Annotated in this window: 58 protein-coding genes, 1 tRNA gene and 1 pseudogene (1 of these 60 only partly in view); 22 read left to right on the top strand and 38 right to left on the bottom strand. The window is 71.0% G+C overall.

All coding sequences use genetic code 11. The features are described 5' to 3' along the window. Nucleotides 1–15: the 3' end of a hypothetical protein gene (locus AB0M95_RS14960; RefSeq protein WP_363763916.1), read on the top strand. 378 nt of this gene lie to the left of the window's left edge; 15 of the gene's 393 nt are visible here — the last part of the coding sequence; its start codon lies beyond the left edge, outside the window; it ends in the stop codon at nt 13–15. A gap of 192 nt (nt 16–207) precedes the next feature. Here AB0M95_RS14960 and AB0M95_RS14955 read toward each other — a convergent pair whose 3' ends face one another. Next, nucleotides 208–915 (bottom strand): hypothetical protein, encoded by a 708-nt coding sequence (locus AB0M95_RS14955; protein WP_363763913.1) that lies wholly within the window; start codon nt 913–915, stop codon nt 208–210. A gap of 319 nt (nt 916–1,234) precedes the next feature. On the opposite strand from AB0M95_RS14955, the gene AB0M95_RS14950 reads away from it, so the two are divergent. Beyond that, nucleotides 1,235–1,513 (top strand): hypothetical protein, encoded by a 279-nt coding sequence (locus AB0M95_RS14950; protein WP_363763910.1) that lies wholly within the window; start codon nt 1,235–1,237, stop codon nt 1,511–1,513. A 6-nt stretch (nt 1,514–1,519) separates the two neighbouring features. Here the strand turns inward: AB0M95_RS14950 and AB0M95_RS14945 are convergent. The 3 genes from AB0M95_RS14945 to cysS all read right to left on the bottom strand — a co-directional run bounded on the left by AB0M95_RS14945 (nt 1,520) and on the right by cysS (nt 4,143). Beyond that, nucleotides 1,520–1,592: transfer RNA gene (locus AB0M95_RS14945), tRNA-Thr, on the bottom strand. A 174-nt stretch (nt 1,593–1,766) separates the two neighbouring features. Beyond that, nucleotides 1,767–2,726, bottom strand: a complete 960-nt coding sequence (rlmB, locus tag AB0M95_RS14940; protein WP_363763907.1) for a 23S rRNA (guanosine(2251)-2'-O)-methyltransferase RlmB — start codon at nt 2,724–2,726, stop codon at nt 1,767–1,769. 22 nt (nt 2,727–2,748) lie between these two features. Further along, entirely contained in the window at nt 2,749–4,143 is a 1,395-nt protein-coding gene (cysS, locus tag AB0M95_RS14935; RefSeq protein ID WP_363763904.1) for a cysteine--tRNA ligase, read from the bottom strand. A gap of 427 nt (nt 4,144–4,570) precedes the next feature. Here cysS and AB0M95_RS14930 point away from each other — a divergent pair, with 427 nt between their 5' ends. Beyond that, nucleotides 4,571–5,935 carry a DUF2637 domain-containing protein gene (locus AB0M95_RS14930; protein ID WP_363763901.1) on the top strand — a complete coding sequence of 455 codons (1,365 nt, stop codon included), beginning with the start codon at nt 4,571–4,573 and terminating at the stop codon, nt 5,933–5,935. Nucleotides 5,936–6,323: 388 nt separating this feature from the next. Here the strand turns inward: AB0M95_RS14930 and ispF are convergent, their stop codons facing one another. Then, the gene (gene ispF, locus AB0M95_RS14925; RefSeq protein WP_363763899.1) at nt 6,324–6,824 is read right to left on the bottom strand and encodes a 2-C-methyl-D-erythritol 2,4-cyclodiphosphate synthase; all 501 of its coding nucleotides are present in this window, start codon (nt 6,822–6,824) and stop codon (nt 6,324–6,326) included. Nucleotides 6,825–6,841: 17 nt separating this feature from the next. Next, nucleotides 6,842–7,324 carry a CarD family transcriptional regulator gene (locus tag AB0M95_RS14920; RefSeq protein ID WP_114028347.1) on the bottom strand — a complete coding sequence of 161 codons (483 nt, stop codon included), beginning with the start codon at nt 7,322–7,324 and terminating at the stop codon, nt 6,842–6,844. A 263-nt stretch (nt 7,325–7,587) separates the two neighbouring features. Here AB0M95_RS14920 and AB0M95_RS14915 point away from each other — a divergent pair, with 263 nt between their 5' ends. After that, complete coding sequence (locus tag AB0M95_RS14915; RefSeq protein ID WP_363763895.1) at nt 7,588–8,217, top strand: copper chaperone PCu(A)C; 630 nt, start codon at nt 7,588–7,590, stop codon at nt 8,215–8,217. 105 nt (nt 8,218–8,322) lie between these two features. Here the strand turns inward: AB0M95_RS14915 and AB0M95_RS14910 are convergent, their stop codons facing one another. Beyond that, a complete protein-coding gene (locus tag AB0M95_RS14910; RefSeq protein WP_358525710.1) occupies nt 8,323–9,012 on the bottom strand; it encodes a response regulator transcription factor in 690 nt (229 codons plus the stop codon). Beyond that, entirely contained in the window at nt 9,009–10,124 is a 1,116-nt protein-coding gene (locus tag AB0M95_RS14905; protein ID WP_358525834.1) for an ATP-binding protein, read from the bottom strand. The genes AB0M95_RS14910 and AB0M95_RS14905 overlap by 4 nt, the downstream gene beginning before the upstream one ends. A gap of 175 nt (nt 10,125–10,299) precedes the next feature. Here AB0M95_RS14905 and phoU point away from each other — a divergent pair, with 175 nt between their 5' ends. Next, entirely contained in the window at nt 10,300–10,959 is a 660-nt protein-coding gene (gene phoU / locus AB0M95_RS14900) for a phosphate signaling complex protein PhoU (protein WP_363763892.1), read from the top strand. 87 nt (nt 10,960–11,046) lie between these two features. Here the strand turns inward: phoU and AB0M95_RS14895 are convergent, their stop codons facing one another. The 3 genes from AB0M95_RS14895 to mshA all read right to left on the bottom strand — a co-directional run bounded on the left by AB0M95_RS14895 (nt 11,047) and on the right by mshA (nt 13,779). Further along, nucleotides 11,047–11,790, bottom strand: coding sequence for a phosphoglyceromutase (locus AB0M95_RS14895; protein ID WP_358525714.1), 744 nt, complete (start codon nt 11,788–11,790; stop codon nt 11,047–11,049). Nucleotides 11,791–11,862: 72 nt separating this feature from the next. Beyond that, nucleotides 11,863–12,393, bottom strand: coding sequence for a YbjN domain-containing protein (locus AB0M95_RS14890; protein WP_363763889.1), 531 nt, complete (start codon nt 12,391–12,393; stop codon nt 11,863–11,865). Nucleotides 12,394–12,483: 90 nt separating this feature from the next. Then, the gene (mshA, locus tag AB0M95_RS14885) at nt 12,484–13,779 is read right to left on the bottom strand and encodes a D-inositol-3-phosphate glycosyltransferase (RefSeq protein WP_363763886.1); all 1,296 of its coding nucleotides are present in this window, start codon (nt 13,777–13,779) and stop codon (nt 12,484–12,486) included. A 280-nt stretch (nt 13,780–14,059) separates the two neighbouring features. On the opposite strand from mshA, the gene AB0M95_RS14880 reads away from it, so the two are divergent. Both AB0M95_RS14880 and AB0M95_RS14875 read left to right on the top strand, forming a co-directional pair. Beyond that, nucleotides 14,060–14,800, top strand: a complete 741-nt coding sequence (locus AB0M95_RS14880; RefSeq protein ID WP_358525719.1) for an SDR family NAD(P)-dependent oxidoreductase — start codon at nt 14,060–14,062, stop codon at nt 14,798–14,800. Between the two features lie 10 nt (nt 14,801–14,810). Next, a complete protein-coding gene (locus tag AB0M95_RS14875; protein WP_363763883.1) occupies nt 14,811–15,632 on the top strand; it encodes a class I SAM-dependent methyltransferase in 822 nt (273 codons plus the stop codon). Here the strand turns inward: AB0M95_RS14875 and AB0M95_RS14870 are convergent. The 7 genes and pseudogenes from AB0M95_RS14870 to AB0M95_RS14840 all read right to left on the bottom strand — a co-directional run. Beyond that, nucleotides 15,629–15,829, bottom strand: a pseudogene (locus AB0M95_RS14870) (macro domain-containing protein); the annotation flags it as partial. The gene AB0M95_RS14875 and the pseudogene AB0M95_RS14870 overlap by 4 nt on opposite strands. A gap of 32 nt (nt 15,830–15,861) precedes the next feature. Further along, nucleotides 15,862–17,172: an alpha-glucosidase/alpha-galactosidase gene (locus AB0M95_RS14865; protein WP_363763881.1), complete on the bottom strand. Its 1,311-nt coding sequence runs from the start codon at nt 17,170–17,172 to the stop codon at nt 15,862–15,864. After that, nucleotides 17,169–18,176 (bottom strand): carbohydrate kinase family protein, encoded by a 1,008-nt coding sequence (locus AB0M95_RS14860; RefSeq protein WP_363763878.1) that lies wholly within the window; start codon nt 18,174–18,176, stop codon nt 17,169–17,171. The genes AB0M95_RS14865 and AB0M95_RS14860 overlap by 4 nt, the downstream gene beginning before the upstream one ends. A gap of 41 nt (nt 18,177–18,217) precedes the next feature. Continuing rightward, nucleotides 18,218–19,108, bottom strand: a complete 891-nt coding sequence (locus AB0M95_RS14855) for a carbohydrate ABC transporter permease (protein WP_363763875.1) — start codon at nt 19,106–19,108, stop codon at nt 18,218–18,220. Continuing rightward, nucleotides 19,105–20,076, bottom strand: coding sequence for a sugar ABC transporter permease (locus tag AB0M95_RS14850; RefSeq protein ID WP_363763873.1), 972 nt, complete (start codon nt 20,074–20,076; stop codon nt 19,105–19,107). Before AB0M95_RS14850 ends, AB0M95_RS14855 begins: the two co-directional genes overlap by 4 nt. Nucleotides 20,077–20,094: 18 nt before the next feature. Beyond that, on the bottom strand, nt 20,095–21,423 hold the full coding sequence (locus tag AB0M95_RS14845; protein ID WP_363763870.1) for an ABC transporter substrate-binding protein: 1,329 nt from the start codon (nt 21,421–21,423) through the stop codon (nt 20,095–20,097). 142 nt (nt 21,424–21,565) lie between these two features. Continuing rightward, nucleotides 21,566–22,381 (bottom strand): endo alpha-1,4 polygalactosaminidase, encoded by an 816-nt coding sequence (locus tag AB0M95_RS14840; RefSeq protein ID WP_363763867.1) that lies wholly within the window; start codon nt 22,379–22,381, stop codon nt 21,566–21,568. A gap of 413 nt (nt 22,382–22,794) precedes the next feature. Between AB0M95_RS14840 and AB0M95_RS14835 the strand changes: the two genes are divergently transcribed. The 9 genes from AB0M95_RS14835 (at nt 22,795) to AB0M95_RS14795 (ending at nt 30,003) form a co-directional block, all read left to right on the top strand. Beyond that, a complete protein-coding gene (locus AB0M95_RS14835) occupies nt 22,795–23,679 on the top strand; it encodes a sugar isomerase (protein ID WP_363763864.1) in 885 nt (294 codons plus the stop codon). Between the two features lie 15 nt (nt 23,680–23,694). Next, complete coding sequence (locus tag AB0M95_RS14830) at nt 23,695–24,576, top strand: PfkB family carbohydrate kinase (protein ID WP_363763862.1); 882 nt, start codon at nt 23,695–23,697, stop codon at nt 24,574–24,576. Next, the gene (locus AB0M95_RS14825; RefSeq protein ID WP_363763859.1) at nt 24,564–25,412 is read left to right on the top strand and encodes a class II fructose-bisphosphate aldolase; all 849 of its coding nucleotides are present in this window, start codon (nt 24,564–24,566) and stop codon (nt 25,410–25,412) included. Before AB0M95_RS14830 ends, AB0M95_RS14825 begins: the two co-directional genes overlap by 13 nt. A 25-nt stretch (nt 25,413–25,437) precedes the next feature. Beyond that, a complete protein-coding gene (locus AB0M95_RS14820; protein WP_358525740.1) occupies nt 25,438–25,794 on the top strand; it encodes a BlaI/MecI/CopY family transcriptional regulator in 357 nt (118 codons plus the stop codon). Beyond that, complete coding sequence (locus AB0M95_RS14815; protein ID WP_363763856.1) at nt 25,791–26,717, top strand: M56 family metallopeptidase; 927 nt, start codon at nt 25,791–25,793, stop codon at nt 26,715–26,717. The genes AB0M95_RS14820 and AB0M95_RS14815 overlap by 4 nt, the downstream gene beginning before the upstream one ends. 93 nt (nt 26,718–26,810) lie before the next feature. Continuing rightward, nucleotides 26,811–27,293 (top strand): helix-turn-helix transcriptional regulator, encoded by a 483-nt coding sequence (locus AB0M95_RS14810; protein WP_358525743.1) that lies wholly within the window; start codon nt 26,811–26,813, stop codon nt 27,291–27,293. Nucleotides 27,294–27,296: 3 nt separating this feature from the next. Further along, entirely contained in the window at nt 27,297–27,737 is a 441-nt protein-coding gene (locus AB0M95_RS14805; protein ID WP_363763853.1) for a hypothetical protein, read from the top strand. 211 nt (nt 27,738–27,948) lie between these two features. Further along, complete coding sequence (locus tag AB0M95_RS14800) at nt 27,949–28,275, top strand: DUF2516 family protein (RefSeq protein WP_358525746.1); 327 nt, start codon at nt 27,949–27,951, stop codon at nt 28,273–28,275. Between the two features lie 87 nt (nt 28,276–28,362). Further along, on the top strand, nt 28,363–30,003 hold the full coding sequence (locus tag AB0M95_RS14795) for a DUF2207 domain-containing protein (protein ID WP_363763850.1): 1,641 nt from the start codon (nt 28,363–28,365) through the stop codon (nt 30,001–30,003). Nucleotides 30,004–30,035: 32 nt separating this feature from the next. Here AB0M95_RS14795 and AB0M95_RS14790 read toward each other — a convergent pair whose 3' ends face one another. Further along, the gene (locus tag AB0M95_RS14790; RefSeq protein WP_363764013.1) at nt 30,036–30,995 is read right to left on the bottom strand and encodes an asparaginase; all 960 of its coding nucleotides are present in this window, start codon (nt 30,993–30,995) and stop codon (nt 30,036–30,038) included. A gap of 95 nt (nt 30,996–31,090) precedes the next feature. Here AB0M95_RS14790 and dtd point away from each other — a divergent pair, with 95 nt between their 5' ends. Further along, on the top strand, nt 31,091–31,516 hold the full coding sequence (gene dtd, locus AB0M95_RS14785; protein WP_363763847.1) for a D-aminoacyl-tRNA deacylase: 426 nt from the start codon (nt 31,091–31,093) through the stop codon (nt 31,514–31,516). Nucleotides 31,517–31,629: 113 nt separating this feature from the next. Here the strand turns inward: dtd and AB0M95_RS14780 are convergent, their stop codons facing one another. The 4 genes from AB0M95_RS14780 to AB0M95_RS14765 all read right to left on the bottom strand — a co-directional run bounded on the left by AB0M95_RS14780 (nt 31,630) and on the right by AB0M95_RS14765 (nt 34,368). Then, nucleotides 31,630–32,691, bottom strand: a complete 1,062-nt coding sequence (locus AB0M95_RS14780; RefSeq protein ID WP_363763844.1) for a folate-binding protein — start codon at nt 32,689–32,691, stop codon at nt 31,630–31,632. Between the two features lie 77 nt (nt 32,692–32,768). After that, the gene (locus AB0M95_RS14775; protein WP_363763841.1) at nt 32,769–32,915 is read right to left on the bottom strand and encodes a hypothetical protein; all 147 of its coding nucleotides are present in this window, start codon (nt 32,913–32,915) and stop codon (nt 32,769–32,771) included. A 51-nt stretch (nt 32,916–32,966) separates the two neighbouring features. Then, entirely contained in the window at nt 32,967–33,458 is a 492-nt protein-coding gene (locus AB0M95_RS14770) for a Fur family transcriptional regulator (protein ID WP_363763839.1), read from the bottom strand. Nucleotides 33,459–33,867: 409 nt separating this feature from the next. Next, nucleotides 33,868–34,368 carry an FABP family protein gene (locus AB0M95_RS14765; protein WP_358525759.1) on the bottom strand — a complete coding sequence of 167 codons (501 nt, stop codon included), beginning with the start codon at nt 34,366–34,368 and terminating at the stop codon, nt 33,868–33,870. Nucleotides 34,369–34,467: 99 nt separating this feature from the next. Between AB0M95_RS14765 and AB0M95_RS14760 the strand changes: the two genes are divergently transcribed. Then, nucleotides 34,468–34,830: a DsrE family protein gene (locus AB0M95_RS14760; protein WP_363763836.1), complete on the top strand. Its 363-nt coding sequence runs from the start codon at nt 34,468–34,470 to the stop codon at nt 34,828–34,830. Between the two features lie 127 nt (nt 34,831–34,957). Here the strand turns inward: AB0M95_RS14760 and AB0M95_RS14755 are convergent, their stop codons facing one another. The 4 genes from AB0M95_RS14755 to AB0M95_RS14740 form a co-directional block, all read right to left on the bottom strand. Beyond that, on the bottom strand, nt 34,958–35,671 hold the full coding sequence (locus AB0M95_RS14755; protein WP_358525763.1) for a glutamine amidotransferase: 714 nt from the start codon (nt 35,669–35,671) through the stop codon (nt 34,958–34,960). Further along, nucleotides 35,661–36,890 carry a MurT ligase domain-containing protein gene (locus tag AB0M95_RS14750; protein WP_363763833.1) on the bottom strand — a complete coding sequence of 410 codons (1,230 nt, stop codon included), beginning with the start codon at nt 36,888–36,890 and terminating at the stop codon, nt 35,661–35,663. The genes AB0M95_RS14755 and AB0M95_RS14750 overlap by 11 nt, the downstream gene beginning before the upstream one ends. A gap of 144 nt (nt 36,891–37,034) precedes the next feature. Next, nucleotides 37,035–40,121 carry an ATP-binding protein gene (locus AB0M95_RS14745; protein ID WP_363763830.1) on the bottom strand — a complete coding sequence of 1,029 codons (3,087 nt, stop codon included), beginning with the start codon at nt 40,119–40,121 and terminating at the stop codon, nt 37,035–37,037. A 62-nt stretch (nt 40,122–40,183) separates the two neighbouring features. After that, nucleotides 40,184–42,118, bottom strand: a complete 1,935-nt coding sequence (locus AB0M95_RS14740; protein ID WP_363763827.1) for a hypothetical protein — start codon at nt 42,116–42,118, stop codon at nt 40,184–40,186. Nucleotides 42,119–42,465: 347 nt separating this feature from the next. On the opposite strand from AB0M95_RS14740, the gene AB0M95_RS14735 reads away from it, so the two are divergent. The 3 genes from AB0M95_RS14735 to AB0M95_RS14725 are packed head-to-tail and all read left to right on the top strand — an operon-like array spanning nt 42,466 to nt 44,620. Further along, nucleotides 42,466–43,140, top strand: a complete 675-nt coding sequence (locus AB0M95_RS14735) for a hypothetical protein (RefSeq protein WP_363763825.1) — start codon at nt 42,466–42,468, stop codon at nt 43,138–43,140. Continuing rightward, entirely contained in the window at nt 43,140–43,796 is a 657-nt protein-coding gene (locus AB0M95_RS14730; RefSeq protein ID WP_363763822.1) for a hypothetical protein, read from the top strand. Before AB0M95_RS14735 ends, AB0M95_RS14730 begins: the two co-directional genes overlap by 1 nt. After that, nucleotides 43,796–44,620 carry a hypothetical protein gene (locus tag AB0M95_RS14725; protein ID WP_363763820.1) on the top strand — a complete coding sequence of 275 codons (825 nt, stop codon included), beginning with the start codon at nt 43,796–43,798 and terminating at the stop codon, nt 44,618–44,620. The genes AB0M95_RS14730 and AB0M95_RS14725 overlap by 1 nt, the downstream gene beginning before the upstream one ends. Here AB0M95_RS14725 and AB0M95_RS14720 read toward each other — a convergent pair. From AB0M95_RS14720 to AB0M95_RS14675, 10 genes are all read right to left on the bottom strand, one after another. After that, nucleotides 44,505–45,941, bottom strand: a complete 1,437-nt coding sequence (locus AB0M95_RS14720; RefSeq protein WP_363763817.1) for a hypothetical protein — start codon at nt 45,939–45,941, stop codon at nt 44,505–44,507. The two genes, AB0M95_RS14725 and AB0M95_RS14720, sit on opposite strands and share 116 nt — an antisense overlap. Before the next feature lie 204 nt (nt 45,942–46,145). Then, complete coding sequence (locus tag AB0M95_RS14715; RefSeq protein WP_358525775.1) at nt 46,146–46,448, bottom strand: DUF1416 domain-containing protein; 303 nt, start codon at nt 46,446–46,448, stop codon at nt 46,146–46,148. Continuing rightward, nucleotides 46,448–47,287, bottom strand: coding sequence for a sulfurtransferase (locus AB0M95_RS14710; protein WP_363763814.1), 840 nt, complete (start codon nt 47,285–47,287; stop codon nt 46,448–46,450). Before AB0M95_RS14710 ends, AB0M95_RS14715 begins: the two co-directional genes overlap by 1 nt. Before the next feature lie 14 nt (nt 47,288–47,301). Continuing rightward, nucleotides 47,302–47,715, bottom strand: coding sequence for a DUF4395 domain-containing protein (locus AB0M95_RS14705; protein WP_363763812.1), 414 nt, complete (start codon nt 47,713–47,715; stop codon nt 47,302–47,304). Nucleotides 47,716–47,802: 87 nt separating this feature from the next. Next, complete coding sequence (locus AB0M95_RS14700; protein ID WP_358525836.1) at nt 47,803–47,886, bottom strand: putative leader peptide; 84 nt, start codon at nt 47,884–47,886, stop codon at nt 47,803–47,805. A 32-nt stretch (nt 47,887–47,918) separates the two neighbouring features. Further along, complete coding sequence (locus tag AB0M95_RS14695; RefSeq protein ID WP_363763809.1) at nt 47,919–48,368, bottom strand: thioredoxin family protein; 450 nt, start codon at nt 48,366–48,368, stop codon at nt 47,919–47,921. Nucleotides 48,369–48,431: 63 nt separating this feature from the next. Further along, entirely contained in the window at nt 48,432–49,256 is an 825-nt protein-coding gene (locus tag AB0M95_RS14690) for a zf-HC2 domain-containing protein (protein WP_363763806.1), read from the bottom strand. After that, nucleotides 49,253–49,765 (bottom strand): sigma-70 family RNA polymerase sigma factor, encoded by a 513-nt coding sequence (locus tag AB0M95_RS14685; RefSeq protein ID WP_358525838.1) that lies wholly within the window; start codon nt 49,763–49,765, stop codon nt 49,253–49,255. Before AB0M95_RS14685 ends, AB0M95_RS14690 begins: the two co-directional genes overlap by 4 nt. Before the next feature lie 31 nt (nt 49,766–49,796). Continuing rightward, the gene (locus AB0M95_RS14680) at nt 49,797–50,474 is read right to left on the bottom strand and encodes a DUF2993 domain-containing protein (RefSeq protein ID WP_358525782.1); all 678 of its coding nucleotides are present in this window, start codon (nt 50,472–50,474) and stop codon (nt 49,797–49,799) included. 181 nt (nt 50,475–50,655) lie between these two features. Then, a complete protein-coding gene (locus AB0M95_RS14675) occupies nt 50,656–50,898 on the bottom strand; it encodes a MoaD/ThiS family protein (protein WP_363763803.1) in 243 nt (80 codons plus the stop codon). Nucleotides 50,899–51,226: 328 nt separating this feature from the next. On the opposite strand from AB0M95_RS14675, the gene AB0M95_RS14670 reads away from it, so the two are divergent. After that, nucleotides 51,227–51,946 carry a response regulator transcription factor gene (locus AB0M95_RS14670; RefSeq protein ID WP_358525785.1) on the top strand — a complete coding sequence of 240 codons (720 nt, stop codon included), beginning with the start codon at nt 51,227–51,229 and terminating at the stop codon, nt 51,944–51,946. A 143-nt stretch (nt 51,947–52,089) separates the two neighbouring features. Here AB0M95_RS14670 and AB0M95_RS14665 read toward each other — a convergent pair whose 3' ends face one another. Further along, entirely contained in the window at nt 52,090–53,802 is a 1,713-nt protein-coding gene (locus tag AB0M95_RS14665) for a bifunctional metallophosphatase/5'-nucleotidase (RefSeq protein ID WP_363763800.1), read from the bottom strand. Nucleotides 53,803–53,806 lie beyond the last annotated feature (4 nt).

Genomic DNA, 53,806 nt, shown 5'->3' with positions numbered 1-53,806 from the left:
GTCATCGTGCCCTGACGCCTGTCGGCAACTGCCACAGCACACCACCCGAGCCGAGGGCCTGTGCAAGAGCTTTCGGCAATCGGCTCGGGAGTGGGCGGGCCCATCACCAGCAGCAACCCTCCGGCCCCCGGCACCAGGCTCGAGGGCCTCGGCTTTGTGGCCGGTCGCCGGACAGCTACGTGCCCGGCAGGACATCGTATCCGCCCGTTACCCGTTGCCCGGCGTCTCGCCGTCCGAGGACACATCTGGCCTGTCCGGGGTCGCCTGTTCCGCTGGTGACACAGCGGATCGGCTAAGGCCAGCACCGACGATGCCGGTTCCTGTCACGACGACGCCGATGAAGGCGGTGACGAATCCGAACACGAAAAGTCCGTTCGGTCCGTGGGTGTCCCCAGACTGTATGCCGGTAAAGCCGCCGATCACGAAGGTTGCAAAACCGAGTACGAAAATAATGAGGCCGGTGACGTAGGTGCGCTTGGCCCATCCAGGTCCACGCCGCACGATGTTGAGTGACGCCGGGGTCAGAATGAACGACGATGATCGGCCACCTCCGATCCGGATGATCGGCGCGCGTCGAAAGGCCGGGCCGGTGCTTGTGGCGGCGGCTTGGTACGGCATGTAGGCGATTCGAGTCAGCGCCGACGCGCCGAGACCGTCGAGTTGCGCCTGGGTCCGAGCAAGATCGTCGGCGAAGGTGGTGTCAGTGGCCGCGGCGAGGTCGATCGCCTGCGCGACATGGGCCCGGACGTTGGGATCGTTCGGCCACTGGCGCAGGTCGTGGAGAGGAAGCTCGCCGAGCTGCTGCGCCACTCGCGCGGCGAGGCCGTCCAGCAGTGCCCTGATCGTCGAATCGGCCACCGGGCGCGTTTGCGCGGCAGCGACGTATGAGGTGACCACACCGCTGTCGAAGACCATCGCCCGGCTCCTTCGGATCAGACACACATATTAGGCCGGATAATCACCCAGATCAATATCCATAATCGAGCCAATATCAAATAATCGAGAATAAAGATCATTACGTCAGTTCTCCGGGGCCGCCAGGGCTATTGCGTGATGTTGCGATAGCCCGACGCGCGGCAGAGTTCTACGGCAGATCTCCTTGGGTGCGGGAAGGAACGCCGGGCGGAGGAGAAAGGCAACTCACGACCGAATAAGTGCGCCGGAAGGACATTCCGCGCCGAGCACGTCGAGCACGCAGGGGTGAGGAGGCTGCGCTCCCTAGAAGCCGCTCCCCATGCTCGGCTTCACGACCATCGACACATCCACGCGACCACGTTGCTTCTCGCGGGCGTGCCCGTTCACGTCGTTGCCGCGCGAGCAGTTGCTGGGCGCGCTGCAGGAGCGGTGGGAGTCGGCGCTGGCGCAGCGCGCGGCGCTGGGGTTGCGGTCGCCGGTGCCGATCCTGGATGGGCTGCTGGAGCCGTTCCGGGGCGGCCGTCTGAAGGTGATCTCCCAGTGGTCTCCCAAACGATCAGAAGACCCCACCCCGCTGGCGGCAGGACAGGGCCTCTGAACTGGGAGCCGACGAGGGGAATCGAACCCCTGACCTACGGTTTACAAGACCGTTGCTCTGCCGATTGAGCTACGTCGGCCGGGTGGTGCTCTAAGAGTTTAGTGGCATGGGGTGGGGCCTGGCACCGGCGTTGTGGGTGTCAGGCCCGTTGAGGTTCGTTCGGCGGCGTTCGTTCACGGGTGCCCGTGCTCCTTCGTTCACGGGTGCCCGTGATCGTTCGTACGCGGGTGCCTGTGCTCGTCAGGGGCGGGGGTCAGCGGCGGCGGAGGCGGGCCACTTCGTAGAGGGCTATGCCTGTGGCCACGCCGGCGTTCAGGGACTCGGCGGCGGCTCGCATGGGGATGCGGGCCACCACGTCGCACGACTCGCGGACGAGACGGGACAGGCCCTTGCCCTCGGAGCCGATGACGATGACGAGCGGTTCGGTGGCGAGGTCGACGTCGCCGATGTCGACGGGCCCCTCGCCGTCCAGGCCGACGACGAACAGGCCGCGCTCGCGGTACTCGCGCAGGGTGTTCGTCAGGTTGGCGGCCCGGGCCACGGGCATGTGGGCCAGGGTGCCCGCCGAGGTCTTCCAGGCCCCGGCGGTGACACCGGCCGAGCGGCGGGTGGGGACGAGGATGCCGTGGGCGCCGAAGGCCGTGGCGGAGCGGGCGATGGCGCCGAGGTTGCGCGGGTCGGTGACACCGTCGAGGGCGACGATGAGCGGGACCTCCGCGGCGTCCTGGGCCTGCTCGACCAGGTCGTCGGGGTGGGCGTAGTCGTAGGGCGGGAGTTGGAGGCCCAGGCCCTGGTGGACGGTGCCCTCGGTGAGCCGGTCGAGCTTGTCGCGGCTGACCTCGAGCAGGGCGATGCCGCGGTTGGACGCTATCTTGATCGCTTCGCGCACGCGGTCGTCGTGGTCGACGCGCTGCGCGACGTACAGCGTGGTGGCCGGGACCTCGGCGCGCAGGGCCTCGACGACGGGGTTGCGCCCGCCGATGACCTCGGGGGCGTCCTCACGCCGAGCGCTGCGCGCGCGGGCGGGTTGCTCCTTGGGACGGGCCCCCGACGCGGCGGCGGCGCGCTGGCGGTCCTTGAACCAGTGCCGCTCGCTCGCCGGGGGTGTCGCCCCCCGGCCCGCGAGCGTCTTGCGGCCCTGCCCGCCCGTGCCTCGTGTGGCGCCTTGCCGCTTACCGCCGGATCTGCCGGACCCTTTACCCGCACCTGCCATGCCTGCAAGCCTACCGGGGCGATCAGCGCGCCAGTTCCCATCGAGGACCCTGGGGGGTGTCCTCGACGATCACGCCGGCGGCCGCGAGCTGGTCACGGATGGCGTCGGCGGCGGCGTAGTCCTTGCGGGCGCGGGCGGCCTGGCGCTGTTCCAGGGCGACCTTGACCAGCGCATCCACCGTCTCGTGCAGCCCGGCGTCGGCGGCGGAGCCCCGCCACTGCGGCGAGCGCGGGTCGAGGCCGAGGACGTCGAGCATGTTCTGGGTCTCGGCGAGAAGACGGGCGACCTGCTCCTTGTTGCCGTGGGCGAGGGCGACGTTGCCCTCGCGGACGACCTCGTGGACGACGGCGAGCGCCTGGGGCACCCCGAGGTCGTCGTCCAGCGCGTCGGCGAACGCCTGCGGAAGGGGGGCGGCGGCGTCGACGTCGTGGATGACCTCGGCGGCGCGGGTGACGAAGCCCTCGATGCGCTGGTAACCGGCGGCGGCCTCGGCCAAGGCCTCCTCGGAGTAGTCGATCGAGGAGCGGTAGTGGGCGGCGACAAGGTAGTAGCGCAGTTCGACCGCGCGCACCTTGGTGAGCATCGCGGGGACGAGCAGCGAGTTGCCGAGCGACTTGCTCATCTTCTCGGCGCCGACCTTGAGCATGCCGTTGTGCAGCCAGTAGCGGGCGAAGCCGTCGCCGGCGGCCTGGGACTGGGCGACCTCGTTCTCGTGGTGCGGGAAGATCAGGTCGACGCCGCCGCCGTGGATGTCGAAGGTCTCGCCGAGGTACTTGGTGGCCATGGCGGAGCATTCGATGTGCCAGCCGGGACGGCCGGAGCCCCACGGGGTGGGCCAGGTGGGCTCGCCGGGCTTGGCGCCCTTCCACAGGGCGAAGTCGCGGGGGTCGCGCTTGCAGTCGGCGTCGGTGTCGGCGGCGGCGCGCATGTTCTCGGGGCGCTGGTTGGAGAGCCTGCCGTAGCGCTCGGCGTAGGACATGACGTCGAAGTACACGTCGCCGCCCGCGGCATAGGCGTGGCCCTTGTCGATCAGCCGGTGGATCAGCTCGACCATCTCGGGGATGTGGCCCATCGCCCGGGGCTCCACCGTGGGCGGCAGGCACCCGAGGGCTTCGTACGCCCACGTGAAGGCGCGCTGGTTGCGCTCGGAGACGACGTACCAGGGCACTCCCTCCTCCGCGGCGACGCGGAGGATCTTGTCGTCGAGGTCGGTGACGTTGCGGCAGAAGGACACGTCGTAGCCCGAGCGTGTCAGCCAGCGGCGCATCACGTCGAAGTTGACGCCGGACCGGATGTGCCCGATATGTGGCGGAGCCTGCACAGTAGCCCCGCACAGGTATATCGAGACCCGCCCGGGCTGGACGGGGACGAAGTCGCGGACCGCACGGGTGCTGGTGTCGTATAGGCGCAGACTCACGAACGCAAGGCTAATGCCTCGCAGGGCCTGACAGGACTGGTTGCCCGACCTCACTCGCCGCCAATGCGAAAGTGAACGCGGCGGCCTTTCCGGACCTCCGGGGCGAGCAGCCGAGTCATCCCTTATGAGACTCCTTGTCCGCAATGATTTGTACAGGTACGAGGCATGACACCTTCATGGGGACGTAAATCGGAATCCATGCGGCTTGCCCGTATCCGGCATTGAGGGCCGGTAAGGCTCCGGTAAGCCGCCGGAGTCGGACGGCGGTGACTTCACGCGACCGGCGCACCCCTGTTTTCGGTCGTCACATTCGCCGCGAGACGCCCCTCCCGTCCCGCCCCGTGACCGCGGGTGCACGGGGTCGCGTGGCGTGGCGCGGGCGCGCTGACCGGTTATCGGAACGCCGATTCTGTAGGCTCGAACCGCCATGGACGTCACTCCCCCGCTGCCGGCAGGCCGCTCCGCCCGCCGGTTCGAGCTCCCACCACCCCCAGCCGCCCAGCCGACCGGAGCGGCGCTGGTGCTGCGCCGCCTGGGCACCGCCGTAGCGGCCGTCGCGGTCACCGGACTGGCCGCCGCCGCCTGCGTGCTGTCGTTCGACGGCCTGCGCTTCCTCGCCCTGGCGGGAGGCGCCCGCGCCGACTTCGCCTATCTGTACCCCGCCGGGTTCGACGCGCTGCTGGCCATCGCGCTGATCAGCGTGCTGCTCCTGCGCCCCGCGCGGCTCCTCATCCGCCTCCAGGCCGTGATCGTCCTGGCGTTGCTGATCGTGGCGGCCGCCGCGGCGAACGTCGTCGTCGCCACGGGCACCTCAGTCTCGGCGGATCAGGCGACCGTGGGCATCGCCGTGGCGCCCTGGGTGATGCTGGTCATCGGGCTCTGGCTCTTCCTGCTCCCCGCACGGCGCTTCCCCGCATACGCGACGACGACGAACGCGGACAGGCCGGCCGAACGCGACATCGTCCCCTTCGGCGGCGAGGAGCGCGACCCGGAGCTGGCGCCCCCGCTCGAAGCCCTGCCCCACCACGCGCACAGCGTCGCCGTGCGCCACCGCGAGCCGGACGCGCCGGTGGAGGACCCGTCCGAGCCCGAGATCACGCCTGTGGTGCCTCCGACGCCCGCGCCCGAGACTCCCACCGTGGACGAGCTTCCGCCTCTGGAGACGGCCGACAAGCGGCCCGCGGAGCAGGACGTCCCGGAGGAGCCGCCCGCCACGACCCCGGCCGAGCCCGGCGGCCAGGAGGACGAGGAACCGCCCGCCGCGGCCGGGCTGACGGGTGTGGCCCAGGAGCACACCGTTCCCGAGCCGGAGCCCGAGCAGCGTCTCGTGCCCCAGCCGCGTCCCGGCACGGCGTCAGGCTCGCCCCACCGCGACCCCGACCGTCCGCTGCGCTGGGGCGATCTCGTGCGGCCCTCCAGCGGCGACGTGCTGGTCCACCCGCTGCCCAAGCCCGCCGAACGCGAGCTGGGCGACACGCAGCCTTACCCGCACATCACCGACCCCGTATCCGATCGGGACGAGCCCGCCGAGGCGCATGACCGCGCGGACGAGCCCGGTGAGGCGTCGTCGGTGGACAAGGACACCCAGCCGTACCCGCACCTGCGCGCGGACGTCGCCGCGCTGGCGGAGACGAGGGCGACGTCCGCGCAGACCCCCTCGGACGCGCCCCAGGACGCTTCCGGGCGCGAGGACGAGGTTTCCGAGGGTGAGAGTCGGCGGCCCGGTGGCGGAGAGGTCGCGGCCCCGCCGTCGGGGCGCATGCGCAGCACCCCGCTCCCCCCGGAAGAGTGACCGCCCTGGGATGACCACACGGGGATGACCGCCCGAGGACCGGCCTCCGGAGGCGGTCGCCTCGCGACCAGGAGGTCCCTGAACGCTCGGACGTCCCGCGCCCTGGCGCGAAGAGCTCGGTCCCGAAAAAGTCGAGAAAGGGACGAGAAAACGACATACGCGAAGACCCGCCCGGTCCTGGAGGATAGGGCGGGTCTTCGCGTATCCGGGCGCAGTCACCGCTCCCTGCGCGTGACCGCCGTGCCCGCGGGCCGACCTGGGTCATCATAAAAGCGGAAAAGCGCCTGGTCACAGGCACGAAAGGGAGGACGACGCCCCGCGCCGCGCCGGTCAGCGGGACGCCGTCCTCCGGTTTCGCGAGCAGTGGGACCCACTTGGGATCCCGCTACTAAGACGTGCGCGAGGCCCGATCGGTTGGCGCGGACGGCGGGTCGGCCGGGAAGACGAGCGCGGTGGCGATGGCCGCCACGCCCTCGCCCCGCCCGGTGAGGCCGAGCCCGTCGGTCGTGGTGGCGCTGACGCTCACCGGCGCGGCGACGGCCGTACCGAGGACCTTCTCGGCCTCGGTACGGCGCGGCGCGAGCTTGGGACGGTTGCCGATGATCTGCACGGCGATGTTGCCGACCTCGAAACCGGCCGCACGGACGTGCCGCGCGGCCTCTTCGAGGAGAGTGACGCCCGAGGCGCCGGCCCATCGGGGGTCGGACGTGCCGAAAAGCCCTCCGATGTCGCCGAGGCCCGCGGCCGACAGCAGGGCGTCGCAGCACGCGTGCGCGGCGGCGTCGCCGTCGGAGTGGCCCGCGAGCCCGGTCTCGCCCGGCCAGTGGAGACCGGCCAGGTGGAGATCACGGCCCGATGCGAACGGGTGGACGTCGACCCCGACGCCCACCCGTGGATGTGTGGTTTTCAGGAGTTGAGAACCTCGTCGAGTAGAGCCTCGGCCTTGTCCTCGTTGGTCTTCTCGGCCAGAGCGAGCTCGCTGACCAGAATCTGCCTGGCCTTGGCGAGCATGCGCTTCTCACCCGCGGACAAGCCGCGCTCCTTGTCGCGCCGCCAGAGATCGCGCACCACTTCGGCCACCTTGTTGACGTCGCCGGACGCCAGCTTTTCGAGGTTGGCCTTGTAGCGGCGGGACCAGTTGGTGGGCTCTTCCGTGTGCGGCATGCGCAGAACATCGAAGACACGCTCTAGGCCTTCCTGGCCTACAACGTCACGCACACCAACGAGTTCGGCGTTTTCCGCCGGCACCTGAACGGTAAGGTCGCCCTTGTCGACCTTCAGCACCAGATAGGTTCTGTCCTCGCCCTTAATCGTGCGGGTTGTGATGGCTTCGATTCGAGCAGCCCCGTGGTGGGGGTAGACGACAGTGTCGCCGACCTGGAAAGTCATGTGACAAGTACCCCTTCCGCTGTCCTCCAGGATACCACGCGCCAGCCCCCTCCCGGAACAGTGAAATCAACATAACTGCAGGTCAAAGCCTCGATTTGGGACTTGACAAGTGGTGGACTCCATGAATCCCGAACTCTTACATGCGCAATGACCTGCGGCTGAGGGGGCGCTCCGGCGATCACCGGCCCGGCTCCGTAAGGGGTGCACGGCACGGATAAGGTTGCCGTTGGCCCTACTCATGTGTATCAAGGAGAGCTCGAACTGTGACCAGCACCAGCCGCCGCAGGGTGATCATCGCCTCCGCGCTGCTCGCAGCCGGCCCGGCGCTGGCCGCGTGCGGAGCGGGAAGCGACGCCAACACCAGCAACGCGTACGCGCCGACCGAGGCCAACGTGCTGATCGACGGCACCGAATCGGCCAAGACCTACGGCCGCAACGGCATCAAGGTCGCCCAGGCGTTCGCCCTCGGCCCCGACTCCGGGCAGCAGATCGCGCCGGGCGGCTCCGTCCCGCTGTACCTCTCGATGGTGAACTACGGCACCAACTCCGACACCCTGGAGGGCGTGGCCGTCAACGACCGCAGCGCCACCTCGGTCAAGTCGGGCGGCCCGATCACGCTGCCCCCGGGGCAGCTCGTCAACACCGGCAGGCCGGCCTCCCAGGTGGTCCTGGAAGGCACTCAGAAGCCCCTGCGCGGCGGCGAGAGCCTCTCCCTGACCCTCCGGTTCACCAACGCCGGAGACATCGCCATGACGATCCCCGTGATCACCCGCAGCCGCGAGTTCGCGAGCCTCCCCCCCGCGCCCAGCCCGTCGCCGTCGCCCACCGCCTCGGCCGTCCCGTCGACGTCCGAAAGCGCCACCCCGGACGCGAGCCCCGCCGCGAACGGCTAGACGGCACACGAATAGGCCCGGGGCGCCACAGGCGCGCACCGGGCCGCGTCGGCTTCGGAGAGTCGGCTCGGACAGTCGGCTCGAAGGAACGGCTCGAAGGGGCGCTCAGGCCTCGGCGGGGTCGAACTTGTAGCCGAGCCCGCGGACGGTGAGGATGCACCGGGGGTTGGACGGGTCCGCCTCGATCTTGGCGCGCAGCCGCTTGACGTGGACGTCCAGCGTCTTGGTGTCGCCCACGTAGTCGGCGCCCCACACGCGGTCGATGAGCTGCCCCCGCGTGAGCACGCGGCCCGCGTTGCGCAGCAGGACCTCCAGCAGCTCGAACTCCTTCAGCGGAAGCTGCACCTGCCGCCCGCGGACCGCGACGATGTGCCTGTCGACGTCCATGCGCACCGGCCCGGCGGTGAGGACGGCCGGCTCGATCTCCTCGACGTCGCCCTGCCGGCGCAGCACCGCGCGGATACGGGCCACCAGCTCGCGCGACGAGAACGGCTTGGTGACGTAGTCGTCGGCGCCGAGTTCGAGGCCGACCACCTTGTCGATCTCGCTGTCCTTGGCGGTCAGCATGATCACCGGCACCTTGGACCGCTGGCGCAGCGACCGGCAGACCTCCGTGCCGGGCAGCCCGGGAAGCATCAGGTCGAGCAGGACGAGATCGGCTCCGTTGCGGTCGAAGGTGTCGAGCGCCTCGGGGCCGGTGGCCGCGACCGCGACCTCGAAGCCTTCCTTGCGAAGCATGTAGGACAGAGCGTCGGAGAACGACTCCTCGTCCTCGACGACGAGCACGCGGGTCACTTCGCGGCCTCCAGAGGGGTTGATGTGGTGCTGGGTACGGCTATCGCCGTGCCGCCGAAGGCCGGCAGACGAAGGGTGAAGGTGGAGCCGGAGCCTTCCTTGCTCCAGACCGTCACCTCGCCGCCGTGGGCGACGGCGACGTGCTTGACGATCGCGAGGCCCAAGCCGGTGCCGCCGGTGGCCCGCGAGCGGGCGGCGTCGACGCGGAAGAACCTCTCGAAGATGCGCTCCAGGGAGCTTTCGGGGATGCCGATGCCCTGGTCGCTGACGCTGACCTCGACGACCTCGCCGGCCGGCCGGGCGCTGACCACGACGCGCGTGCTCTCGGGGCTGTAGGCGACGGCGTTGTCGATCAGGTTGCGCAGCGCGGTGACGAGCAACTCGTCGTCGCCCCACACGCGCAGGCCCTCGGTGCCGCCCGCGACCAGGACGATCTCCTTGGCGGCGGCCTTGGTGTTGCAGCGGTCGATGGCCTCGTGGACGACCTCGTCGACGGGCACGCAGCCGGGCGTGGGGATCGGCTCGCCGCCCTGGATGCGCGACAGGGTGATCAGGTCCTGGACGAGGTAGGTGAGGCGCGCGGCCTCGTGCTGCATGCGACCGGCGAAGCGGGTGACCGCGACGGGGTCCTCGGCGGCGTCCTGGATGGTCTCGGCGAGCAGGCTGAGCGCCCCGACGGGCGTTTTGAGCTCGTGGCTGACGTTGGCGACGAAGTCGCGGCGCACGGCCTCGACGCGGCGGCGCTCGGTCTGGTCCTCGGCGAGGACGAGGACCTGGCCGTGGCTGCCGAGGGGGGCGACGCGGACGGCGAAGGTGGTCGCCTCCATGCCGAACTTGTGGCCCGCGACCTCGAACTCGCTCTCGCGGATCTCGCCGTCCCTGCGCACCTGGCGGGCCAGGGCGAGCAGCTCGGCCGCCATGAGGTGGTCGCCCTTGACCAGGCCGAACGCGCGGGCGGCCGAGCTGGCGCGCAGCACGCGGTCGTCGCGGTCGAGGACGACGGCGGAGGAGGGGAGCACGGCGAGAACGGACGCCACCCCTTGCGGCAAGGTGGAGTCAGAATTCTCAGGGATGTCGGTGCGACGTCTGTCCCGAGGGCGCACCGCCACCATTACGATCGCCCCGACAACAAACCCCGCCAGTGCGGCCAGGCTCGTCACGATCTCACTCACGCCTCCCAGAGTAGGCGGCTCTCTTCGCCGCTCAGACCCCCCGAGGTGCCTGTTTCCGGCAGAGTTCACCTGACGGACGTGGTTCGTTCACGAACGCGCGCGTAGCGTGATCCGCATGCGCGATGCCTTCCACGAAGAACTCAACGCCCTCAACGACCGGTTGATGCAGATGACCAACCTGGTCCGCTCCGCCATTTCCCGGGCGACGACCGCGCTGCTGGACGCCGACCTTCAGCTCGCCGAGAGCGTGATCTCCCAGGACGCCGAGGTCAACCGGCTGTACGCGGAGATCGAGGCGTCCATCTACGAGCTGATGGCGACGCAGCAGCCCGTAGCCGTGGACCTGCGCACGGCGATCACCGCGCTGCGCATGGGCGCCGACCTGGAACGCATGGGCGACCTCGCCGAGCACGTGGCCAAGATCGCGCGGATGCGCCACCCCGTCTCGGCCATCCCGGTCGAGGTCCGCGACACGATCGTGGAGATGGGTCAGATCGCCGAGCGCCTGGTCACCAAGACCGGGAGCTGCATCGCCACGCGGGACGTCGACCTCGCCAAGGAGCTGGAGGACGACGACGACGCGATGGACCGGCTGCACCGCCGGCTGTTCCGCGTGTTGCTGTCGAAGGACTGGCCGCACGGCATCGAGCCCGCCGTGGACATCACGCTCATCGGCCGCTATTACGAGCGGTACGCCGACCACGCCGTCCGGGTCGCCCGCGACGTGGTCTACCTGGTGACCGGCAGCCGCGAGCCGGACGACTCGGCGTCCTGAGCCTTCAGGAAACATCCGGAAAGATCCGGAATCGAGGAAGCCCCGGACCGGGAGTCCGGGGCTTCCTCATGTCCATGAACCCGTGGGTTACCTGCCCTGGTTGGCGACGGCCTCGATCGCGGCCTCGGCGGCCTCCGGGTCGAGGTACTCGCCGCCGGCCTTCACCGGCTTGAAGGCGGAGTCGAGCTCGTAGCGCAGGGGGATGCCGGTCGGGATGTTCAGCTTGGCGATCTCGGCGTCGCCGATGCCGTCCAGGTGCTTGACCAGCGCGCGCAGCGAGTTGCCGTGGGCCACCACCAGGACGGTGCGGCCGGCGGCGAGGTCGGGGACGATCGAGTCGTACCAGTACGGCAGCATGCGCTGGACGACGTCCTTGAGGCATTCGGTCCGGGGCAGCAGCTCGGGCGGCAGCAGGTCGTACCGGGGGTCGCCCGCCTGGGAGAACTCGTCGTCGTCCGCCAGCGGGGGCGGCGGCACGTCGTACGAGCGGCGCCACAGCGTGAACTGCTCGTCGCCGAACTCCTCGCGGGTCTGCGCCTTGTTCTTGCCCTGGAGGGCGCCATAGTGGCGCTCGTTGAGCCTCCAGGACCGGAAGACGGGGAGCCACAACAGGCCGGCCGCGCCCAGGGCGTGGTTGGCGGTCTGGATCGCGCGGGTGAGGACGGAGGTGTGCACCACGTCGGGCCGCACGCCGGCCTCCGTCAGGAGCCTGCCGCCGCGCCGGGCCTCCTCCTCGCCCGTGGGCGAGAGGGTGACGTCGACCCATCCGGTGAACAGGCCCTTCGCGTTCCACTCACTCTCGCCGTGCCGCAATAGCACCAAAGTAGCCATGCGCCCAAGCTTAGGGTCTGCGGCGCGGGGCCCGCAGCGCGCGGACACCAGGTGAGACGGCGCCCGCGGACCTCAGCCTTCGCGGGGGGACGGAGCCTCCGGCGAGGCCGTGTCCTCGCGCCTGCCGCGCTCGACGATGCCCTGGAAGGCCCGCAGGTTGGCCAGCGACTCCCCGCGTTTGACCCGCCAGTCCCACTCGCGGCGGATCGAGGAGGCGAAGCCCAGTTCCAGGGCGCGGTCGAACCACTCGTCGGCGTAGGTGAGGACGCAGCCGAGCAGGCGGTCGATCTCGTCCTCGCGCACCGACGACAGGGGCAGGTGCCCGACGAGGTGGACGTCGCCGACGCCGTCCAGGGCGAAGTGGACGCCGTACATCGATCCGTTCTTGGACAGAAGCCACCGGTAGAACTCCAGGTGGTTCTCGTCGGGTTTGCGGCAGAAGAACGCCTCGACGTGCAGGGCCTGGTCGGTCAGGGTGAGCCAGGTCATGGTGGCCAGCTTGTGGTGGCCGGGCAGTTTGACCAGGAAGGCTCCCGGCCGGGGCCGTTCGTAGGTGACCTCGGACGCCTTCAGGGCCGCCTCGACGACCGCCTCGTGATCCATGGCAGTGCTCACTTCCCGTTCACTCCCGGCCCACTCCGCTCCGTACCCGGCGACACCCGGCGATACCTGACGAGTTCTTGTGTACCAGGTCTATCGGGCGGTGATCAGCAGACCTCCGTGATGGCCTCCGGTGCGCCCGCGGGCGAGGGCCGCCGCGTACACCTCCATCAGCCGCGCGGCGGTGGCCGACCAGCCGAAGCCGGTGGCGTGCTCGCGGGCCCCCGCGGCCATCGCGTCGCGCCAGGCGGGCCGGTCGACGAAGCGGCGCAGGGCGGCGGCCCAGGCGTGCGGCTCGTGCCCGTCCACGAGCAGGCCGGACACGCCGTTCCGGACGGCCGTGCGCAGCCCGCCCACGGCGGCCGCGGCCACCGGCGTGCCGCAGGCCTGGGACTCCAGGGCGACCAGGCCGAACGACTCGTTGTAGGACGGGACGACGGTGACGTCGGCCGCGCGGTACCAGTCGGCGAGCTCGTCCTGCGGGGCGGGCGGGGCGAGGCGGACGACGTCGGAGATGCCGAGCTCGGCGGCGAGGTCGGTGAGGAAGGACGGACGGGCCAGGCCGTTGCCGCTCGGGCCGCCCACGCAGGCGATGACGAGCCGGGACCGCAGCGAGGGGTCCTCCTCGATCATCCGGGCGGCGGCCCTGAGCAGGACGTCCGGGGCCTTGAGCGGCTGGATGCGCCCGACGAAGAGCATGACGTGGGCGTCCTGCGGGAGGCCGAGCCGGTGGCGGGCGGCGCCCGTGGAGGCGGGCCGGAACACCTGGAGGTTGACCCCGGGGTTCACCACGGCGACGCGCCCGGCGGGGGCGCCGTAGAGGTCGATCAGTTCGCGGGCCTCGGCGTCGGTGTTGGCGACCAGGCGGTCGGCGACCTCGACGACGTGCTCCTCGCCGACCACGCGGGCCACGGGTTCGGGCCGGTCGCCCTCGGCGAGCAGATAGTTCTTGACCTTCGCCATGGTGTGCATGGTGTGCACCAGCGGGACGCCCCAGCGCTCCTTGGCGAGCCATCCGACCTGGCCCGACAGCCAGTAGTGCGAGTGGATCAGGTCGTAGTGCCCCGGGTCGTACGTCGCCTCGGTGCGCAGCACGCCGTGGAGGAACGCGCACAACTGGCGGGGAAGGTCGCCCTTGTCCAGTTCCTCGTACGGCCCGGCGGTGACGTGGCGCACGGTCACGCCGGGCGTCAGCTCGACGGCCGGGGGAAGGTCCCGGGCGGTCTGGCGGGTGAAGATCTCGACCTCGACGCCGAGGGCGGCGAGCCGTTTGGCGACCTCGACGATGTACACGTTCATGCCGCCGGCGTCGCCGGTGCCCGGCTGGTCCAGCGGGGACGTGTGCATGCTGATCGTCGCGATCCGGTTGATCCGGCGTGCGACCGGCATTCCCGGCACCTGACACCACCTCCAGAGGGGATATAACCGCCGGAAACCACACAAGATTCCCGGCTGCCCGTGCCATGGGGTCCCCGCGACCGTCGCCCGCGCACGCTGGCAGGATGACGGGCGGGCGCCCGCGCGCGGGACTCCGGGACGCGTCGCACGCCCAGGAACCGTAGCGGACACTTGCGTACCGAACGGATGACCAAGCCCTGGGCGGCACTGGCCGGGGCGTAACGGTCGAAAGCAAGAACAGAGCACTAAAAGGCCAACATAAGGACGGCGAATGAGCAAGACAGCGGTGGTGACGGGGGCGAGTAGCGGCATCGGCGAGGCGACGGCGCGCAGGCTCGCGGCGGAGGGTTACGACGTCGTGGCCGCCGCCCGGCGCCGCGACCGCCTGGACAAGCTCGCCACGGAGGTGCCCTCGATCCGCCCGGTCACACTGGACGTCACCTCCGACGAGTCCGTGGCGGAGCTCGCGGCCTCACTGGACCGGTGCGACGTGCTGATCAACAACGCGGGCGGCGCGATCGGCCTGGAGACCGTGGCCGAGGGCCTGGCGGACGACTGGCAGCGCATGTACGAGGTCAACGTGCTCGGCTCGCTGCGGATGACCCAGGCGCTGCTGCCGAAGCTGATCGAGTCCGGCGACGGCGTACTGCTGATGCTGACCTCGGTGGCCGGGCTGGTCTCCTACGAGGGCGGCGGCGGCTACTGCGCGGCCAAGCACGCCCAGACGTCCATGACCGAGACGCTGCGCCTGGAACTGGTCGGCGAGCCGGTGCGGATCATCGAGGTCGCCCCCGGCATGGTGTACACGGAGGAGTTCTCGCTCACCCGCTTCCGGGGCGACGCCGAGCGCGCCGAGAAGGTGTACGAGGGCGTGCCGGACCCGCTGACCGCCGACGACGTCGCCGACGCCATCGCCTGGTGCGTCACCCGGCCCGCGCACGTCAACGTCGACCGGCTGGTGATCCGCCCGCGCGCCCAGGCGGCGCAGCACAAGGTGCACCGGGTCTCGTGACCCGCGCCCGATGAGCGGGGGCGGTGAGACGCGGGCGCGGCGGCCTGTCGGCGAGATCACCCGGGGCACGACCGGCCACAACCGGCTGCGGCGGTCCGACCGCTGGGTCGCCGAGGTCTACCGCCCGCTGCTGGTGTCCGCCGACCGGCCGCTGGTAGTGGACCTCGGGTACGGGGCCTCGCCGGTGACGACGTCCGAGATGTTCGCCCGGCTGCGCCGCGTCCGCCCGGACGTCGAGGTGGTGGGCGTCGAGATCGACCCGGTGCGCGTCGCGGCGGCCAAGGCGCACGAGCGGCGGGGGCTGACGTTCGTCCGGGGCGGTTTCGAGCTGCCGGTGGGCGGGCGGCCGCTGATCGTGCGCGCCTTCAACGTGCTGCGGCAGTACGGCGAGGCGCAGGCGTGGGAGGCGTGGGACCTGCTGCGCTCACGCCTGGCCCCCGGCGGGGTGGTCGTCGAGGGCACGTGCTCGGAGATCGGCCACCGCGCGGCCTGGGTCGCCCTGGACGCGCGGGGGCCGCGCACGCTCACGCTGTCCACGCGCCTTTCGGGGTTCGAGCGGCCGTCCGACCTCGCCGAGCGGCTGCCGAAGACGCTGATCCACCGCAACGTGCCCGGCGAGCGGGTGCACGCCTTCCTGCGCGACTTCGACCACGCCTGGAGCGTCGCGGCGCCCTACGGGGCGTACGGCCTGCGTCCGCGGTGGATCGCGTCGGTGGAACGGCTGGCCGTGCGCTGGCCCGTGGCGACGGCTCCCCCGCTCGGCGGCCGGCGGCGCTGGCGGCTCGGCGAGCTGACGATCCCGTGGCAGGCGCTGGCGCCGGACCGGCCCTAGGCGGTGGCCCCGAGCGCCTCGTCGAAGACGGCGTACGCCGCCGCGTCGAACAGGACGAACCGGGCCTCGACCACGCGGGTGGAGGCGCCGCGTACCGCCGGCAGGGCGATGCGGGCGGCGTCGTCCATTGGCCGGCGGTAGACGCCCGTGGAGACCGCCGGAAAGGCGACGGTCTCCGCGCCGAGCTCGTCGGCGACTGGCGGGGTGGTGGAACGGCGGCCCGCGACCCTCAGGTGCCGAGGAGGGCGCGCAGGGAGGGTTGGAGGCGGTCGGCGTGGGCGCGGACCATGTCGTCGCACAGGGCCCAGATGCGTTCGACCGGCAGGGTCGCGGCGGTCGCGGGGTCGGCCATGGCGGCGTGGCGGATGTGGCGGGGGTCGTCTTCGAGCGCGGCGCGTACGACGAGGTCGTTCATGCTGAGGTAGGCGCGGTTGAGCGCGGCCAGTTGCGGGGGCAGCGCGCCGACGTGGGTGGGCTGGACGCCGAGGGCGTCGACGAGGCAGGGCACCTCGACCACGCCGTGCGCGGGCAGGTTGTCGATCAGGCCGTGGTTGGGGACGTTGCCATAGACGGTGCGCGGGGTGCCGGTGACGACGCTGTGGATGATCTGCGGGGCGTACTCCAGGGTGCCCTCGACGTGGAGCGGGGCTCCGGCGGCGAGGGCGTCGCGGGTCTTCTCGTACTCGCGTACGTTCTCCTCGACGATGTCGAGATAGGCCCCGACGGGCAGGCGCAGCCGCTCGACCTCGCCATCGTGGTGCAGGTACCAGGGCACGTACTCGGAGGAGTGCTCGCTGGTCTCGGTCGGGTAGTAGCCCAGGCGGCGGTACATGTCCACGCGGACCCGGCGGCGCAGTTGCTCGTCCTCGGCGATCAGGGCGTCGAGACGCGGGTACATGTCGGCGCCGTCGTGCTCGAAGCGCAGCACCCATGCCTGGTGGTTGACCCCCGCCGCGCGGTAGGTGACCTCCTCGTACGGCACCTGGAGGAGGTCGGAGAGACCGCGCATGGTCCAGTACACCGAGTGGCACAGGCCCACGACGCGCGTCAGGCCGGTGGCCTGCGTGAGGTACTGGACGTTCATCGCCATGGGGTTGGTGTAGTTGAGCAGCCACGCCTCGGGGCAGACGGCGGCGATGTCCTCTCCCAGCGCCTTGAGCAGCGGGAAGGTGCGCAGCGCGCGGAAGATGCCTCCGATGCCGAGGGTGTCGCCGATCGTCTGGCGCAGGCCGTGGCGGGCGGGGACGTCGAAGTCCACACGGGTCGCCTCCACCATGCCGACCTGCACGATGTTGATCACGAAGTCGGCGTCGGCGAGCGATTCACGCCTGTCGGTATGGGCGGTGACGCGCGGGTTCGCCCCGAGGCGGGCGGCGATGTGGCGGGCGGCGGCCTCGGCCGTGGCGAGCCGTTCGGGGTCGATGTCGTGCAGCGAGATGTGGGCGTTCTTCAACTCGGGGAAGGCGAAGAGATCCGCGAGCAGACCTTGGGTGAAGACGACGCTCCCGGCGCCGATGAACGTGATCTTTGGGGTGGTCATCTGCGGTTCTCTCCGTTGCGGGTGATGTGGGCGGCGGCCTCGTCCCAGGTGGGCTGGGCCGTTGTGCCGCCGTGGGCGCGGGTCGACAGGGCACCGCAGACGGCGGCGAACTCCAGGGCGCCTTCGACCGGCATCCCGTTGAGGGTCGCGGCGACGAAGCCGGCGTCAAAGCTGTCGCCGGCGCCGACGGTGTCGGCGGGTGTCACGACGATGCCGGCGGTGGTGACGAGAGTGCGGCCGTCGTGGCAGAGAGCGCCGTCGGCGCCGTTCTTGACGACCACCAGCGGCCCGCGCGCGGCCAGGGCGGCCGCGGCCGTCTCCAGCGACCCGGCCGGCTCGGCGCCCGCCCGCGGGGAAAGGGCGCCCGCCCGCGGGGAAAGGGCGGCACCCGCGGCGAGGTGGCGCGCCTCGTGGGCGTTCGGCAGCAGGATGCCGGTTTCCGCGAGGACCGCGGCGAGACCGGCGGGGTCCCATCGGCCGGTGGGATCGTCGTTGGTGTCGAGGGAGGTCGTGGCGCCGTGGGCGCGCGCGGTGCGGAAGAGGCCGGGCAGGGCGCCGGCGAGCTCGGGCATCAGGAAGTACGAGGCGGCGTGTACGTGCCGGCTGCCGGTGAGCAGCCGCTCGGGGACGTCCTCGGCGGTAGTGGCCGCGAGCGTGCCGGGGGCGGTCAGGATCGCGCGGTCGCCCTCGCGCGTGATCACCACGGTGAGCGGGGTCGGCAGTCCCGGGTCCATGCGCAGGGCGGCGGTGTCGACACCGCGCGCGGCCAGGGTGTCGCGTACGTAGCGGCCGGCGTCGTCGTCGCCCACCAGCCCGGCGAAGGCGACCCTGAGGCCGAGGCGCGCCGCGCCGCAGGCCATGATCGCCCCGGATCCGCCGAGGGTGAGCACGCCGGTGCCGACGAGCTGTTCGCGCTGGTCGAAGGCGAGGGGAGCATCCAGCGGGCCGAGGATCACGTCGGGGTTGGCATCCCCGATGACAAGCAGGTCGAAGGTGGGCGGCATCCCGTTTCCTCTGGATCGTCGTGTAAGGGGCCGGGCCGGGGTCAGCCCTTGAGGCCGCTGGAGGTGATGGACTGGATGAACGACTTCTGCGCGCCGAGGAAGGCGAGCAGCACCGGCACCACCGTGATCACGTTGCCCGCCATGACGGCGGCCCACTTCGTGTGGTGCCTGCCCTGGAAGGTCGCCAGTCCCAGCTGGAGGGTGTACTGGGTGTCGTGGTTGATGGCGATCAGCGGCCAGGTCAGGTCGTTCCAGGTGGCCAGGAACGTCAGGACCGCGACCGTGCTCAGCGCGGGGCGTGACAGCGGCAACACCACGCGGACCAGCACCCGCAACCGCGAGCAGCCGTCGATCCAGGCCGCCTCCTCCAGCTCCCTCGGCAGGGAGAGGAAGAACTGCCGCAACAGGAAGACGGCGAACGGCGTGACCAGCGAGGGGACGATCAGCGCGCCCAGCGTGTCGATGAGCCCGAGGCGCTTCATGACCAGGAACGTCGGAATCATGGTGAGCTGGAAGGGGATCACCATCGTGGCCAGGATCAGCACCAGGAGCACACGGGAGCCCGCGAACCGCATACGGGCGAACGCGTAGCCTCCGAGCGCGCCGAACACCAGGTTGGCCACGACGGCGGTGACCGAGACGATGAGCGAGTTGGCGAACCATCGGGGGAACCCCGCGTTGCTCAGCACGTACTGGTATCCGCCGAGGTCGATGCCGGAAGGCCAGAGCGCGGGAGGGAAACGGTTGATCTCCGCGTCGCTCATGACTGAGCTGAGCAGCAACCAGATCAGCGGAATCGCGAATGCCAGCGCGAGCGGGGCGAGAAGGAGGTGCCAGGCGCTGAACGGCAGCCTGACGCCGCCCCGCCGGGGCCCGGGGGCCGGCGCCGTCCGGCGGTGAGTGCGCTCGGACACGCCTGCCGTCGTGATCAAGATGTCGCTCCTTCAATGCGGCGGCGCTCACGGCCGCGGACCACCCGCAGGCCGACGCCGATCACGAGCAGGGCCAGCGCCAGGACGTAGGCCGCCGCGGCACCGTATCCGGCGGAGAAGTTCTTGAACGCCTGCTCCCAGATGAAGTAGACGATCACGGTGGTGGCGCCGAGCGGCCCTCCCTTGGTCGTCACGTACACCAGATCGAAGACCTGCAGGGCGTTGATGGTCTGCCACAGCACCAGGAACACGCTGACCGGCGCGAGTGTGGGCAGGGTGATGTGGCGCAGCAGGCGCACCCGGCCGGCCCCGTCGAGCCGCGCCGCCTCGATCAGGGACGGCGACACGTCCTGCAGGGCCGCGAGGTACACGACCACGCAGAATCCCGTGCCGCTCCACAAGGTGATCCCCACCAGGACGAGCAGGGCCTGGGCGGGGTCGGTGAGGAACCCCTGGGGGGAGATGCCGAGGGCGTGCAGCACCGAGTTGGCCGCGCCGAACTCCGGGTCGAGGATGAAGGAGAACAACGTGCCCTGAGCCGTCGGCGAGATGACGAACGGCACGAAGATCAATGTCCGGTACAACCCGACCAGCTTGACGGGCCGGTTCAGCACGAGGGCGAGCGCCAGCCCGAGGCCCATGCTGAGCGGGACGTACATCGCGGTGTACAGCAGGGTGTTGCGCACGGCCTGGCCGAAGTTCGGATCCTCGGCCAGGGCCCGGTAGTTGTCCAGCCCGACCCAGACGCTCGGCGTGACCAGGTCGTCGGCCTGGAAGGACAGCAGCAGCGACCACACCACGGGCACGACGCTGAGCCCGATGATGATCAGGACGGCGGGAGAGATGAACGCCCAGGCGGTCGTGGCCTCCTGGCGGCGCCGGGTGTACCAGGGCCCGGTCGACCGGCGCGGGATGGACCGTTCCTTGGCACCGTCGGCGATAGTGATCGGCGTGGGCAGACTAGGCATGGAGGCTCCTCGGCATGCTCAGCGCGGGATGCGCAGGGCGGTGTTGGCCTTGCCCACGCAGACACGCAGAGCCTCCGCGGGGGTGCTCTTGCCGAGGAGCACGGCGACGATGGCCTGGGCGAGCGCGCTGGAGATCTGCGGGTAGCCGGGGTGGTTGGGCCGCACGCGCGCCGTCTCCAGTGTCTTGGTGAACACCGCCAGCCCTTCGGTGCCTGCGGTCTTCTCGCGCCAGGCGGGCAGGTTCTCGGTCCGCTTGCTCAGCGGCAGGCTGCCCGCGTCCACGTCCCACCGCACGTCCTGCTCGGGCTGCGTCAGCCAGGTCAGGAAGGTGCCGGCCGCGCGTACCCGCGCCTCGCCGTTGTCGAACACCGTCCAGGTGTCGGGCCCCGAGATCGTGATCGGCCGCCCGCTGAAGCTCGGCAGCGGCACCACGTGATAGTCGATCTTGGCGTCGGCGATGTCCGGGAGCTCCCAGGGACCGGTGACGACCATCGCCATCCGGCCGGAGAGGAACACCTGGTACATCTGCTCGCCGGCCGGCTTGGGGTCGATGTAGACGCTCTTGTCGTGGGCGAGCGTCTGCACCACTCCCAGTGCCCGCTCACCCGTGGCCGCGAACCCGACCTCGCGTCCGTCCGCGGTGACCACGTCGCCGCCGAGGTCCCAGATCAGCGGCCACAGCCGCCACACCGTGTCCTCGTCGCCCGCCCCCGGCCAGCCGGTGCCGAAGATGCCGCCGCCCGCGTCGGTCAGCCGCTTGGCCGTGTCCGTGAACTCCTGCCACGTCCAGCCCGCCTTGGGCAGCGGGACTCCGGCCGCGCGGAACAGCTTCTTGTTGCACACCACGGCGAGCGAGTCGAGCAGGGCGGGAACCGCCTTGACCCGGCCTTTGACGGTGACGGCCTCCCGCGCGGGCGCCCAGTAGTCCGTCCATGGCGTGGGACCGGAGTTCACCAGGTCGGTCAGGTCCGCCACCTGGGGACTGCGTGCCACATTGGCGAGGTCCGACCCGAAGATGTAGGCGATGTCGGGGTAGGAGCCGGCGGCGAGCGCGGCCGTGACCTTCTGCAGCATCGCGTCGGCGATCACTCCCCCGCTCGTGTCGATCCGGATGCCGGGATGGGTGCGCTCGAAGTCCTTCACCAGCCGTTCGATGGCCTTGCGGCCGGTATCGGCCTGCCCGTGCCAGAGCTCGATCGTGACCGGTCCGCCCGCGTCGGCGCCGGCGTCGGAGCCCGAGGCGCACCCGGACAGCGACGCGCCGGCGAGCGCGGCGAGCGCGAGTGCTCCGCCGCGCAGGACGCCGCGCCGCGAAGGAAGTGAGGCGTTGGGATGGACTGCACCCATCTTTACTCCAAGAACAGATAAGACACGGAGAGCCGGTTCCGGCTTGGCGGGTGGCGATGCCGTGGCCGGTGAGTGTGGCACGCCACCCGCCATCGCCGGCGCGGTCAGGGCCGTCCGGAGGGCGGCCCTGACCGGCAGGTGCTCAGCAGGTACGGCGGACGTATCCGCCACTGCCGATGGGAGAGACGTCCAAGTCGCGGCGGACGATGCTCAGCGTGGAGCCCCACCCCGAGCAGGCCCTCGACAGGCCCGTCGCGTTGTACTCGATCACGATGACGTTGTTGCCGAACGCCGAGGTGTAGTCACCGCACTCCCTGTAGTAGCCGCACTCCTCGGCGACCGCGAAGTCGAGCCCGTTCGCCACACGTGAGCCGGCCAGTTCCACGGTGTTCTTCTGGGCTATCGCCAGGCCCTGGCCATGTGCGTGCGCGGAGAGCAGTTTGATGTACGCCTGGGCGTTCGCCGTCGTCAGCAGATTCTTGGAACGGCTGTAGCTGTCGTAGTTGTCGGGCTCCACCGCCTGGAACCCCTTGCTCTTGCAGCCGTCGATCCAGCCGTTCACCTTGGCGGCGATCCGCTGCCGCTTGGCGTCGGTACGCAGGTCCAGCAGCGCCTCCCCCCATCCCGGGTCGATGACGACGTTGCCGTTGGCGTCGCGCAGGAGCAGGTCGGAGTCCCACGTCCCCTGCTCGCCCGGCTGAACCTGGAAGGCGTTGACATAGCAGATGTTGTACAGCCCGGCGGCGGGACTGGCCGTGCGGTCGCGGCTGACGACCGTGACTCCGGCGGGCGGGGTGTAGGCGCCGCCGATCTGGTAGTCGAACCCGGCGTGCGCCGGGGGCAGGGTGACGGTGGCCGCCGAGGCGGCGGGGGTCGCGAGCAGGGGGGCGAGGAGCGCCGCCGCGAGGACGGCGGCCGCGTTGAGACACGTGCGGATGCGGATACGACTGGCGATCATTCTCGCGCTCCAGACGGTAATGGGTACGTCCCCGCCTCGGAGCGCGCTGACGTGCGGTCCTGGCGACTCAGGCCGGGCTGATGGCGGGGCCACTTACCGGCTAGGCGTACCTCTGACACCGAAGCTCGTAGTCGGCGTTCCCCGGAGTAAATCGAGCAGAAGTGGTCATGTCAAGAGCCCGAGATTGCACATTAACGCTCGTATTCACGGCGTTACGGGCTGAAAAAATCACCGGCGGCAGCCCGAGGTGAGACCCGCGCGCCGCCTGATCGTGCGGGCGACGCGGGGGCGGAGGGCGCTGACCAGCGCAGACCTCCGGATAGAAGGATCACGTGCGCGATCCTTGCCGACGATTGAGCATTCTTGTACGTTCAGTGCACAGATCGAGCATGTTTGTGCACAAGGAGCGTGAGATGACGTTCGTATCGGACGAGATCGCCAGCCAGCCGTCCTGCTGGGAGCGGGCGATCGAGCTGGCGGGTGACGTCTCGGGGCTGCCCTCGGCGGGAGAGCGGGTCGCGGTCGTCGGCTGCGGGACGTCCCTGTTCATCGCCCAGGCCTACGCGGGGTTGCGCGAGTCCGCCGGACTGGGCGAGACCGACGCGTTCGCGGCCTCCGAGTTTCCGCACCGGCGCGCGTACGACCGGGTGGTGGCGATCTGCCGCTCCGGCACCACGACCGAGGTCCTGTCGCTGCTGAAGGCTTGCTCGGCGCCGACCGTCGCGCTGACCGGCGATCCGTCCACGCCGATCTCGCAGGTGACCGACGTGCTCGTCGGCCTGGAGTTCGCCGACGAGGTGTCGGTCGTGCAGACGCGGTTCGCGACCACCGCCCTGACCCTGCTGCGCGCCCATCTGGCGCTCGACGAGCCGTCGCTGCTGCCCGCCGATCTGGTCGCCCAGGCCGCCGCGGCCGTGGACGCGCCGCTGCCGTCCGGCGCCGCCGAGCGCGGGCAGTTCACGTTCCTCGGCGCGGGGTGGACCAACGGGCTCGCGAACGAGGCGGCGCTCAAGCTGCGCGAGGCGTCCGGATCGTGGACCGAGTCGTACCCGGCGATGGAGTACCGGCACGGGCCGATCAGCGTGACGGACGAGAACAGCGTCACCTGGTTCTTCGGAGAGCCGCCCGCCGGGCTGGCCGCCGACGTGGAACGGACCGGCGCGGTCGTCTCCGTGTCCACCCTCGACCCCGTCGCGGACCTGATCCGGGCGCAGCGGCTGGCGGTCGCGCTGGCCGAGCGCAAGGGCCTCAATCCGGACGAGCCTCGCAACCTGACCCGCTCGGTCATCCTGGCCTGATCGGCACCGGCCGGGATGATCCTCACCGTCACGCTCAACCTCGCCCTCGACGTCACCTACGAGGTCCCGGCCCTCACCCGCCACACCACTCACCGGATCCGGGCCGTGCGCGCCCGGGGCGGCGGCAAGGGCGTCAACGTGGCCCGCGTCCTCACGACGCTCGGCCGGCGGGCGCTCGCCACCGGGTTGTGCGGGGGGCCGACCGGCGCGATGGTCTCGCGGGAACTGGCGGGCGCCGCCGTGCCCCACGACTTCGTCCCGATCGGCGGCGACACCCGCCGGGTGGTGACGGTCACCGACACCGACGCCACGGTCTTCTCCGAGCCCGGCCCGGCCGTGACCCCCGGCGAGTGGCACGACTTCCAGGCGCGTTTCGCCGCCCACGCCTCCCGGGCCAGGGTCGTCGTCCTGTCGGGCAGCCTTCCCCGAGGGCTGCCGGACGACGCCTACGCCGTGCTCACCCGGCTGGCCCGCGAGGCAGGGGCGAAGGTGCTCCTGGACAGCAGCGGACCGGCTCTGCGCTTGGGCTCGGCGGCCCGTCCCGACCTCGTCAAACCGAACGCCGGCGAGCTCGCGGAGGCGGCGCTCGACCCCCGCGCCGTGACCCTGGTCGTCTCACGCGGGCCTGCGGGCATGCTCGCCCGCACCCCTGCGGGGTGCTGGGAGGCCGCGCCGCCGGAGGTCCTGCGCGGCAACCCGACCGGCGCCGGCGACGCGGCGGCGGCCGCCCTGGCCGTGGCGCTCCGCGACGACGTCCCATGGCCCGCCGCCCTGGCCGACGCCGTGGCCCTTTCGGCCTCGGCGGTAGTCACGCCCGTCGCCGGCGAGGTCGACCTGGCCACCTACCACCGACTCAAGCAGCACGTGATCGTGAAGGAAGTCCCATGCCCCTGGTGAGAACCGCCGACCTCGTGACGTTCGGCCGCGGCGTCGCCGCCTTCAACGTGATCACCCTGGAACACGCCGAGGCCATCATCGCGGGCGCGGAAACGGCCGACACCGCGGTCATCTGCCAGATCAGCGAGAACGCGGTCAAGTTCCACCATGGCCGCCTCGGTCCCATCGCCGCCGCCACCGCCGCGCTCGCCGAGAACTCCTCCGCCCCGGTCGGCCTCCACCTGGACCACGTCACCGACGTCGGCCTGCTCCACCAGGCGGCCGACCACGGCTTCGGCTCGGTCATGTACGACGGCTCCCACCACGACTACGCGGAGAACATGGCCCGCACCGCCGAGGCCGCCGCCTGGGCGCACGCGCACGGCCTCTGGCTGGAGGCCGAGCTCGGCGAGGTCGGCGGCAAGGACGGCGCCCACGCCCACGGCGCGCGGACCGACCCCGGTGAGGCCACGGCCTTCGTAGCCGCCACCGGCGTGGACGCCCTGGCCGTCGCCGTCGGCAGTTCCCACGCCATGACCGACAGGACCGCAACCCTCGACCACGCGCTCATCCGGGAACTGCGCGCCGCCCTTCCCGTCCCTCTGGTCCTGCACGGCTCCTCCGGCGTCCCCGACGACGAGCTCCGCCAGGCCGTCCTCAGCGGCATGGTGAAGATCAACATCGGCACGGCGCTCAACGTCGCCTTCACCGGCGCCGTCCGCGAATCCCTCCAGGCCCACGTGGACCCGCGCAAGTACCTCGCCCCGGCCCGCGACGCGATATCCGCCGTGGTGGCCCACCTGCTCAAGGTCATCGCGGCCGGCACGGACGACACACCTGGCCTCTACGCGACGTAGTACTACTCAAGGTAGGCTGAACTGCGTGAAGGGTCTCGGCGAGCTTGAACGCAGCATCATGGACATCCTCTGGGCCCACGAAGGCCCTCTGACCGCCAGAGAGGTCGGCCGTCTCATCGCCGATCGGGATCTCGCCCCGACCACGGTGATGACCGTTCTCGACCGATTGACCCGGAAAAACTTCCTGACCCGCACCCGTGACGGCCGCGCCTGGCGTTACGAACCGGCCGCAAGCCGTGACGCGTACGTCGCGGAGCTTATGCTGGAAGCTCTCGACATGACCGGGGACCGCTCGGCCGCGCTCACGCGCTTCGCCCAGACGGTCTCTGGCTCCGAGGCCGAAATCCTGCGTAAAGCACTCACGGAGCTGGAAGAAGAGTGATCACAGCCGCTGTCCTGACCGCGCTCGCCATCGCGTGCGTTGTCGGTGCGTGGCGACTCACGTCGGCGCGGTGGCCGTGGCGGGCTCCGCGCGCCGCCATCCTGCTGTGGCAGTCCCTCGGCGTCACCTGGGGCCTGGCCACCGTCGGCGCGATGCTCGCGTACGCGCTGGAGCCGTACGGCGCCGGCGTCGTGTACGGCCTGCACGCCTTCGCAGACTCGGCGATCTCGTTCGGCATGGGGTTCGGCCTGCTCCAGCCGTACGACCTTCCCCGCGTCGCCGCCCTCGTGGCCGGCCTGACGCTGTTGGCGGTGCTGATCTCGGTGCTGCTCATGGCCGGGGCGCTGACGCTGCGCGCCCGCAGGCGCCACCGCGTGCTGCTGTCCCTGATCGCCCGTGACGACCCGGGCGTGCCCGGCGTCCGCGTGGTCGACCACCCGCGCGTGGCGGCGTACTGCCTGCCCGGCCTGCGCTCGGAGGTCGTGGTGAGCGTGGGCACGCTGTCGCTGCTGCACCCGGACGAGCTGACCGCCGTGCTGGCCCACGAGGTGGCCCACGCGCGCGAGCGGCACGACCTGGTGCTGCTGCCGTTCACCGCGCTCAACTCGATGCTCCCCTGGCTGCGCGTCGTGCGCGACGCGCACTCCGCGGTCGCCCTGCTGGTCGAGATGGCCGCCGACGACCGCGCCCGCCGCTACTGCTCGCCGCGCCGCCTGGCGACCGCGCTGCTGCGGTTCGGCACGGCGGGGGCCGTCCCCGCGCCGGACGGCGCGCTCGGGGTGGGGGGTGAGCAGGTGATGGCCCGGGTGAACCGCCTGATCAAGCCGGGCGCCGAGCTGCCGAGGCGGTTCCGGTACAGCCTGGTCACGTTCTCGGTCCTCCTGTCGGTGTCCGCCCCGCTGCTCTGGATCTACCCCGGCTGACCCGCCCGCCTTCCGTTCGGCCCGCCGACACGGCGCTTGCTGGTGTTAGCCGATGAGTTTGCAACTGCAAGCAGCATGATGCAGACTGAAGTCATGGAACTACCGAAGGTCGGCTCGATCGGCGAGTACATCCGCGATCAGCGGAAGCAGGCGAAGATCTCCCTGCGCCAGCTCGCCACTCAGGCGGGGGTCTCGAACCCGTACCTGAGCCAGATCGAGCGGGGGCTGCGCAAGCCGAGCGCGGAGATCCTCAACCAGATCGCCAAGGGCCTGCGCATCTCGTCGCAGGCGCTGTACGTGCAGGCGGGGCTCATCGAAGACCGCGAGCCCGACAGCGACGTGCTCGCCGCGATCCGGGCCGACCGCGGACTCACCGAACGGCAACGTCAGGTGCTGATCGACATCTACGAGTCGTTCCGCAAGGAGAACCGCGCCGAGGCCCCGACCCAGGCCGAGCAGCCCGACGAAGACACTCGGGCAGGGTCGGAGCCTCATGTGGTCGACGCGGTTCCCACGCAGGAGGGTGCGACCTCCTCGCCGAACGGCCGCATTCAACCGGAACCCAAGGAAGGTTAACCCATGCCTATTAACGACGAGGTCAAGAAGCTCGCCGAGTCCAAGCCGTTCTATGCCGTCGCCGGCGCGGGCGACTTCGCGATGGAGAAGCTGCGCGAGCTGCCCGGGCGGTTCCAGCGCCTGCAGTCCCGCCGGGCCGAGGTCGGCGAGGTCGCTCGCGATCTGCCGACCATGGCGCGCAGGTACGCCGGGAACGTCCAGGTCAAGGCCGAGGCCGTGGCCCGCGACCTCCCCGGCAAGGCCCGCGAGTACGCCGACACCCTCGGCGCCAAGGCCGCCGAGCTGTACGACGAGTTCGCCAACCGCGGCCGTAAGGTCGTCAGCCGGGTGACCGGCGAGGCCGCGCTGGAGCTCGAAGAGGTCGCCTCCAGCGCCCAGCCCACGGCCGCCGGCCGTCCGCAGGCCCGCAAGACCGGCGCCCGCGCCACCGCCGCCAAGCGCTGACACCGTCGCGGGAGCGGTCGTGACGATGCGGGCGCGGCCCGTCCCGGAACCCGGGGCGGGCCGCGTGCGTTGTCCCAGGGGACGGCTCGGCGTCGAACCCCCGCGCCGCCGCGTTCAGATGAGGTCACGATGATCGTCGAGGCCCGTTCGAGCGCCTTCCTGTCCGGGGCTAGGCTGAACCTGGCCGAACGCATGACACCTGGGAGAGGCGATGTTCGGAGTACACGGCGTCCTGAATCTCATATTCTGGCTGCTCGCCATCGCGGCGTTCGTCATGTGCGTCTGGGCCATGGTGCACGCGATCAGGACGCCCGCCCGCGCGTTCGCGGTCGCGGGCAAGCTCAGCAAGCAGCTCTGGCTGCTGATCCTCGGCTTCGCCACCCTGTTCTCGTTCGCCGCGGCCGTGCAGTACCTCTCGGTGCTGAGCATCTTCACGATCGCCTCGGTCATCGGCTCGGGCATCTACCTGGCCGACGTGAAGCCCGCCGTCAAGGACATCGGCAAAGGCGGCAACAGCGGCCCGTACGGGCCCTGGTGAGCCGCTGATCCCGTCCGGACTGTCCCGTTCGTGGGCATTGGTGATGCGCCCCTCCTGGGACGCCGTGGACCGCTAGGCTCACACGCCATGGTTGATCTCGCCCGTCGGCTGACGCTCGCGCCCGCGATCCTGATCGCGCTGAGCGTCCTCGCCGCCCTCCCGGCCCACGCCGAGGCGGACAGCGTGAACAGAACGGACGTCACCGTGGAGCTGCGCCCCGACGGCGCGCTGCACGTCAAGGAGCAGATCTCCTATACGGGACAGGTCCGGCGCACGCTGCTCACCCGCACCCGCCACGACGACGCCAACGACCGGCTCTACCGCGTCACCGGCTTCACGGGCGACGGCGCTCTGTCCGGCGACACCATCACATTGAAGGGCTCCGGCAAGGCCACGATCGAGTACGACGTGGCGGGCGCCGTCACCCCGCTCAGCGACGGCACCGAGGAACTGCGCTGGTACGTCGTCAACGGCTGGTCGGCCCCCGTCAAGGACGCCGTCGTCACGCTGTCCGGCCCGGCCCCCATGACGAACCTCTCCTGCTTCGCCGGGGACATCACCTCGGCCACCGGCTGCACCTCGGCCGCGATGCTCGACGAGACCGGCGGCAGCGCCGAGTTCCAGCAGCAGAACCTCGGCGCCGGACAGGCCTTCACCATCGTCGCCGGCTTCCCCAAGGGGACGAGCCGCGGCGCGCCCATCCTGGAACGGCGCTTCGAGCTCGCCGGGGCGTTCACGCTCAGCCCCGTCACCGGCGGCGCGCTCGCCGGGCTGCTGGTGCTGCTGCTCGGCGGCCTCGCGCTGCTGTACCGCACGCGGGGCCGGGACGCGCGCATCATCGACAGCGAGTCCGGCGGCGTGGTCACCCCGCTGCGCGACGGCCGGTTCGCCCCGCCCGACGGCGTCCGCCCGGGGCAGATCGGCACGCTGATCGACGAGCAGGCCGACGTGGTGGACGTGACCGCCAGCATCGTCGACCTGGCCGTGCGCGGGTACATCCGCATCGACGAGCAACCGCGCGGCGCGTACGACGCCCCCGACTGGCTGCTGGTCAAGGTGCCGGAGGCCCCCCTGGGCGAGCTGCTCGACTACGAGCGGGCGCTGCACCAGGCGATCTTCGACGGGCGCGACGCCGTCCTGCTGTCGCACCTGCACGGCTCGTTCGCCTCGGGGCTCGGCAAGGTGCGCGACGCGCTGTACCGCGACGTCGTCGCCCAGGGCTGGTTCGCGCGGCGCCCCGACTCCGTCCGCACCCGCTGGACCACGCTCGGAGTGATCGTCGTCGGCGTGGGCGTGCTGGCCACCGTCCTGCTCGCCTGGTTCACGACGTACGGCCTGCTCGGGCTGGCCGTGATCATCGCCGGTGCGGCGCTGTCGGTGGGCGGGCAGTACATGCCGGCCAAGACCGTACGCGGCTCCACGGCCCTGGCCCACACGCTCGGCTTCCGCGACTACCTCGCGGCGGGCGAGATCGGCGACGTTCCCCCCGCGCAGCGGATCGAGCTGTTCTCGCGCTACCTGCCCTACGCCGTGGTCTTCGACAACGTGGACCGGTGGGCGCGCGTGGTCTCCTCGATCGACGGCGACGGGCAGCGCGTCGACCACCTGTACTGGTACCAGGGCCCCGCCGAGTGGGACCTGTCCAAGTTCGCCGACTCGATGCGCACCTTCACCCTGACCACCTCGGGCGCGATCTCGGCCTCCCGCCCGTTCCGCCGCTCGATCTGATCACCGGCCGCTCACGCCGACGTTCCGCGGCCTCAGACTTCGCCGCGCAGGCGGACCTCCCCGCGGACGCGGACCTCGCCGACCGGGCGGCCGCCGCCGTACTGCGGCGGGCTGGCGAGGGCGTCCAGCTCGGCGGAGTCCACCCCGAGGCCGAGCGCCCGCAGCGCGGCGACCGTCACCGGGACGCGCGCCCGCTGGCCACCGTCCACGATCTTGACGGTGGCCGCGCGTCCGTCCTCGTAGGCGAAGGCGTCGAACGCCTCGGCGCCCGCCTTGAGCATCAGCCCGGGGACCGCCCGCATCAGCGCGGCCTCGGGCCGGGACGTCCCGGAGGTCCACACCGGGTGGGCGCGCATGGCGTCCGCGACGCGCCGCTCGTGGGTGCCGGGCGCGGCGAGGGTGAACGCGCGGAACGCGCGGGCGACCCCGGCCATGGACGCGAAGAACAGCGGCGCGCCGCAACCGTCCACGCCGGTCGCGGCGACGCGCTCGCCGGTCAGCTCCTCGACGGTGGCGCGGATCGTCCGCTGGAGGGGATGGGCGGGGTGGAGGTAGTCGCCGGTCGGCCACTCGTTGATCACGCACGTGGCGAGCATGGCGGCGTGCTTGCCGGAGCAGTTCATGGTGACGCGGGCGGGTCCGCCGCCCGCGCGGAGCACCTGGTGCGCGGTCTCGGTGTCGCCGGGAAGGTCTTCGGGGCACAGCAGCGCGCTCTTGTCGAGCCCGGCGCCCAGGAGGATCTTGGAGACCCCCGCGACGTGGAAGTCCTCGCCCGAGTGGCTGGCGCAGGCCAGGGCCAGCAACTCGTCCTCGAGACCGAGGCCCGCGCGGAGCATGCCGAGCACCTGCAGGGGCTTCATCGAGGACCGGGGCGAGGCGGCCGCGGCGACGTCGCCGTGAACGGCGACCGGCGATCCCTTGGCGTCCACCGCGAATACCCACGCATGGTGGACGGATTCCACAAATCCGGAACGGACGACTTCAACGACCAAAGGCTCGAATGACAACTTTTCTCTCCTTTCGCCCCCGAGTTTACGGACGCCCGCCGGGCCGCCGGGACTCTCCAGGGATGGGAGAATCAGGGACCATGCGTGCGGTGGTTCAGCGGGTGACGTCCGCGTCGGTGGTGGTCGACGGGCGGACGGTGGGGGCGATCGACGAGCCCGGTCTGCTCGTCCTGGTGGGCGTGACCCACGACGACGGCCCCGGCGAGGCCGCGCGCCTGGCCGCCAAGCTGTGGGGGCTGCGCATCCTGTCCGGCGAGAAGTCGTGCTCGGACATCGGCGCGCCGCTGCTGGTCGTCAGCCAGTTCACGCTCTACGGCGACGCCAGGAAGGGCCGGCGCCCCACCTGGCAGGCGGCGGCGCCGGGCCCCGTGGCCGAGCCGCTGGTCGACGCCGTGATCGCCGAGCTGCGGAAACTCGGCGCGCGCGTCGAGACCGGCGTCTTCGGCGCGGACATGAAGGTCCACCTCGTCAACGACGGCCCGATCACCTTGGTCATCGACATCTGACAGTCCGGCGGCATTCGACGGCCGACCGCCCTCCGGCCACCGATCGGCCGAGCGGGCTCGCGCCGATCAGGCGCGGACGGTCGAACTTCCGTCGAGTTTCGCCGGGCGGTCGGTCAGCGGATTCGACGGCGCAGGGCCGGGTCGATCGTCACGTTACGGCCGGCGTCCGGCGGCACGATGACCTCCTGCGACGCCGTGACCCCGCCCGCCAGCAGCACGGCGTCCACCGGAACCGTGCGCTTCACCACGGCGAGGGCGATCGGGCCGAGCTCGTGGTGGCGGGCCGAGGTGCCGACGAAGCCGATCTGCCCCGGCCGCGCGCCGTCCTCCACGTCCCCCTCTCCCGTCGTCCCCGCGCCGAGCGTGACAGGCGCGCCGTGCGGCGGCAGGATGTCGACGCTGCCGTCCAGGTGCAGGAACACCAGGCGACGCGGCGGGTGACCGAGATTGTGCACCCGGGCGACCGTCTCCTGCCCCCGGTAGCAGCCCTTGGCGAGGTGGACGGCCGCGCCGATCCAGCCGACCTCGTGCGGGATGGCCTTGTGATCGGTCTCGAACCCGGCCCGCGGCAGGTGAGCCTCCACCCGCAGCGCCTCGTACGCCCACAACCCGGCCGGCCGCAGCCCGAGTTCCTCGGGAAGGTCCGCCAGCCGCTCCCGCGGCACCAGCAGATCTCCGCCGATCGCGATGGCCCCCTCCGGAACCGAGACCGTCGCGGGCTCGTCCGCGGAGCCGGCGGGGCGCGGGGGCGCGACGGTCACCACGGCGTACGCGGAGGTCTCGTCGGTGACCTCGATGCGCAGCATGAACCGCATCTTCTCCAGGTAGGCGATGAGCGCGGCGGACGCCCCCGGCTCGACATGCCCCCACACCGACGTGCCATCGTCCACGAGCGTCAGATGATGCTCCACCCGGCCCTGCGGGTCCAGGAACAACGTCTGCGCGGGAACCCCGGGCGCGAGCGTGTCGAGCTTCTGCGAGCTGAGGTCGTTCAGCCATTTCAGCCGATCGGCCCCCGTGATCCTGATGACCTCACGGTCGCTCCGATCGACCACGGCCCGCCCGGCCGCCAGCGCACGCTGCTCGGCGTACGGCTCCCCGTAGTGCGCGGCCACGGTCTCGTCGGGCGTCTCGGCGGCCACCGCACCCGACCTGTCCAGCAGAGGACTTCGCATGCCTCAAGGCTATTGCCCCGCCCCGGTTCCCACTCCCCAGAGGGGCCCAACCAAGGGGCCCATATCAAGGAGGAGCGTCACACTGGACGATTCAACCCCTCGCGAAGGATTTCTTCATGGCGTTCCGCCAGATCGCCGACCCCGGAGTTCAGGGTGCCGATGAACGACAACCGCCGGTCGCTTCCCTCAGTATCCGGTTGATCCAGGCTTTCATCGGCCTCCATCAGCCAGAGGGTCCCTTCCAATGCATCCCGGCACGCGTACAGACGAGGCGGTCAGGGGCGGCAGTTTTGGCAGCGGCCGAAGATGGTCAGGTGTTGGACGTCGGTTTCGAAGCCGAGTTCTTCGTCCAGGGTCGAGACCAGGCCGCCTACCAGGTCGGGGCTGACCTCGGTGATCTCGCCGCAGCCGCGGCAGACCAGGTGGACGTGGTCGGCCTCGCTGGCGAGGTGGTAGGTGGGGGCGCCGTGGCCGAGGTGGGTGTGGGTGACCATTCCGAGCTGTTCGAGCAGTTCGAGCGTGCGGTAGACGGTCGAGATGTTGACACCCCTGGCGGTCTCCTGGACCTCGGCGCAGATGTCCTCGGGGGTGGCGTGGCCGAGCTTGGTCACCGCCTCCAGCACGAGCTGCCGCTGCGGGGTGACCCGGTAACCGCGGGCGCGGAGCTCCTCGTGCCACGTGGGCGGCCCTGGCGACGTCGACGCCGCCTCCGGCGCGGAGGGCGTCGATGACGTCGAGGTTCGCGATGGCTGCCGGCTCCCGGTCATGGGTCCGAGTCTACGAGCATCGGCCTCGCGGCGAGATCCCTCGCGAGATCTCAGGGGTGGGACGGAGGGGCGGGAGTGTAGGTGGGGGCGGGATTAATCGCTTGCCTGTGCGGGAGGGCTCGCATAGCCTTCCAAGCACGCAGAAGGGAGGTGGTCCAAACAATGGTTGATCATTATTGGGCTAGCGAGGTGGCTGTCCGCTAGGACATCGCCAAGTCCGGACCTTCCGTCCAGACGTCGTGCCCCCCTCGGGGCACTGGCGGCGTCCGGCGAATTCAACGCAGACACCGGAACCCCGGGCAGCCGGCGGGGGCAGAGGATTTTTCCTTCCCCCTTGGTCCAGCCGGCCCGTCTCGCCATGAGACGGAGCACGCCCGGGGTTCTTTCTGTTTCCGGGTCGGCTTCCAGGTCAGCCGACCTTTTTGAGTTCCGCGGACAGGTGTGAGGTCAGCGGGTGGCCTTCGGCGGCCATGTCGTAGGCGTACATCAGGTTGCCGCTGACCAGGCCGTAGAGCCGGTGGCCCGCCGTGTACTCCTTGGCGCTCTCGACGCGGGCGACGACGTCCGTGCGCAGCTCGATCTTGTGGAACACGACCTCGCCGATGTAGATCTCGACGATGCCGGTCGGGTGGGACAGCAGCACTTCGAGCTGGCGTTCCGGCCGCGCCCGCCAGAACCCCGACTCGGTGGCGAGCGGGCGCACCATCGTGCCCTCGTCGTCGAGCAGCCACGTCTTGCTGACGTAGCTCAGGAACGGCTTGCCGTTGTGCTCGAACGTGATCTCCTGCCCGAACCGGAAGCTTTCGATCGTCGGGTAGCCGCCGACGCCGGCGCCCTCCCACCTGCCGAGGAGGAAGGCGATCGGCTCAAGGTCCGGATGCAGGTCGGGTTGCAGTGACTGGGACTCCATGGCACATGAGCCTAAATGCCCGGGACGAAACCCGTGCCGCCGACACCGGCACGGCATTGAGCCTGGTGGATCGCCGTCCGCGCCGCATAGGCTCAGATCATGGCACGATCAATGGTGATAAAAGTGACGGCCGGTTCTGATGCCCCCGAGCGTTGCAACCAGGCTTTCACGGTGGCCGCCGCCGCGCTCGCGAGCGGCGTGCCCGTCTCCCTGTGGCTCACCGGCGAGTCGGCGTGGTACGGCCTCCCCGGGCGGGCGAAGGAGTTCACCCTTCCGGAGGCCGTCCCCCTGACCGACCTGCTGGACGCGGTGCTCGCCGGGGGCACGGTGACGGTGTGCACGCAGTGCGCGGCCCGACGCGGCATCAATCAGGAGGACCTGATCGAGGGCGTGCGCATCGCCGGCGCCCCGACGTTCGTGGAGGAGGCGCTCGGCGAGGGCGTCCAGGCCCTGGTCTACTGACCGGCCGGCTCCACCTGGACGACCGGCCGAGCCGGGCCGTGAACGCCGCCCGAACCCGGGCCGTCCCCGGGACACGGCGACACGGACGGCCCGGCGGCCCAGACGGCCTAGGCGGCCCGGACGGACGTCAGTGGGGCAGGACGGCCTTCAGGCGCTCGTCACGGAGCCGGTCGTACCAGGCGTCCTCGATCGGCGCGAGCCGCCCCACCGTCCAGCCCAGGAACACGTCGGCGAGCCAGGGGTTACGGGCCAGCGCCGGCCCGTGCAGGTAGGTGCCGACGATCTTGCCGGCGTGGCAGCCCTCGGTGCCGTCGCCGTTGCCCGTGCCGACCACGGTGCGTGACAGGGGACGCACACCGGGCCCGAGCCGCGTCACGCCCATGTGGTTCTCGAAGCCGGTGAGCATGTGCCCGCCGAGGCCGGTGTCGACCTCGGCGGCCAGCTCGCCCACGGCGCGGGCGGGGCCACGGGAGCTCTGGATGTCGAGCAGGCCGATGCCCGCCACCGGCTGGCCTTCCTCCCCGCCGAACACCGAGCCCATGATCTGGTAGCCCGCGCAGACGGCCAGCAGGGACGCCCCGCGGTCGATGGCCCGGGCGAGCCCGCCGTCGCGGCGCAGGCGCTCGGCGGCGAGGATCTGCGGGCGGTCCTCACCGCCGCCGATGAGGTAGATGTCCCCCGAGTCGGGCACAGGGTCGGCCGAGCGGACGTAGATCGTCTCGACCGGGATGCCCCGCTTACGGGCACGCTGTTCGAGGATCAGGACGTTACCCTGGTCGCCGTACGTGCTGAGCAGGTCGGGGTAGATCCACACGAGGCGCAGGGCGCTGTCAGACGGCACGGCCGAACTCCGCTCGAATCTGCTGGAACGCTGTGTAGTTGGCGATCACGTCGATGTTGCCGGGCGCCTGGCGGACCACGGCGTCGTCGAACGTCTCGCAGAGCTGGAAGGGCACCTCGGCGACGTGCAGCCGCAGCGCCAGGTCGAGCCGCCGCTCGCCGGTGACGTACACCGGGCGGCCGCGCAGGATGCGGTAGTCGACGTCCCACAGCCACGAGGTGTCACGGCCGTCGGGCCCCTGGGCGTTGACCGACAGGATGATGGGCAGCCCGGGATCGGAGACCTCGAACGCCTCCAGCCACCCGGCGGGGTTCTTGGCGAGCAGCAGCCGCAGCGACCGCCCGTCCCGCTCGACGGTGGTGTAGCGGCCGGCCACCGAACGGACCTCGCGCAATCGGGGCAGCGCCCGCTCGACGGGCAGGCCGAAGGCCTCGGCGGTGGCCAGGGCGATGGCGGCGTTGGCGCGGTTAGCCCGGCCGGGCAGTTGCAGGTCGAGCACCCAGCGCTGCCGCCGGGGGTCGATCACCGCGTCGTCGTCCAGCACCCACGCGGGCTCGGGGCGGCGGAAGGAGCACTCGCGGCACGCCCAGTCGTCGCCCTTGCGGTCGAGCGGGCCGCCGCAGCGGGGGCAGCACCAGGAGTCTTCCTTCCAGGGCTGCCCGCACGACACCCACGTCACCCGGGCGGCGGTCGAGGCGCCCCAGGCGACCAGCGGGTCGTCGCAGTTGGCGATGACGTGCGTGTCGGTGCCGGTGAGCGCGCGCTGCCACTTCTGAGCCAGCAGCCAGATCTCGGCCGCGCGGTCCATCTGGTCGCGGCTGAGGTTCATCAGGCAGACGACGGAGGCGCCGGTCGTGTCGAGGACCTCGGGGAGGTACTTCTCGTCGACCTCCAGGACCGCCAGCGGCGCCTGCTTGGCCTGGGAGAGCGCGGAGACGTGGCCGGCGGGCATGTTGGCGCCGAACGCGTTGGTGGCGACCTCCCCGATCTCCTGCAGGGCCGAGGTGATCAACCGGGTGGTCGTCGTCTTACCGTTGGTGGCGCTGACCAGCACGAGCTTACGGTCGGCGGCCAGCTTGCGCAGCAGGTCCGGCTCAAGCATCAGCCCGACGCGCCCACCGATCACCGATCCGTCGCCACGCCCGGTCACCCGGGACAGGGTGGCAGCCGTACGCCCGAGGGCGGTCGCGAGCTGAGCCCGCAGCGGTAGCTGGGTCATGCCCGAGATCCTAGTGCGGCCCGCCCGATGAACACTCAACCCAAGCTGTGTTCATGGCCGCGCCTCCGGCACGGCGGGTTCGGGGCGCGCCTTTTGGGCGGCCCCGAACCTGCCTATGGCCTCGCTCCGCTCGGCGGGTTCGGGTCAGTCGGTGAAGGAGAGCTTCGCGTCCTTGTCCGCGCCTTCCTCGAACGTCATGACGAACCGGCCCGGCCAGGACAGGACGGTCTCCAGCCAGGCCGCGCCCATCGTCTGGGCGATGTGGCGCATCCGGTCGCGGGGCTCGACGCCGAGGGCGACGGTGCCGTAGTCCTCCTCGATGCCCTCGTGCTCGTCGTCGCCGAGCAGCACCCGCCAGGCGAGCGTGCGGTTGCGTTCGATCTCCATCGACAGCGGGTGGTGGCGCAGTGCCTTGGCGCGGTGGCCGAGCAGCTCGGTGCGGGCCGGGGCGCCGTCCGGGGAGGTCTGGCCGTTTCCGGCGGGACGCGGGGACGGACGGCCGGCGGGGTCGGCGCCGAACAGGGCGTACTCCATGGCCGGGGCCGGGCTGCCCGGGTTCGGCGCCTGGTGCCCGTACGGGAACAGCCGATCGACCTCGTGCAGCCAGCGGACCTGCGGGATCACCCACGCGGCGCCCATGCGCTCCCCCGCGGGCGGCCGCGTGCCGGGCGAGGGGGTGAGCAGCGCCGCCGCGACCTCGGCGGCCTTCACCGTGAGCAGCGCGGGGTCGTAGAAGGTGCGCAGCGACCACGCCCGGGCGGCCACCGCGCGTTCGACGAGCGTGGCGAGCAGGCATTCGCGGCGGCGCGGCGGCAGCTCGGCCCAGGTGTCGGCGAGCACGCGCGGCACGCCGGGCAGGGACCGGTTGGCGCAGAAGGCGAGCACCACGGTGTCGGTCCAGATGCGCAGCCACGCCCACTCGGGGGCGTCGGCGAGCAGGTCGGCCTCGCGCAGCTCGAACAGCGTGCACGCCTTGCCCTCGACGCACTCGTGCCCGCACGCGGCCGAGCGGCGTCCGCGGATCGGCGGGGTGGGGCTGAGCAGGGTGTGCTCACGGTCCTCGCCGAGGGGTACCTGGATGCGCAGCGGGCGGTCCATGCCGTCGGCGAAGACGGCGGCGATGCCGGGCTGCAGGGAGACGACCTGGCGGGACTGTTCCTCGCTCAGGTTGATGGCGGCTCCGACGAGCCTGCGGTCGTCCTCGGCGGGCAGGCGGTGGACGACCTTGAGCGCGGTGTTCTTCACGACGTCGGCGATGAGCTTGGTGGGGATCTGCTCGGCGACGACGATGCCCTCGCCGTAGGCGCGGATCTCGGCGAGCATCCCGGCGAGCAGCTCGACGGCGTGGGTGGCGGCCCGCTGGGAGCCGCGGTCGCGCAGCAGCCGGTGGGCCTCCTCGATCACGATGACATGCTGGAGTCCTTTGGCCTTCTCTTGGCGGGCGCGCATCCGCAGGTGCTCGACGATGCGGATGATCAGCGTGCCCATGAGGAACGCCTTGTCCTCGTCGTTGGCGACGTCCTCGATGGCGAAGACGACGTTGCGTTGTAACAGGCCCCCGATGTCGGCGGGGTGGCCGCCCTCGAAGAACCGCCCCGCCGAGCCGACCCGCAGGCTTCGCAGCCGCAGGCTGATGAAGCCCTCGACGTCGGCCTGCACCTCGTTGCCGTACCCGATCTCCTGGATCACCTCCAGGGCGTGGGTCTGTAACTGGGCCAGCGTGGGCACGGCCGGTTGAACGGCCGCGCCGGGGATGCCGCCGCCGGTGACGACGTCCCACCCGTTGGCCTCGTACACCCGCTGGAGCGCCAGCGACATGATCTGCGGAAACGGTTCCTCGGCGTCGAAGGCCGCCATGAACAGGGCCCTGACCATGTCGATGTGCGCCTGCACCGGGTAGCCGGGCTCGGGGGCGAGGGGGTTGACGCTGAACGGCACGTTGTCCGGCGCGGACGGGTTGATCACCGTCAGCGGCGCGAGGTGGCCGACGCGCCCGGCCATCGCGGCGTACTCCGACTTGGCGGGCTCGATCGCGAGCCACGGGATGCCGGCCTCGGTGAGCTGTTCGAGCAGGTGGCGGACGGTCTGCGACTTGCCCGAGCCGGTGGCGCCGGTGACGAAGGCGTGCCGGTTGAGCGTGGCCAGCGGCACGCGGAACGAGCCGACCGCGCGGTCCTGCCCGTCGATGATCGCGCCGAGGTCGAGGACGGGCTCGCCGGTGCTGCGGACGTCGGCCTCGCTGGTCACGTCGAAGAACCCGGCGTCGAGGACACGGACGCCCGGCACCTCGCGGCGGGGCAGCCCGGCGAGGGCGGCGAGCGCTCCCGCGGTCGCGGCGAAGGGAGCGGCGGCGCCGTCGGAGGGGTCCTGCAGGGTGACGCCGAGCACCTCGGCGAAGCCGTACACCGGCTCGACGGTGGTGGAGCGCCCGAACCCGGCGAGGATCGGCAGCGACAGGGCGCTGCGCAGCCGGTAGGGGTGATGGCTCATCTCGACCGAGCCGACCAGCACGGGCGCGATCTGCCGCAGCTCGTCGGGGCCCGCCGCGCCGGCCAGGACGCGGACGTTCCACAGCCCCGCCTCGCGGAAGGCGTCGAGCTCCTGCATGCGCCGCTCGGCCCGCTCGGCGTCGTACCGGCTGCGCTCGGAGGCGTCGCCGTACTGGCGCAGCACGTTGAGCTGGGTGCGCAGGTGGGCGACCTCGGCGTCGAGCAGGTCGGTGGGCTCGGCCACGACCAGCCAGGCGAACGGGCGGGACATCAGCGTGACCAGCGTCGACTCGAACAGGGTGGGCCGCAGCAGGTCGTCGGGGCCGGGCTCCCTGCGCCCGCTGAGCGGCGGCGCCTGGCGGCCGGGACAGGGCGTCCAGGTCAGGTCGGCGAGGTCGGCCAGCCAGTCGTCGCCGATCCCGACGCCGCGCGCGCCGCCGGGGAACAGCAGCGGCTGCGGCCCCTGCGGCGGCCCCTCGACGGTGGCGGTGGAGGCGCGGCGGGGCGGGCGCGGCGGTGTGAGCGGGCCGGCGTTGGTGATCAGCTCGAGCGGCGCGCCGGATCCCCGGGACAGCCAGCCGATGACGAAGGGCCGGTTGCGCTGGGCGGCGGAGAGCACGGCGGGCAGGACGGTGACGAAGTCCCACTCGGCGGACGAACTGCGCGAGGGCGCGGTGATCGCTTGGATGCGGTACCACGGACCGCTCAGCGGGAACGGCGCGCTGGGCGCTGCGGAGGACACGCTTGCCTGCATATCAAGCCCAAATCCCTTATGCCACCGACGTTTGCCAGGGGATTACCTGTTCAATGCGTTCTCCTCCAGTCCAGGCGCTCGGGCGGCGGGCCCAGATTGGGGGCGAACAGGTCCTCCTCGGAGTCCGGCTCGGGCCGCTCGGGCGGCATCAGGACCCGGCGTACCTCCTCGAACTCCCCCAAGGTGGTCTTGGGGAAGGTGAGGATGGCCGGGTTGGCGTCGGCGAGCCGTACCTGGCGTCCCTCGGCCGTGGCGTGGGTGACGATCACCGATGTGGTGGGGAGCTGCTGCAGTTGGTGCGGCTCGACCAGGAACTCGCGGCTGCGGTGCATCACGCGCTCCTCGCCGAGGGCCTTCCTGGCGCTGCGCCCCCACTCGGTGGACTCGGTGATGCTCTCCTTGAGGTCGCCCTCGGCCTTCTCGTGGTCCTCGGCGCCGCCCCGGCCCGCGTCGTCGCCGACGGTGGAGGTGTAGGAGCCGTTGAGACCGTCCACGGCCGGGCTGATGGTCTCGGTGAGCTGGGCCAGTTCCAGGCGATGCTCGGTGCCCATGTGCTCGCTGGCCACCCGGGCGTCCTCGGCGTTGCCGAGCCGCATGAACGCGACGGCGGCGTGGCCCCGGCCGAGGCGTTCCCGGACGGTCGGGGTGAGCGAGCGGTAGGTGAGCACGAGGCCGGTCTGGGAGGTCTCGCAGGCGTCCATGAGCCGGTCCAGGACGTCGCCGCGCAGCTTGTCCGCGCCCGCGACGATGATCGTGTGGTACCAGGGCCGCTCGGAGGCCGGGGACTGGCGCAGGATGTGCGTGAGCGCGGTCGCGACGTACGTGCCGAGGACGCGGTTGCCGAAGACCCCGGCCTGGCGGTCCATCGACACGACGCGCAGCCGCGCGGGCGGCAGCCGCACCGCCTCCGAGCCCAGGGTCTCCAGCTTGCGGAGCTGAGACTCAAGGGCCCAGGCGCGTTCGATGACGACGCGGTCGGTGACGCCCCGGCCGAACAGGGTGCCGATGCGTTCGAGCTGGGTGGCGGTGAGCAGGCCGCACCGCAGGTCGTCGCGCGGGTCGCCGACCTGGGCGAGGGCGCGCAGGGCGGCGGTGACCTGGTTGATCGTGGCGTTCTCGCCGAGGACTTCGAGCACCCGCTCCAGGATCGCGTTGTCGAAGCTCAGGTCGCGGGTGGTGCGGTGCTCCTCGCTGACGCTGACGACGTGCGCGAGGACGTCGGCGAACGCCTCGGGCGGCAGCGTGGCGCCGAGGTCGAGCCGCGGCAGGTCGGTGGGCAGCACCCACACCAGCGGGTCGTCGCCGCCGCGCCGGGCCAGCTCGATGAGGTCCTTGGCGATGGCGCCCTCGGACAGGTCCAGGACGGTGAGGTGGCCGCCGCTGTACAGCCGGGTGGCGCCGAGCAGCGTGATGAGGGCCGACCAGCCGGGCAGGGTACCGCCGGCGACGTCGATGCGGTCGATCTCGTCGGGGACCGCGACGGCGTACCAGGTGAGCTGCCGGTCGTGCTGCTCCTTCTTGGCGGCCCACGCGCGGTAGCGCTCGGCGTGCTGCTCCTGGGCGGTGTGGAGCTCGCGCTCGCGGCGCCTGCGCCGGTCGTCGGCGCGGGCCTCCTGCTCCTTGATGCGGGAGCGCAGCGCGCGCTCGCCCTGGTGGACGGCGTACCAGCAGATCGCCGCGACGCCGCAGGTGACGACGAGCCCGGCGGTCACGAACGTCCAGTCCATGGTCTCGGTGACGCCGAGGATGACCATGAGGATCGCGAGGACGAGCATGAAGACGCCGACGATCTTCATGGGACGGTTGAGCAGGTCCTCCTTGAGGCGCTCGCGGCGCACCCAGTTGGGGTCGACCTCCGCGGCCTCCTCGGGGATGTCCTCGGGCGAGGGGCGCTTGGGCGGCGGGCCGGGCTCTGGATACAGCATCGCGTACTGCCAGCCCAGATAGATCCGATCAGCTTGCAGCTGCGCATGCTCTGGGTGCACGTCCGCCACCGGACCTCCACCTGTCAATGGTCGCGCTCGCCGGGGAACCACGACCGTATCGTGCCGCTCGTGCCGCGTGGTCGGCTCTCCAACTGTGACAGCGTATGAGGTGTCCCTCGCATTCGGACAGGGTTCTCGTCATTCGGCCCGAATTCCTCGCCCTCACCCCCCGTTAATAGGACAAAAGGGGCAAATGGGATAGGTCGGCATGGACGCCCGGAACGCTCACCATTGCTTGAAGCATCTTTGCCGCGACGAGCGCCTTCCTGGGCTTTCTCCCCGCGAATCCCACTCGCATGGGACGAATGAGGCGGAAGGGGAAGAAGCAGCGGCTACCATCCTGTCCCATGACGTCCGCCGCCCCTCCCGACGCCCCGCGCAGACGGCCGATCCTCGTCCCCGTCCTGGCCGTCCTGGCGGCGGCGGCCATAGGGGTCAGCGCGGCCTTCGGCGGGCTGGAGGACGCGCCCGAGCCCAAGGCCGAGCAACTCGGCAAGGGCGCGACGTTCGACCAGGGCAAGATGAAGACGGTCTTCGAGGACGCGGTGGTCCGCCCCGGCCGGATCGGGCTCGGCGTCCCCGACAAGCGCTACCTGCAGCTCATCCTGAAGGTCACCAACCAGTCGAAGAGCACCATACAGGCCGAGGGGATGACCACCGCGCTGATCGTGGTGCGGGCCGACGGAAAGACCATCATGCCCGCCTCCGACCCGGGCGACCGCGGCCCCCGCGTGGTGGTGATCGCCGGGGACAAGGCCTATTACCAGCTCCACCCGGACGTGCCCGAGACGGTCGTGATGTCCTTCGAGCTGCCCGACGCCGCACCGACCCCCAAGACGGTACAGATCGATGCGGGCACCTACGAGTGGTACGAAAGCTTCTTCTCCAAGACGCATGAGTGGATGCCGGTCATCGAACTGGGGCCCCCGACCGCCGAGGACCGGAAGAGGGGCAGGAGAGAAAGCAGCCTCCCGGTCGTGGGCGCGAAGATCACCATGCCCGTCAGGGTGGAGGCCGCGTGATGGTCACCTCGCCTGGACTGGTCCCGGACGCTCCCTCCCGTCCGGCGCCCGCACCACCGCGCCGCCGCCGCGTGCCCCTGTGGCGCAGGCTGCTCGCCGCCGTCCTCGGCCTGGCCCTGGTGTGCGGCGCCGTGTATGTGCAGACGTTCGTGCTCGACGCCGACCGGCTCAGGGCGCCGCTGACGGTCTCCGGCGGCATGCACGACGAACTCGTCACCGACACGTTCTCGGCCCGGCTGGAACGGGTGGAGTTCGCCAGGACGATACGGATCAAGAAGACCTACGCGACCGACGAGGCCACGACGGACCGGATCTTCATGATCGTCAAGGTCGGCGCCACCGCGCCCCGCCGGCCCGTCCAGCTCGCCGCGTACCTGCTCACCGCCGACGGCCTGCGGTTCGACCCGACGGACCGCGTCCCCCCGGGCGCGACCTTCTCCGAGAAGTGGGTGCAGCCGGGCTGGTGGCGGTCGGGCCTCTACTTCTTCGAGGTGCCGAAGGATCGGGTCGCGGGCGCGCGCGTCGTCGTCAGGGAGCCGCAGACGCTCTTCGGCGACGACTGGGTCTCCGAGGTGTCCGCCGACCTCGGGCTGGACGCGACCGAGGCAGGGCGGATGATCGGCGCCGCCAAGGACGTCTACGAGGTGACCGGCTGATGACCGAGCAGAACCCCGACGACACCGGCGTGTGGCGGCACCCCGCCGCCGGCGAGCCCTCGTGGTTCAGGCCGTCCAGGCGCGTCCCTCGGCCCGACGCGCGGGTCTGGCCTCCCCCTCCCACACCGCACGAGCCGCCGGGCAGTTCGACCGTGCCGATTCCCGTCATCGACGCCAGGCCCACCTACCAGCCGCAGGCGTGGCCGCCCCCCGCCCCTCCGTCCGCTCCCGTCACGCCGCCAGCGCCCGCTCCCGAGCCCCCGGCCCCCGCGCCGGAGTCCTCCGGGCCCTCCCACCGCCGTAGGCGCCCGATGTCCAGGCCGGTGAAGGTCGGCCTTCAGTTCTGCGGCGCGCTGATCCTCACCTTGGCCTACGTGGGCGTGACCTGGTACGACTCCAGCAGCCGGTACGAGCAGAACAACCCCCCGCCCACCGTGCGCCACGTCGCCCAGGGGCAGTCGGCGCCTCTCGCGGACGCCACGTGGCGGCTGGTCGGCGTCGCGGTCGCGCCGTCGCAGTACCAGACCCCGGAGACGCCCGACCGGGAGATGATGCAGATCGAGGTGGAGGCCACCGGCCTGAACGCCGACGCCAAGTACCTGTCGACCACGCCGCCGGGCTTCTACCTGAGCGACAAGGCGGGCCGCCTCTGGCTGGCGCTGGCGGCCAAGACCCCCGAGGACCTGGGCGCCGGGAAGACCGGCCGCTTCACCTTGATGAGCGCGGTCCCGAAGGCAGTGGAGGACCAAGTGGAGCTGGTGATGTGGCAGAACGAGTACGCGGGGAAGAACCAGTCCGGGCCGTCTCTGCGCTTCGCCCGCTGACCGCGCCGGCCGCGCCGACCTCGGCGGCCCTGCGCCTGCGCTCGGCTCCGGCGGCGATGTCGAACGTCGCCGCCAGCAGGCAGGTCGTCAGCACCGCCACGACCAGGTCGACGGCGAAGCCGATGGGGACGTTCAGCACCTCCCAGTACAGGTAGGGGTGGTCGTTCCCCACCAGGTAGTGCAGCCCCCGCCGCGCGTACCCCTCGCCGACGTGCAGGGCGGCGAAGCACAGCGCGAACAGCCCGAACAGGGGCGCGCCACCCCGGACGGTGAGACGCAGAGTGTGCGCGATCGGCACCCAGTGCCCCCAGCGGCCGAAGAACCGGCCGAGCGTCCGGCGGGTGAGGGAGTGGGTGCGCACGGTGATCCTCTGCCCGGCCTGCGCCGCGGGGTCCTCCAGCCGGGTGCCCCTGATCACGGTGCCGGCGTCCTCGGCGTAGGCGCCGTACATGAGGATGGCGACGGTCAGCCAGGCGGCGGGCAGCACGAGCGCGTCCCAGACGTACGGCCGCACCTCGCCGACCAGCCCCCAGAACGTCTCCCATCCGGGGACGTGCAGTTCCATGGTCGTGAGCCAGTCCTGCCACCAGCCGAAGGCGGCCCGGCCGCTCACCCAGTCGCCGCGCGAGACGACGACCTGCACGCCGTAGTAGAAGAAGGAGAGCTCGCAGAAGGCGACGGAAAGGGCTGCGACGCGGCTCCGGTTGCGCTCGTACCAGATGGTCAGGAAGTAGCGCCCGACGAAGGCCACGATCATGATGGCGAACGTGACGGTGAAGTTGAGCGAGGTGAGCCCCTCGGCCGTGCCGTGGCCCTGTCCCGTCCCGAAGTCTCCCCAGGCGCCCAGCTTGCCGTACTCCGTGCTCTGCCGCGCGATGTCGGTGTTCAGGAAGTCGCGCGCGTCCTGGGAGTACCAGCCCCAGCTCAGGTAGAGGACGACGAACGGGATGATGACCCGCCCGATGCCGTCGACGAAGCGCTCCGGCTCGTCGCCGTCCACGCGCCGGGCCCGCATCTCCCACAGAGAGCCGCGCAGAGAGGAGAACATGCCCGCGCTGACGATCAGGCCGGCCAGGACCATGATGATGAAGATCAGCATCGTCAGCGCCAGCCGCAGGTCGGGCATGGAGCCGTGCGAGATCTCGGTGCCGCCGACGAGCAGGCCGAACCGTACGAGCTGCCCCGCCGAGTACCACATCACCAGCGGCAGGGCACAGCGCCCGGCCAGCCGCAGCGTCTGCCAGGGCAGCGACCATACGGACGGTGCGTAAGGGACCCGTGGGGTGTCGGGGGTGCTCTGCGTACGGAGGGATTCGGACATCCGGTGCATCCTATCGACGGCCTCCCGGAACCCGCAGCAGCATCAGGCGAAGCGCGGGCCTATTTCAAGGGCGCCGAAACGGACGTCCGGCGGCCGCGTTTCCCGGACGGCCGGGCGGGGCCGGCGCTCCTCCACGCCACCCGACACGCGAAAGGCCGGCGTCCCCCACGCGGGGACACCGGCCTTTTCGTTGGGTTCAGCGGGTCAGACGGCGACCTGGAGCTGGGAGACCTCGCCGAGGCGGGCCTCCACCGGGATGTCCTTGGTGAATCCGCCGCCCGCGATGATGCGGACGGTCCAGGAGCCAGGAGCGGCGAAGAAGCGGAAGATGCCCTCGTCGGACACCACGACCTCACCGGTGAACTCACCGGAGTGGTCCAGCAGGCGGGCGTAGGCGGTGCCGGCGCCGGTCACGACGCCCTGGATCACGGCCTGGCTCGCCAGGTCGATCCCCGCGGGCAGCGCGATGGTCTGCTCCGGCGCGGCGCATCCCTGGATGGTGGTCATCAGCGGGCCTCCCCCAGCTCGATCGGCACGCCCACGAGCGAGCCGTATTCGGTCCACGAACCGTCGTAGTTCTTGACGTTCGCCTGGCCGAGGATCTCGTGCAGGACGAACCAGGTGTGCGCGGAACGCTCACCGATGCGGCAGTAGGCGATGGTGTCCTTGCCGAAGTCGACGCCGGCCTCGCTGTACAGCGTGCGGAGCTCGTCGTCCGACCGGAACGTTCCGTCGTCGTTGGCGGCCTTGGACCACGGGATGTTGCGCGCGGTGGGGATGTGCCCGCCACGCTGCGCGGCCTCCTGCGGAAGGTGGGCCGGGGCGAGGAGCTTGCCGGTGAACTCGTCCGGCGAGCGGACGTCGACCAGGTTCAGCTTGCCGATCGCGGCCACGACGTCGTCGCGGAAGGCGCGCAGCGAGTGGTCCTGGTCCTTGGCGACGTACTGCGTCTCGGGACGGGACGGCACCTCGGTGGCCAGCTCGCGGGAGTCCAGCTCCCACTTCTTGCGGCCGCCGTCGAGCAGGCGGACGTTCTCGTGGCCGTAGAGCTTGAAGTACCAGTACGCGTAGGCGGCGAACCAGTTGTTGTTGCCACCGTAGAGGACCACGGTGTCGTCGTTGCCGATGCCCCGAGCCGAGAGAAGGGCCTGGAAGCCCTCACGGTCCACGAAGTCGCGGCGGACCGGGTCCTGCAGATCCTTCTTCCAGTCGATCTTCACGGCGCCACGGATGTGGCCCTTGTCATAGGCGCTGGCGTCCTCGTCGACTTCGACGAGCACGACACCAGGGGTGTCGAGGTTGGCCTCGACCCAGTCGGCGTCCACCAGTACGGCGGAGCGGCTCATTAGGGAACCTCCCGTTATCGGGTTGCGGCGGGCATTAGACGGCGGATGATCAAGTACATTTCGCAGCCCAGGCAGTAGCCGAAGGCGGCGTTCAGGAAGGCGGCCAGCAAAGCCGCGGCGGTCGCGCCGAGCGCGAGCGGTGTGATCTGTGCGGCGAAGCCGAGCACTCCGGCGAGAGCGAAGATCAGGCCCACACCCTGCGAGAAGCGGGGCGGGGCGGCGTCTTCCATCTCTGCCGGCGGGCCGAGCCTCGGCCGCACGAACCGTCTGAAAAGCAACCCGTATGGCGGGGCACCGGCCAGTCCCAGGGCGAAGACCACCGCCTGGGCGAGCAGCACCCAGACGTTGCCCGTGAGCAGGACCAGCGCCAGGATGAGCGTCGTGACGGCCGCGGCGAACCGCGTGCTTCTTGGATCTACCTGCTGCATGGCGAGGAGCTCCTGAAGGTTCGTGCCGGAAACGCGTGATCGGGCACTATTCAGATCGGTGCGGCGGAATGGGCCGCGAGATCGCCCTCAGGCCATACGACAGAGCGCGGTGGCTACGCGGCAAAAATCAACCGCGCGCCGCTTGGTCAGCAGCTCTGTCGAGGATGTCATGCCCACGACAGTACCCGCCGTCTTGCCATCTGTCACGTCCCGTCCGTTTCATGAGATGTCATGAAACCCAGCGCGGCGATCACATCCGCCTTGCGGGGCTGGCCGGAGGCCTTCTTGACCACCCGGCCGTCGCGGTCGAGGACCAGGACGGTCGGCGTGCGCATGACGTCGAAGCGGCGCACCAGGTCGAGCCGGGACTCGGCGTCGATCTCGACGTGCCGCACCCCGTCCACCATGCCGGACACCTCCGACAGGATGCGACGGGTCGCCCGGCAGGGCTGGCAGAAAGCGGTGGAGAACTGGACGAGCGTGGCGCTCGCGCCGAGGTCGTGGCCGAGATCGCCGGCCGCCATGACGGACGTGTCGTCCATGCCCTTCCTCTTCCTCGTCGCGTCGCGCACGCGCCCGCCGCGGGCCTTCATCACCACCCCGGCGAGGAGGCCCGCGGCGAGCGTGGCGCACAGCACCACCAGTCCTGTCATCGCCACCCACAACACGCGCCCCGCCCGTGCCATTCCCGTCCCCCGGACACGACGGGACGCCGATCAGTGGTTGTTGGGGACCGACACCAGCACGCGGCCGGTCTCGGTGCGGAACTCGAACCTCTTGATGCGGTCCATGCTGAGCTCGGTGTGCGCGGTGAACGTGGCGGTCGCGGTCCCGCCGCGGGGGTAGTCGGCGGCGTCGATCGTCCAGCTCCCCGCCGGGGACTCGGCGCCGTCGAGGGCGACCGCGATCACCCGGCACGAGGTGCCCCGGGTCACCCCGGAGATGCTGATGTCCAGGGCGGTGCCTCCGCCGCTCTGGACGGGCGTGATGCGCGCCTCGACGCCGTTGTTCCTCGCGATGAGCGGCACGGGCGCCAGCATGATCCGCGACGGGTCGGAGGCGGCGTCCGACGGACCGGGCGAGGGCGCCACCAGGTCGTTCCCGCCGCTCGAACCCGGGGCGTCCTTGTTGAACTGCGGCGAAACGCCCTCAGCACTCGCCAAACCGGCCGCCGGAGCGGTGGCCGCGGTGTTGGTCCGCGCCCCCGTACCGTCCTGCACGAACATCCACGCCGCGCCGCCCACCACGATCGCGCCGACCGTGGCCGCGAGGCCCATGAGGAGCCTGTTGACCCGGCGGCGCCGGGCGGAGGCGGCGATCAGGCGGTCCAGCACGGCCGTGGGCGGGCTGGCGACCTGCTCGACGTCCTCCTCCGAGACGCGCGAGAGCAGCGCGCTCAGCCCGCTGAGCTCCTCGAACTCTGCCCGACATTCCGGACAAGTCTCCATATGGGTCTCGACCCGGGCGGCCTCGTCCGCGTCTAGGGCTCCCAGCATGTGCGCCCCGAGCGACATCCGTACGTCCTCACAACCACTGCTCATGGCGCCAGTCCCCGCTCCTCCAGCGCCAGCTTCAGCGCGCGAAGCGCGTAGTACGTGCGCGACTTGACCGTGCCGGGCGGGATGCCCAGCACCTCGGCGGCCTCCTTGACCGACCTGCCCCGGTAGTACGTCTCCATCAGCACCGCGCGATGCTCCGGACGCAGGGCCGCGATGGCGTCGGCGACGCCCCAGGACTCCACGGCGCGCTCCAGTTCGTCCTCGGCGGGCAGCACGGCGAGGGCCTCGTCCGAGGTCTCCTGCGGGCGGGACTTGCGGGCGCGGTGATGATCGACGACGAGATTGCGGGCCACCGTGAACAACCACGCGCGTATGGGCCGGTCGGCCAGCACGTCAGGATGCTTCCACGCCCGCAAAAGCGTCTCCTGTACCACGTCCTCCGCCTTGCCCGGATCGCCCGTCAATCGCAACACGTACCCATAGAGTGACCCCGCGTGCTCGTCGAAAAGGCTGCGGATCAACTGCTCGTCGGCGGTTCCGGCGGGACTCACATCCTCAAGACGTACGACCGCGCGTTCCGGTTCAGGCACGCAGGGGCACGTCCCTGCCGAGCCCTTGGACCTGCAGACCCTCGGCCGTGGTCCGGACGCTCTGGATGTGCAGGTTCAGCGGCAGATCCTTGATCGGGACGGTGAAGCCCAGCACCTTGGCGGCGTCGGGCACCTGGATGCCGTTGACATCGGACGGGGTGAGCCGCACGCCGCCGGGGACGATCTGGATCTTCAGCCGCGCCGAGACCGGGACGGAGATGCCCGCGACCGTGACGTTGCCGCTGACCGTCAGCGAGTTGTCACCGTTGCCGTGCAGCTTCAGCCCGCGCGGCACCCGCGCGTCCAGGGTCTCGCGGGAGATCACGATGGTGCCCGTCACCTTGTCGGCGCGGATGTCGGCGGTCGCGGAGTTCTGGATCAGGTCCATGAGCGGGGCGTTCACCCCGTGCAGGACGGCGTCGATGCGGGAGAGCTTGACACCGTCGGGCGTCGTCATCTTCCCGATGTGCACCTGGATCTCCTCGTACCGCCCGGAGACGGCCTGGGTCAGGAACGGGATGCCCTCGACCGTGACGGTGGGCGGCGAGGACAGGTCGTACCGCGCGGCGACCTGGCGGGCGACCTCCTTCTCGACCCCTGCCACGGCGACGCGGTCCAGGACGGCCAGGAGGATTCCGAGCAGGACGAGGAACACGACGAGCTTGCGCATCCGACTCCTCCGGGGGTCCGCCTGTGATCCAGACTAACCGCGCCGACCTACTCCCCCGCGTTATCACCGCAAAACGCAGGCTCGACCGCAAAACGCAGGCTCGGCGGTATTCGCCCCGACCGCACACCATTGGCCCCCGGCCGTACGCCATGCGCCACGACCCCACGTCCACGTCCGGGCGTCAGCCGCCGGCGAAGGGCGGCAGGACCTCCACCGTGGCCCCCTCGGGCAACTCGACCGTGCTCGGGTCGCGGGTGCCCGCCGGATGGCCGTCGACGAGGAACGACGATCGTCCGAGAACCCTCGGCAAGTCGGATTTGCCATGTTTCTGCGTGATTTTCGCCACGAGATCCCCAAGAGTATTCGCCTCGAACGATTCCTCGTCGACCCCAGCGGCCGCCCTGGCCGCGGCCCAGTAGCGCACGATTCCCCTTGCCACCAGGCACCTCCCGTGTTACTCATGAGTACCGCACGAGCGGTCGTCACCCACCGCGAGGGAGCGGTTACGGCTATTTCCCACGTGATGGACTGTTCACCCTGCGGACTCCGCTATGGACGCCGGATTCCTGTGGGCTATCCTCACGTACTGACGGGACCTGGGCGACGTAGCCCCCGGGTCCTTTACGTGTTTGTACGGCTAGCACCGTTACAACGCGGAGAGGAGGCCGATGCGGTGAGTGAGCGAAGCTCTGCCGCCACTGTGTCGCCGTGCCGCTCTCACCCCCTGATCAGCCTCTGGACTAGGAGGTGCTGTGAGTAACCTGCTCTTGCTCACCAACGCTCTGGAACCCTCGGCGGAGGTCCTGCCCGCCCTCGGACTGCTGCTCCACTCCGTACGCGTCGCGCCCGCGGAGGCCTCCGCGCTCATCGACGCCCCGCCGGCGGACGCCGTGCTGGTCGACGCGCGCAGGGAGCTCGTCCACGCGAAGAGCCTCTGCCGCCTCCTGCGCACGACCGGCGTCGACTGCCCGCTGATGGTGATCGTCACCGAGGGCGGGCTGGCCGCGATGACCGCCGAGTGGGGGGCCGACGACGTCCTGCTCGACACGGCGGGTCCCGCGGAGGTCGAGGCCCGGCTCCGGCTGGCGGTCGGCAGGCTCTCGATCGCCGCCACCGAAGAGGTGCCGGACGAGATCCGCAGCGGCGACCTGTCGATCGACGAGGCCACCTACACCGCGCGCCTGCGCAACCGCGCCCTGGACCTCACGTTCAAGGAGTTCGAGCTCCTCAAGTACCTCGCGCAGCACCCCGGCCGGGTCTTCACCCGCGCCCAGCTGCTGCAGGAGGTCTGGGGCTACGACTACTTCGGCGGCACGCGCACGGTCGACGTCCACGTGCGGCGGCTTCGCGCCAAACTCGGCGCCGAGTACGAGTCGCTGATCGGCACCGTCCGCAACGTCGGATACCGCTTCGTCCCCGACCGCGGCGGCGAGCAGCTCGACGACCGCGAGCCGGCGCCCGCCCACCACTGACCTGTTCGGGGCGCGGCGGTGTTCTCGCCGCCTGAAGTGCGCCCCGAACCGCCGTGCCGGAGGCGAGGCCATAGGCACGGGCCAGGGGCCCACCCCACACCGCTCGGGCGTGGAGCGAGCCCCCGTCGTTCAGGCGCGCGCGTCTAGCCGGCGAGCGTGATCCTCTTGAGGGCCGGCGGGGCCACCGGCGAGTGGCCACCGAAGTAGGTGACCAGCGCGTCGATGTCCAGCGGACCGCTCCACAGGTCGGTGCCCTCCTTGAACACGCTGAAGCCGTCGCCGCCTCCGACGAGGAAGTTGTTGGCGGCGACACGGATGTTCTGCGTGTCCGTGACCGGCGTCCCGTTGATCTTGATGTTCGAGATCCGCGAGCCGATCGGCTGCGAGAGGTTCATCGTGTAGGTCAGCGAGGCGGACGGCTGCAGGATGCGGGTGATCGCGCCGCCGTTCTGCCACTGCTGCTCCAGCAGCGCGTCCAGCTTGGCGCCCGTCAGCGTCACGACCTGCATGAGGTTGTTGAACGGCTGCACGGTGAACGCCTCGCCGTACGTCACGACTCCGGCGCCCTCGGACCCGCTCGGCGCGTAGGTGAAGTCGGCGCGCACGCCGCCCGGGTTCATCAGCGCGATCTCGGCGTTGCCGCCGGTCTTCGTCGCCTCGAGCTGGGCGTCGGCGATCACGTCGCCGAGGATGGTCTCGCCCGTCGGGCCGCTGCTGCGGGTGAGGTCGGCGGTGATGCTACCGACCGGCTTGTTGGCGACGGCCGCGACCCGGTCCTTCCACGTCTGCACGTACTGCGTGGTGAAGGCGTCCGGGGTGACGTCACGGGTGACGACGTGGTTGTCCGGCGTGACCGAGGAACGGACGACCTCGCCGGACTTCTTGTCCACCTGGAAGTCGATCGTGGTCAGCACGCGGCCGAACGACGACCCCTGGGTGTAGTAGCGGTCCTGGCCCGCCGGGTCCTTGGTCTTGCAGATGTAGGCCTGGTGGGAGTGGCCCATGATGACCAGGTCGACGTCCGCGCTCAGGCCCTGGGCGATCCGGGTACCGGCGCCGGGGGTGACCGGGCAGGCGTCCGGGCTCTGGTTCGGGGTGATGCTGTCGCCCTCGTGGACGAGCGCCACGATGGCCTTCACGCCCACCTTGCGCAGCAGCCGGGCCGCGCGGTTGCCCGACTCGACCTCCTCGCCGAACTTCAGGCCCGCGATGCCGGAGGCGGTGACGATGTTCGGCGTGGTCTGGGTGACGAGGCCGATGAAGCCGACCTTGACGCCGTTGACCTTCTTGATGGCGACCGGGGGAAGGGCGTACCGGCCGCTCTTCTCCTTCACGACGTTCGCGCCGACGTACTCGTAGTCGGAGCCCCGCCACTTGCCCGCCGGGGAGCAGCCGTCGGTGGGGTGGCAGCCGCCGTCCTGGATGCGCTTGAGCTCGGTAAGGCCCTCGTCGAACTCGTGGTTGCCCACCGAGGAGACGTCCAGGCCGAGCTTGCCCAGCAGGTCGACGGTCGGCTCGTCGTGGTACGCCGCGGAGATCAGCGGCGAGGCGCCGATGAGGTCGCCCGCGCCGACGACGACGGTGTTCTTGTTGGCAAGCGACTTGAGGTGGGTCGCCATGTGGGCCGCGCCGCCCGCGGGAACGGACACGCCGCTCTCGTTGACGATCGCCCCGCCGGAGCCGGTCGGGGGCTCCAGGTTGCCATGGAAGTCGTTGATGGAGATCAGCCGGACGGGAACGGTCTCCGCCGGCTTCGGCGGCTTAGGATGAGCCGACGCGGGGGCGGCCACAAATGCCAGACCGGTGGCCACGACGAGCGAGGCCAGGCCGACCTTGGCGAGGGTAGGTGCACTCATAGCC

The sequence above is a fragment of the Sphaerisporangium sp. NPDC051017 genome, assembly GCF_040683095.1.
In the GTDB taxonomy this organism is placed as follows: Bacteria; Actinomycetota; Actinomycetes; order Streptosporangiales; family Streptosporangiaceae; genus Sphaerisporangium.
This window is presented reverse-complemented; position numbering and strand designations above follow the sequence as displayed.

Excerpts from the sequence above, each read along its gene's own strand:
- AB0M95_RS14955 (WP_363763913.1), bottom strand. The coding sequence starts at position 915 with ATGGTCTTCGACAGCGGTGTGGTCACCTCATACGTCGCTGCCGCGCAA.
- AB0M95_RS14950 (WP_363763910.1), top strand. The coding sequence starts at position 1,235 with ATGCTCGGCTTCACGACCATCGACACATCCACGCGACCACGTTGCTTC.
- rlmB (WP_363763907.1), bottom strand. The coding sequence starts at position 2,726 with ATGGCAGGTGCGGGTAAAGGGTCCGGCAGATCCGGCGGTAAGCGGCAA.
- AB0M95_RS14930 (WP_363763901.1), top strand. The coding sequence starts at position 4,571 with ATGGACGTCACTCCCCCGCTGCCGGCAGGCCGCTCCGCCCGCCGGTTC.
- AB0M95_RS14920 (WP_114028347.1), bottom strand. The coding sequence starts at position 7,324 with ATGACTTTCCAGGTCGGCGACACTGTCGTCTACCCCCACCACGGGGCT.
- AB0M95_RS14905 (WP_358525834.1), bottom strand. The coding sequence starts at position 10,124 with ATGGTGGCGGTGCGCCCTCGGGACAGACGTCGCACCGACATCCCTGAG.
- phoU (WP_363763892.1), top strand. The coding sequence starts at position 10,300 with ATGCGCGATGCCTTCCACGAAGAACTCAACGCCCTCAACGACCGGTTG.
- AB0M95_RS14895 (WP_358525714.1), bottom strand. The coding sequence starts at position 11,790 with ATGGCTACTTTGGTGCTATTGCGGCACGGCGAGAGTGAGTGGAACGCG.
- AB0M95_RS14890 (WP_363763889.1), bottom strand. The coding sequence starts at position 12,393 with ATGGATCACGAGGCGGTCGTCGAGGCGGCCCTGAAGGCGTCCGAGGTC.
- mshA (WP_363763886.1), bottom strand. The coding sequence starts at position 13,779 with ATGCCGGTCGCACGCCGGATCAACCGGATCGCGACGATCAGCATGCAC.
- AB0M95_RS14880 (WP_358525719.1), top strand. The coding sequence starts at position 14,060 with ATGAGCAAGACAGCGGTGGTGACGGGGGCGAGTAGCGGCATCGGCGAG.
- AB0M95_RS14875 (WP_363763883.1), top strand. The coding sequence starts at position 14,811 with ATGAGCGGGGGCGGTGAGACGCGGGCGCGGCGGCCTGTCGGCGAGATC.
- AB0M95_RS14865 (WP_363763881.1), bottom strand. The coding sequence starts at position 17,172 with ATGACCACCCCAAAGATCACGTTCATCGGCGCCGGGAGCGTCGTCTTC.
- AB0M95_RS14860 (WP_363763878.1), bottom strand. The coding sequence starts at position 18,176 with ATGCCGCCCACCTTCGACCTGCTTGTCATCGGGGATGCCAACCCCGAC.
- AB0M95_RS14850 (WP_363763873.1), bottom strand. The coding sequence starts at position 20,076 with ATGCCTAGTCTGCCCACGCCGATCACTATCGCCGACGGTGCCAAGGAA.
- AB0M95_RS14845 (WP_363763870.1), bottom strand. The coding sequence starts at position 21,423 with ATGGGTGCAGTCCATCCCAACGCCTCACTTCCTTCGCGGCGCGGCGTC.
- AB0M95_RS14840 (WP_363763867.1), bottom strand. The coding sequence starts at position 22,381 with ATGATCGCCAGTCGTATCCGCATCCGCACGTGTCTCAACGCGGCCGCC.
- AB0M95_RS14835 (WP_363763864.1), top strand. The coding sequence starts at position 22,795 with ATGACGTTCGTATCGGACGAGATCGCCAGCCAGCCGTCCTGCTGGGAG.
- AB0M95_RS14830 (WP_363763862.1), top strand. The coding sequence starts at position 23,695 with ATGATCCTCACCGTCACGCTCAACCTCGCCCTCGACGTCACCTACGAG.
- AB0M95_RS14825 (WP_363763859.1), top strand. The coding sequence starts at position 24,564 with ATGCCCCTGGTGAGAACCGCCGACCTCGTGACGTTCGGCCGCGGCGTC.
- AB0M95_RS14810 (WP_358525743.1), top strand. The coding sequence starts at position 26,811 with ATGGAACTACCGAAGGTCGGCTCGATCGGCGAGTACATCCGCGATCAG.
- AB0M95_RS14805 (WP_363763853.1), top strand. The coding sequence starts at position 27,297 with ATGCCTATTAACGACGAGGTCAAGAAGCTCGCCGAGTCCAAGCCGTTC.
- AB0M95_RS14800 (WP_358525746.1), top strand. The coding sequence starts at position 27,949 with ATGTTCGGAGTACACGGCGTCCTGAATCTCATATTCTGGCTGCTCGCC.
- AB0M95_RS14795 (WP_363763850.1), top strand. The coding sequence starts at position 28,363 with ATGGTTGATCTCGCCCGTCGGCTGACGCTCGCGCCCGCGATCCTGATC.
- dtd (WP_363763847.1), top strand. The coding sequence starts at position 31,091 with ATGCGTGCGGTGGTTCAGCGGGTGACGTCCGCGTCGGTGGTGGTCGAC.
- AB0M95_RS14780 (WP_363763844.1), bottom strand. The coding sequence starts at position 32,691 with ATGCGAAGTCCTCTGCTGGACAGGTCGGGTGCGGTGGCCGCCGAGACG.
- AB0M95_RS14775 (WP_363763841.1), bottom strand. The coding sequence starts at position 32,915 with ATGGAGGCCGATGAAAGCCTGGATCAACCGGATACTGAGGGAAGCGAC.
- AB0M95_RS14770 (WP_363763839.1), bottom strand. The coding sequence starts at position 33,458 with ATGACCGGGAGCCGGCAGCCATCGCGAACCTCGACGTCATCGACGCCC.
- AB0M95_RS14765 (WP_358525759.1), bottom strand. The coding sequence starts at position 34,368 with ATGGAGTCCCAGTCACTGCAACCCGACCTGCATCCGGACCTTGAGCCG.
- AB0M95_RS14760 (WP_363763836.1), top strand. The coding sequence starts at position 34,468 with ATGGCACGATCAATGGTGATAAAAGTGACGGCCGGTTCTGATGCCCCC.
- AB0M95_RS14750 (WP_363763833.1), bottom strand. The coding sequence starts at position 36,890 with ATGACCCAGCTACCGCTGCGGGCTCAGCTCGCGACCGCCCTCGGGCGT.
- AB0M95_RS14735 (WP_363763825.1), top strand. The coding sequence starts at position 42,466 with ATGACGTCCGCCGCCCCTCCCGACGCCCCGCGCAGACGGCCGATCCTC.
- AB0M95_RS14730 (WP_363763822.1), top strand. The coding sequence starts at position 43,140 with ATGGTCACCTCGCCTGGACTGGTCCCGGACGCTCCCTCCCGTCCGGCG.
- AB0M95_RS14725 (WP_363763820.1), top strand. The coding sequence starts at position 43,796 with ATGACCGAGCAGAACCCCGACGACACCGGCGTGTGGCGGCACCCCGCC.
- AB0M95_RS14720 (WP_363763817.1), bottom strand. The coding sequence starts at position 45,941 with ATGTCCGAATCCCTCCGTACGCAGAGCACCCCCGACACCCCACGGGTC.
- AB0M95_RS14715 (WP_358525775.1), bottom strand. The coding sequence starts at position 46,448 with ATGACCACCATCCAGGGATGCGCCGCGCCGGAGCAGACCATCGCGCTG.
- AB0M95_RS14710 (WP_363763814.1), bottom strand. The coding sequence starts at position 47,287 with ATGAGCCGCTCCGCCGTACTGGTGGACGCCGACTGGGTCGAGGCCAAC.
- AB0M95_RS14705 (WP_363763812.1), bottom strand. The coding sequence starts at position 47,715 with ATGCAGCAGGTAGATCCAAGAAGCACGCGGTTCGCCGCGGCCGTCACG.
- AB0M95_RS14700 (WP_358525836.1), bottom strand. The coding sequence starts at position 47,886 with ATGACATCCTCGACAGAGCTGCTGACCAAGCGGCGCGCGGTTGATTTT.
- AB0M95_RS14695 (WP_363763809.1), bottom strand. The coding sequence starts at position 48,368 with ATGACAGGACTGGTGGTGCTGTGCGCCACGCTCGCCGCGGGCCTCCTC.
- AB0M95_RS14690 (WP_363763806.1), bottom strand. The coding sequence starts at position 49,256 with ATGAGCAGTGGTTGTGAGGACGTACGGATGTCGCTCGGGGCGCACATG.
- AB0M95_RS14680 (WP_358525782.1), bottom strand. The coding sequence starts at position 50,474 with ATGCGCAAGCTCGTCGTGTTCCTCGTCCTGCTCGGAATCCTCCTGGCC.
- AB0M95_RS14665 (WP_363763800.1), bottom strand. The coding sequence starts at position 53,802 with ATGAGTGCACCTACCCTCGCCAAGGTCGGCCTGGCCTCGCTCGTCGTG.